The sequence below is a fragment of the Bacteroidota bacterium genome, from assembly GCA_005882315.1.
Classification (GTDB): Bacteria; Bacteroidota; Bacteroidia; order Chitinophagales; family Chitinophagaceae; genus VBAR01.
Genome location: VBAR01000001.1, coordinates 1,557,130 through 1,614,800, shown reverse-complemented (window position 1 = coordinate 1,614,800; position 57,671 = coordinate 1,557,130). Strand labels below are relative to the sequence as shown.

The 57,671-nt window shown below is 39.1% G+C and carries 44 protein-coding genes, 2 tRNA genes and 3 pseudogenes (2 of these 49 only partly in view); 22 read left to right on the top strand and 27 right to left on the bottom strand.

Going from position 1 to position 57,671, the window contains the following annotated elements; all coding sequences use genetic code 11:
* Both E6H07_06705 and E6H07_06700 read left to right on the top strand, forming a co-directional pair.
* Positions 1–690 carry the end of a S9 family peptidase gene (locus E6H07_06705; protein TMI65595.1) on the top strand. It extends 2,085 nt beyond the left edge of the window, so the window shows 690 of its 2,775 coding nt (coding positions 2,086–2,775); its start codon lies off the left edge, out of view; the stop codon is at positions 688–690.
* 88 nt (positions 691–778) lie between these two features.
* A complete protein-coding gene (locus tag E6H07_06700; GenBank protein ID TMI65594.1) occupies positions 779–1,180 on the top strand; it encodes a hypothetical protein in 402 nt (133 codons plus the stop codon).
* A gap of 113 nt (positions 1,181–1,293) precedes the next feature.
* On the opposite strand, the gene E6H07_06695 is transcribed toward E6H07_06700, so the two are convergent.
* From E6H07_06695 to rlmD, 7 genes are all read right to left on the bottom strand, one after another.
* Positions 1,294–1,767, bottom strand: coding sequence for an outer membrane insertion C- signal (locus E6H07_06695; GenBank protein ID TMI65593.1), 474 nt, complete (start codon positions 1,765–1,767; stop codon positions 1,294–1,296).
* 199 nt (positions 1,768–1,966) lie between these two features.
* The gene (locus E6H07_06690) at positions 1,967–2,584 is read right to left on the bottom strand and encodes a DNA-3-methyladenine glycosylase 2 family protein (GenBank protein ID TMI65592.1); all 618 of its coding nucleotides are present in this window, start codon (positions 2,582–2,584) and stop codon (positions 1,967–1,969) included.
* Between the two features lie 37 nt (positions 2,585–2,621).
* On the bottom strand, positions 2,622–4,115 hold the full coding sequence (locus E6H07_06685) for a cysteine--tRNA ligase (protein ID TMI66485.1): 1,494 nt from the start codon (positions 4,113–4,115) through the stop codon (positions 2,622–2,624).
* Positions 4,116–4,367: 252 nt separating this feature from the next.
* Complete coding sequence (locus tag E6H07_06680; protein ID TMI65591.1) at positions 4,368–5,501, bottom strand: endonuclease/exonuclease/phosphatase; 1,134 nt, start codon at positions 5,499–5,501, stop codon at positions 4,368–4,370.
* 99 nt (positions 5,502–5,600) lie between these two features.
* Positions 5,601–6,548, bottom strand: coding sequence for a rhomboid family intramembrane serine protease (locus E6H07_06675; GenBank protein TMI65590.1), 948 nt, complete (start codon positions 6,546–6,548; stop codon positions 5,601–5,603).
* Between the two features lie 72 nt (positions 6,549–6,620).
* Positions 6,621–7,349, bottom strand: coding sequence for a rhomboid family intramembrane serine protease (locus tag E6H07_06670; GenBank protein ID TMI65589.1), 729 nt, complete (start codon positions 7,347–7,349; stop codon positions 6,621–6,623).
* Positions 7,350–7,430: 81 nt separating this feature from the next.
* Positions 7,431–8,843 (bottom strand): 23S rRNA (uracil(1939)-C(5))-methyltransferase RlmD, encoded by a 1,413-nt coding sequence (gene rlmD, locus E6H07_06665; GenBank protein TMI65588.1) that lies wholly within the window; start codon positions 8,841–8,843, stop codon positions 7,431–7,433.
* A gap of 178 nt (positions 8,844–9,021) precedes the next feature.
* On the opposite strand from rlmD, the gene E6H07_06660 reads away from it, so the two are divergent.
* Both E6H07_06660 and E6H07_06655 read left to right on the top strand, forming a co-directional pair.
* Positions 9,022–10,461, top strand: a complete 1,440-nt coding sequence (locus tag E6H07_06660) for a redoxin domain-containing protein (protein ID TMI65587.1) — start codon at positions 9,022–9,024, stop codon at positions 10,459–10,461.
* A gap of 22 nt (positions 10,462–10,483) precedes the next feature.
* Complete coding sequence (locus E6H07_06655) at positions 10,484–12,406, top strand: hypothetical protein (GenBank protein TMI65586.1); 1,923 nt, start codon at positions 10,484–10,486, stop codon at positions 12,404–12,406.
* A gap of 48 nt (positions 12,407–12,454) precedes the next feature.
* Here the strand turns inward: E6H07_06655 and E6H07_06650 are convergent, their stop codons facing one another.
* On the bottom strand, positions 12,455–13,504 hold the full coding sequence (locus E6H07_06650; GenBank protein TMI65585.1) for an Omp28-related outer membrane protein: 1,050 nt from the start codon (positions 13,502–13,504) through the stop codon (positions 12,455–12,457).
* A 104-nt stretch (positions 13,505–13,608) separates the two neighbouring features.
* Here E6H07_06650 and E6H07_06645 point away from each other — a divergent pair, with 104 nt between their 5' ends.
* Positions 13,609–14,094, top strand: coding sequence for a TlpA family protein disulfide reductase (locus E6H07_06645; GenBank protein ID TMI65584.1), 486 nt, complete (start codon positions 13,609–13,611; stop codon positions 14,092–14,094).
* Positions 14,095–14,112: 18 nt separating this feature from the next.
* Positions 14,113–15,684 (top strand): hypothetical protein, encoded by a 1,572-nt coding sequence (locus E6H07_06640; protein TMI65583.1) that lies wholly within the window; start codon positions 14,113–14,115, stop codon positions 15,682–15,684.
* On the opposite strand, the gene metF is transcribed toward E6H07_06640, so the two are convergent.
* The 4 genes from metF to E6H07_06620 all read right to left on the bottom strand — a co-directional run bounded on the left by metF (position 15,681) and on the right by E6H07_06620 (position 22,755).
* A complete protein-coding gene (gene metF, locus E6H07_06635) occupies positions 15,681–16,631 on the bottom strand; it encodes a methylenetetrahydrofolate reductase [NAD(P)H] (protein ID TMI65582.1) in 951 nt (316 codons plus the stop codon). The two genes, E6H07_06640 and metF, sit on opposite strands and share 4 nt — an antisense overlap.
* A gap of 111 nt (positions 16,632–16,742) precedes the next feature.
* Positions 16,743–18,863 carry a WG repeat-containing protein gene (locus E6H07_06630; GenBank protein ID TMI65581.1) on the bottom strand — a complete coding sequence of 707 codons (2,121 nt, stop codon included), beginning with the start codon at positions 18,861–18,863 and terminating at the stop codon, positions 16,743–16,745.
* Positions 18,864–19,009: 146 nt separating this feature from the next.
* Positions 19,010–19,642: a response regulator transcription factor gene (locus E6H07_06625; GenBank protein ID TMI65580.1), complete on the bottom strand. Its 633-nt coding sequence runs from the start codon at positions 19,640–19,642 to the stop codon at positions 19,010–19,012.
* A gap of 38 nt (positions 19,643–19,680) precedes the next feature.
* The gene (locus E6H07_06620) at positions 19,681–22,755 is read right to left on the bottom strand and encodes a hypothetical protein (GenBank protein ID TMI65579.1); all 3,075 of its coding nucleotides are present in this window, start codon (positions 22,753–22,755) and stop codon (positions 19,681–19,683) included.
* A gap of 95 nt (positions 22,756–22,850) precedes the next feature.
* On the opposite strand from E6H07_06620, the pseudogene lptB reads away from it, so the two are divergent.
* The 7 genes and pseudogenes from lptB to E6H07_06585 all read left to right on the top strand — a co-directional run bounded on the left by lptB (position 22,851) and on the right by E6H07_06585 (position 29,291).
* Positions 22,851–23,582: pseudogene (lptB, locus tag E6H07_06615) on the top strand (LPS export ABC transporter ATP-binding protein).
* Positions 23,583–23,932: 350 nt separating this feature from the next.
* Positions 23,933–24,621: pseudogene (locus E6H07_06610) on the top strand (HAD family hydrolase).
* 48 nt (positions 24,622–24,669) lie between these two features.
* Positions 24,670–25,662: an adenosine deaminase gene (gene add, locus E6H07_06605; protein TMI65578.1), complete on the top strand. Its 993-nt coding sequence runs from the start codon at positions 24,670–24,672 to the stop codon at positions 25,660–25,662.
* 30 nt (positions 25,663–25,692) lie between these two features.
* On the top strand, positions 25,693–27,222 hold the full coding sequence (locus tag E6H07_06600) for a GH3 auxin-responsive promoter family protein (GenBank protein ID TMI65577.1): 1,530 nt from the start codon (positions 25,693–25,695) through the stop codon (positions 27,220–27,222).
* Positions 27,223–27,225: 3 nt separating this feature from the next.
* Positions 27,226–28,074, top strand: coding sequence for a DUF3667 domain-containing protein (locus E6H07_06595; GenBank protein TMI65576.1), 849 nt, complete (start codon positions 27,226–27,228; stop codon positions 28,072–28,074).
* A gap of 10 nt (positions 28,075–28,084) precedes the next feature.
* Positions 28,085–28,840, top strand: a complete 756-nt coding sequence (gene fabG, locus E6H07_06590; protein TMI65575.1) for a 3-oxoacyl-[acyl-carrier-protein] reductase — start codon at positions 28,085–28,087, stop codon at positions 28,838–28,840.
* A 56-nt stretch (positions 28,841–28,896) separates the two neighbouring features.
* A pseudogene (locus tag E6H07_06585) lies at positions 28,897–29,291 on the top strand (GxxExxY protein).
* Between the two features lie 52 nt (positions 29,292–29,343).
* Here the strand turns inward: E6H07_06585 and E6H07_06580 are convergent.
* The 6 genes from E6H07_06580 to E6H07_06555 form a co-directional block, all read right to left on the bottom strand.
* Positions 29,344–29,982: a DNA-3-methyladenine glycosylase 2 family protein gene (locus E6H07_06580; GenBank protein ID TMI65574.1), complete on the bottom strand. Its 639-nt coding sequence runs from the start codon at positions 29,980–29,982 to the stop codon at positions 29,344–29,346.
* A gap of 11 nt (positions 29,983–29,993) precedes the next feature.
* Entirely contained in the window at positions 29,994–30,755 is a 762-nt protein-coding gene (locus E6H07_06575) for an enoyl-CoA hydratase/isomerase family protein (GenBank protein TMI65573.1), read from the bottom strand.
* Positions 30,756–30,782: 27 nt separating this feature from the next.
* Entirely contained in the window at positions 30,783–31,187 is a 405-nt protein-coding gene (locus E6H07_06570) for a GxxExxY protein (GenBank protein TMI65572.1), read from the bottom strand.
* 50 nt (positions 31,188–31,237) lie between these two features.
* Positions 31,238–33,310 carry a phenylacetic acid degradation bifunctional protein PaaZ gene (gene paaZ / locus E6H07_06565; protein ID TMI65571.1) on the bottom strand — a complete coding sequence of 691 codons (2,073 nt, stop codon included), beginning with the start codon at positions 33,308–33,310 and terminating at the stop codon, positions 31,238–31,240.
* Between the two features lie 83 nt (positions 33,311–33,393).
* Positions 33,394–33,861, bottom strand: coding sequence for a DUF1569 domain-containing protein (locus tag E6H07_06560; protein ID TMI65570.1), 468 nt, complete (start codon positions 33,859–33,861; stop codon positions 33,394–33,396).
* Positions 33,862–33,964: 103 nt separating this feature from the next.
* Entirely contained in the window at positions 33,965–34,543 is a 579-nt protein-coding gene (locus tag E6H07_06555) for an adenylate kinase (protein TMI65569.1), read from the bottom strand.
* 192 nt (positions 34,544–34,735) lie between these two features.
* On the opposite strand from E6H07_06555, the gene msrB reads away from it, so the two are divergent.
* Both msrB and E6H07_06545 read left to right on the top strand, forming a co-directional pair.
* Complete coding sequence (gene msrB, locus E6H07_06550) at positions 34,736–35,314, top strand: peptide-methionine (R)-S-oxide reductase MsrB (GenBank protein TMI65568.1); 579 nt, start codon at positions 34,736–34,738, stop codon at positions 35,312–35,314.
* Between the two features lie 139 nt (positions 35,315–35,453).
* Positions 35,454–38,735, top strand: a complete 3,282-nt coding sequence (locus E6H07_06545; GenBank protein TMI65567.1) for a hypothetical protein — start codon at positions 35,454–35,456, stop codon at positions 38,733–38,735.
* A 44-nt stretch (positions 38,736–38,779) separates the two neighbouring features.
* Here the strand turns inward: E6H07_06545 and E6H07_06540 are convergent, their stop codons facing one another.
* Positions 38,780–41,158, bottom strand: a complete 2,379-nt coding sequence (locus E6H07_06540) for a hypothetical protein (GenBank protein ID TMI65566.1) — start codon at positions 41,156–41,158, stop codon at positions 38,780–38,782.
* 133 nt (positions 41,159–41,291) lie between these two features.
* Positions 41,292–43,718, bottom strand: coding sequence for a hypothetical protein (locus E6H07_06535; protein ID TMI65565.1), 2,427 nt, complete (start codon positions 43,716–43,718; stop codon positions 41,292–41,294).
* A gap of 175 nt (positions 43,719–43,893) precedes the next feature.
* On the opposite strand from E6H07_06535, the gene E6H07_06530 reads away from it, so the two are divergent.
* Positions 43,894–45,150, top strand: a complete 1,257-nt coding sequence (locus E6H07_06530; protein TMI66484.1) for an aminotransferase class I/II-fold pyridoxal phosphate-dependent enzyme — start codon at positions 43,894–43,896, stop codon at positions 45,148–45,150.
* Here the strand turns inward: E6H07_06530 and E6H07_06525 are convergent.
* Positions 45,147–45,389 carry a hypothetical protein gene (locus tag E6H07_06525; protein TMI65564.1) on the bottom strand — a complete coding sequence of 81 codons (243 nt, stop codon included), beginning with the start codon at positions 45,387–45,389 and terminating at the stop codon, positions 45,147–45,149. The genes E6H07_06530 and E6H07_06525 overlap by 4 nt on opposite strands.
* A 223-nt stretch (positions 45,390–45,612) precedes the next feature.
* Between E6H07_06525 and E6H07_06520 the strand changes: the two genes are divergently transcribed.
* Positions 45,613–46,719 (top strand): glycosyl transferase family 28, encoded by a 1,107-nt coding sequence (locus tag E6H07_06520; GenBank protein TMI65563.1) that lies wholly within the window; start codon positions 45,613–45,615, stop codon positions 46,717–46,719.
* Positions 46,720–46,736: 17 nt separating this feature from the next.
* Here E6H07_06520 and E6H07_06515 read toward each other — a convergent pair whose 3' ends face one another.
* From E6H07_06515 to E6H07_06490, 6 genes are all read right to left on the bottom strand, one after another.
* The gene (locus E6H07_06515; GenBank protein TMI65562.1) at positions 46,737–47,231 is read right to left on the bottom strand and encodes a histidine phosphatase family protein; all 495 of its coding nucleotides are present in this window, start codon (positions 47,229–47,231) and stop codon (positions 46,737–46,739) included.
* A gap of 57 nt (positions 47,232–47,288) precedes the next feature.
* Positions 47,289–49,136, bottom strand: a complete 1,848-nt coding sequence (locus tag E6H07_06510) for an amidophosphoribosyltransferase (protein TMI65561.1) — start codon at positions 49,134–49,136, stop codon at positions 47,289–47,291.
* Between the two features lie 120 nt (positions 49,137–49,256).
* Positions 49,257–50,636 (bottom strand): peptidylprolyl isomerase, encoded by a 1,380-nt coding sequence (locus tag E6H07_06505; GenBank protein TMI65560.1) that lies wholly within the window; start codon positions 50,634–50,636, stop codon positions 49,257–49,259.
* Between the two features lie 131 nt (positions 50,637–50,767).
* Positions 50,768–53,608, bottom strand: coding sequence for a translation initiation factor IF-2 (gene infB / locus E6H07_06500; GenBank protein TMI65559.1), 2,841 nt, complete (start codon positions 53,606–53,608; stop codon positions 50,768–50,770).
* Positions 53,609–53,722: 114 nt separating this feature from the next.
* A complete protein-coding gene (nusA, locus tag E6H07_06495; GenBank protein ID TMI65558.1) occupies positions 53,723–54,970 on the bottom strand; it encodes a transcription termination/antitermination protein NusA in 1,248 nt (415 codons plus the stop codon).
* Positions 54,971–54,983: 13 nt separating this feature from the next.
* Entirely contained in the window at positions 54,984–55,454 is a 471-nt protein-coding gene (locus E6H07_06490; protein ID TMI66483.1) for a ribosome maturation factor, read from the bottom strand.
* A 174-nt stretch (positions 55,455–55,628) separates the two neighbouring features.
* On the opposite strand from E6H07_06490, the gene E6H07_06485 reads away from it, so the two are divergent.
* The 5 genes from E6H07_06485 to hflX form a co-directional block, all read left to right on the top strand.
* Positions 55,629–55,868 carry a hypothetical protein gene (locus E6H07_06485; GenBank protein TMI65557.1) on the top strand — a complete coding sequence of 80 codons (240 nt, stop codon included), beginning with the start codon at positions 55,629–55,631 and terminating at the stop codon, positions 55,866–55,868.
* Positions 55,869–55,919: 51 nt separating this feature from the next.
* Positions 55,920–55,993, top strand: a tRNA-Met gene (locus tag E6H07_06480).
* Positions 55,994–56,020: 27 nt separating this feature from the next.
* Positions 56,021–56,094 (top strand) — tRNA-OTHER (locus E6H07_06475).
* Between the two features lie 112 nt (positions 56,095–56,206).
* Complete coding sequence (locus tag E6H07_06470) at positions 56,207–56,947, top strand: PorT family protein (protein TMI65556.1); 741 nt, start codon at positions 56,207–56,209, stop codon at positions 56,945–56,947.
* Positions 56,948–57,030: 83 nt separating this feature from the next.
* Positions 57,031–57,671: the 5' portion of a GTPase HflX gene (hflX, locus tag E6H07_06465; protein TMI65555.1), read on the top strand. The gene runs 550 nt beyond the window's last position; only the first 641 of its 1,191 coding nucleotides appear in the window; its start codon is at positions 57,031–57,033; the stop codon falls past the right edge of the window.

The window sequence follows — 57,671 nt, the reverse complement described above, 5'->3', positions numbered from 1 at the left end:
GCCAATTTTACAAGCAGCGGTTATTTTGTTTTCCGGCCGGATATTGTATATGATATAAATGATCCGGGTGTAAGTGCAGTCAATTGCGTTGTGCCCGCTGTGGAAGAAGTATTAAAGACTGGCATGATCGATAAAACCAAGGTTGGATTGATGGGTCATAGCTGGGGTGCTTATCAAACATCTTTTATTATTACTCAAACAGATCTTTTCAGTGCTGCATGCGCCGGTGCACCACTTACCAATTTGATCAGTATGTCCAATTCTATTTACTGGAATAGTGGTACACCTGACAGTAAGATTTTTGAAACCAGCCAGGGACGTTTTGATGGCCCTTGGTATGAAAAGATGGAAGATCATATGCGCAACTCGCCTATGTACCAGGCGGCTAATATAAAAACGCCGTTGCTTGTTGCGTTCGGTGATAAAGACGGTGCTGTTGACTGGCACCAGGGAATAGAAATGTATAGTACTATGCGTCGTATGCAGAAGCCACATATCATGCTGGTATATGCAGATGAAAATCATGGATTGGCAAAAAAGGAAAACCAAATTGATTACCAGAAACGTCAGCGGGAATTTTTTGATCATTACTTGCTTGGCAAGTCGGCTGAAAAATGGATCACTGATGGTGTTTCGCAACAAGAGAAGCTAAAGCAAAAAGCAAAAGAAACTCCTGCAAAACCATTCTGATAAATTTTTACTCAGTTGTTGGTGTTCAAGTTTAAAACTTGTTTCAAGATTAGTAAACTACACCAACAACTGACCCTTTATTAACCACATGAATAAACCAGAAATTTCCGGCATCGCTCCATTCTTCATCGTAAAGAATGTTCCCGCGGCACTGTCATTTTATCGTGACCGTCTCGGGTTCGACATCACATTTCAAGGACCCACTGATGATGACATCTTTTTCGGCATTGTACAACGAGGGGCAGCAATGATCATGATGAAGGAAATTGGTGTCGATCCCGTACCGAACTATACACGAGATATTAAACAAGGTATTGCCCGATGGGATGCTTACATGTATGTTCCAGATCCCGATGCACTGTCCGCAGAATTCTTGTCACGTAATGTCGAGTTTGTTACACCTCTCCAAAACAACGATGATGGCTTGCGGGGATTTGAAGTCAAGGATGCTGACGGATATATGTTATACTTTGGACGTCCAAATCCATAATTCCAACAGATTTATGACTAATATTTTTTAACCCGTTGTTGGTATGCATTATAGATATAAATAAAAACGACCATTTAATAATGGTCGTTTTTTTAAGTAGTATGTTTTAAATTTTATTTTTTCTTATGCCCAAAAACAAACCTGGCCATAAATCCGAACCCACCGCCACTGAAGTCTGTGTTATCGATTATCCAGAATGTTGGTCGCCAGTCTGCACCAAGTACTATCGGTACAGTTTTAAAACGGTATTCAAGTCCGGCTTCACCACTGATACCTAACCAGAAGGGATCAGAGAATAACAGAGAGGGTCCTGCACCTAAATACCAATAAAAGGCTTCCCCTCCTAAAGGCTTGTGTAAAAAATCCCATAAGAGCTCAACACCAACACCACCGTTAGCCTCGTTACCGTTTCCGTTATCGTCTCCAAAAGAGACATCCAGGTGAAGACGGTTAGCTTTTCCCGATCTTAACATCGCATCTATTGCGATATTATTTCCCAATACCGAACCACCACGAACACCAAGTTCCTGGGAAAAGACACTGCAACTAAAAAGAGCAAAAGCTGTGAGTACAAGTAGTTTTTTCATAAAAATTCTTTTAGGTTTAATAATTAATGGTAACTAAAGTTAAACTAATCGATTCTAAAATAAAAAAAGAAAATCAAACTGATTACCAGAAAAATGGATCACCGATGGTGTATCTCAATAAGATAAGCTAAAACAAAAAGCAAAAGAAACGCCGGCAAAGCCTTTCTGATAGATTATTAATTTATAAATAAAAACTATTTTATTTTTTGCTATTTATAGCAGGTGGATTATCCTTCCATCGCCAAAGATAGAGGCATGCATAAGTGCGGTAAGGCGCCCATTGATCTGCAATTTTTAATATTGCAGCGTTCTTTGTTTTCTTTTTCCTGTGCTTTAATTCATACAGCCCAATTACTGCCTGTTGTAAACCCAAATCATCAATAGCAAACAGATCTTCGCGGCAGAGGGCAAACATCAGCAACATTTCCGTTGTCCAGCGGCCCACTCCTTTTATCTGTGTTAAATAAGCAATCACTTCTTCATTGCTCATTTTTTTCAGTTTATCAAAACCCATTCCATGTTCCAATTCAAACCGGGCTACATTTTGTACATAATTTACTTTGGCATTGCTCATACCAATGCCCCTTAGTTTTTCAAAAGGTGTATCCACGATCTGCTGTGCTGTTGGCTCAACTTCATATAAAGCCAGGAAACGTTTTTTAATAACACTGGCCACTTTAGTACTCAACTGCTGGCTCATGATAGAATAGCAGAGATAGAGGTAAAGGCTTTTTTGTTTCTTTAGTTTGAACGTGCCATGCTGCTCTATCAGTTTCTTTAGCTTTTGGTCTTTTGATAAGTGAGCTATATAATGCATGTACTGAATTATGAGTTCGTGAATTAAAGAAAAAAATTTAATCAATGCCCCAGCTCATCTCGCCACCTTTTTCATCTTTTAAATTGATCCCCAGCCTGGTCAACTGATTTCTTATTTTATCAGAAGTGGCAAAATCTTTTTTACCCTTTGCTTCTTTGCGAATATCAATAAGCAACTCCATTACCCCTTTTAGCTTTTCATTATCAGCTTCGGTCACACTCTTCAATCCCAAAATATCTTCCACATACACTTTCATCTGCTTTTGCAACAGCTCAAATGTTTCTTTACTCAATGCCGATACCGGAATCAATTTATCCTTTATTGAATTGATCACCGGTACGATCTCAAACATGCTTGCCATTACTTTTGCCGTACCGAAATCGTCATTCATAAACTCATCAAACTCTCCAATCAGTTTTTTCACTTTAGCATCCAATTCAGCATCAACCTCACCTCCTGACTCCCAACTCATAACTCCTAACTTCTCATAAGCATCCCACAGTCTTTTCAATCCCTTCTCAGCTGCTTGTAAAGCTTCATTACTAAAATCAAGAGTGCTGGTATAATGTGTCTGCAAAATAAAAAACCGCACTACCATCGGGTGATAAGCTTTTTCTAACCCCGGGTTATCGCCGCTGAATAATTCGGTAAGTTTAATAACATTATTGTAGCTCTTACCCATTTTCTTGCCGTTAATGGTGATCATATTATTGTGGATCCAGTAACGAACCGGGCTTACATGATTGCAGATGGTGCTTTGCGCAATCTCACTTTCATGATGCGGAAATAAAAGATCCATACCGCCACCATGAATATCGAATTGGGCACCGAGATATTTTGTTGCCATTGCCGAGCATTCAATATGCCAGCCGGGAAAACCAACACCCCAGGGACTTTTCCAACGCATGATGTGTTCTGGTGCTGCATTTTTCCATAAGGCAAAATCGGCTACATCTCTTTTTTCCTCCTGCCCATCTAAATCTCTTGTTGTTTCCAACAGATCGTCGATCACTCTTCCGCTCAGCTTTCCATAATCATGCGATGCTGCATATTTTTTTACATCAAAATAAACAGAGCCTTTCGACTCATATGCATATCCTGCTTTAATGATCTCTTCGATCATTCCGATCTGTTCAACAATATGACCTGTAGCCGTTGGTTCAATAGAAGGTTTCAGTGTATTGAATTGTTCCATCGCCCAATGATAGAGATTGGTGTATTTCTGCACCAACTCCATCGGTTCCAGTTTTTCCAGTACAGCTTTCTTCGAAATTTTATCTTCCGCTTCACGACCTTCTTCTTCAAAATGCCCGGCATCAGTGATATTGCGTACATAGCGGACCTTGTAACCCAGGTAGGTTAAATAACGATATACCACATCGAATGTGATATATGGTCTTGCATGCCCAAGATGTGATTCACCGCTTACGGTAGGTCCGCACACATACATACCCACGTGGCCGGGTGTGATGGATTTAAATACTTCTTTCTGTCTTGAATACGAGTTGTATATTTTTAGTTCGCTCATGATATTTTTTGTTACCAGCTCTTGTGCTGCTATCATCATCTGTTGCGTCGCACTCTTGTACTTTGGTAATTCTATTCAGCAATAGTGAAACGTCAAATGTGAAAAGTGAAACGATAATTATGCGGTTTGACGTTTTACGTCTCCCGTTTCATTTAAATAAAAAACTGTGGCAAAAATAGGGCACTGCCCTGAGAAAGGGAATTTAACAACATCGCAGATTATAATAGCGTGGCTTCATAAGGTAAATGTAGTTATTTATTCGTTTCTTTTCCGCCCTGCAGAAAGTTTAACATCCGCCACCAGCATATAATGGTCACTTAGATTTTTTACAAGGCGGTTAAACTGTATTATTTTAAAATCTTTATCTGCAAAAATATAATCGATACGTAGTGTAGGAGCCAGCCCAGTGAAAGTACGGCCCATGCCAAACCCTTTTTTAAGAAAAGCATCCTGCATATTGCCCTTCACAGTGAAATAAGTGTAGCTATTGGGCACATCATTCAGATCGCCGGCAAATAGGACCGGGTAGGGACTGTCCTTAACCAGCATTTTTATCACTTCAGCTTGTGTACTACGCAACGCAGAACCTCTACTCAATTTTGAAAAAATTGATCTTGAATTATCAATAACTCTATCACCCTTTGTGAGCTCATTAATATTTTCATAATCAGTTTTTTTCAGTTGTAATGATTGCAGATGGGTTGAATAAACCCTGATCGTATCATCATTCAACTTTATATCAGCATGTATCAGCGCTTCGGGTATAGAAGGGCGGGGATAGTGGACTATCCCACTGTCAATAATTGGATACATGGAAAAAATAACAGTGCTGTAAAAATGATTACCCCCATCTTCATCATACGAGAAATAATAAAACGGGTAACCGAGTTCCTGTTTTATATAGGAAATATTATCATAATACTCCGGGTTAAAAGAAGTTTGAAACTCCTGTAAGCATAAAATATCAGCCTGCTGCTGTTTGATCAGCTCCATCATCTTCAGGCGGGTCTGGCTGCCCTTGTTATTATTCTTTTTTATCTCAATAAACCGGGCCACATTCCAACTTGCAATTCTTAAGGTATCTGCTCCCTTTTTATTAGTAAATGTGCCAGGGTTATTAAATGCAAAAAACACAGTGATGTTTTTAAAAGCGATCAGCAATGCAATAACACTTATCCATGCAAGGCGAGGTTTAAAAACAAGCCATAAGATCATAAAGAAGATCACCAGCAGCAGCAATATTGGAAAACCTAAACCCAAAAATGTGATCCACCACCATTTTTGAGGGTTCAGCAGCGGTACAAGGCAGGACAATAAAAAGAAAAATACCACTGCAATATGGGCATAGATAAAAAATCTTTTTGTAAAAAGTCGGAAGCGGGTGGGCATTGGTGCAAGTTACAAAAGTCAGTGGTGAATGGTGAGTGGTAAGTGGCGAGTAGTTAGTGGGTTTACCCCACTCGCCATTCACTACTCGCTACTAGCTAATTACAACTCTTCTCCTGCTTTCTTCAGCAATTCCTTTTCTTCCTCAGTCAGGGAACTGTAGCCTTTATGGGTGATCTTGTCAAGAATCGCATCGATACGTTGCTGTGTGAGGTTCGGTTTTTTTGAATAAGGCTCGCCTTTTGATTTATAAAACAATTCGCTCTTAATTACTTTCCCTCGTTTGGGTTTTGAAGGATTGAAAAGATTATTGACCCATGCAAAGAAATTATTGATCCATGCGCCGATATCTTTATTTTTTCTATACCAGTACATATAAATAAACCCTATCAATGCACCGGCAAGATGTGCAATGCGTCCACCAGGATTGTCTTTCGGTATTGTAGCAATATCAATGAGCAGGTATAAGGTGGTAAGTATCCAAAGCGGAATACCGCCTGCCAGCATTGGAAATATTCTATAGCCCGGCGACATAGTTGTTGCTGCCATTACCAATGCCATGATACCGGCAGAGGCTCCTAACAGTACAGAACTATCCGTATGTTCTTTAAAAACCGGAAGAAAATTGTATGAAAGAAAAAAGAATAAGGCCCCTGCAAATGCACCGTAGATATAAATCGGGATAATGATCTTATCGCCACACAGATCTTTTAAGATAGTACCAAAACCCCAGAGCCAAAGCATATTTCCCAAAATATGCATCAGACCGAAATGCGTGAACATATAAGTAATGATTGTCCACGGTTTGTGTAAAAGGCTATTTGCATTTGCAGGAAGCATCAACTGATCTAATACCTGTTTCTCAAACATAGCTCCACCGGTTTCTTTTCCATGCACAAAAAAATAAACCAGACTGATCATCTGTAAGAAAACAAAAACAAGCATATTGATGGCGATCAGCATAAATACTGAATTGCCGGAGATATCAAATGTCCTGCGCCTTACATAACTATCGTACTCTGAATTATAATCTCGGTCGTAAATGCCCATAGGAATGTAAAATTAGTGAATAGTCAATAGTCATAAGTGAGGACAAATAATTTAAACAATTCTTTATTGACTTTAGTATAACGTTTTCCGGTTCCCTTTGTTCCAGATCATTACAATTATAAATCCGGTCAATGCCCCACCAAGATGGGCAAAGTGAGCAATGTTATCGCCGCTGAAACGGCCAAAACCACCAAAAAGATCCAAAGCAACAAATGCCATTATGGCCCATTTCGCTTTGATAGGGATAGGAATAAACATCATGTACAGTTCAGTATTCGGAAAGAGTAATGCAAATGCCACCATCACTCCCATAACAGCACCGGAGGCACCAACGGCAGGACCAATCCCATTTTGATTTACAATTTCCTGTGCTCTTTCCATATTCCCATTTTGAAATGCAGTATTTATCTGCGCCATTACATCTTCATACCTGAAATACTGAACTGCCTCGTGACAAATAGCTGCGCCGATACCACAGGCGAGGTAAAAAAATAAAAAACGTTTAGCTCCCCATACATTTTCCAATATCCGGCCAAACATCCAAAGCGTAAACATATTGAAGAAAATATGTAAGAAAACGATCCTTCCAAATGGATCATAAGATGCATGCGCAAACATATGTGTGGCAAACTGGTAAGGCTTGAATTGATCGACTTGTATTGTCCATAAGCCCAATTTACTTGTCAGGTCAAATTGTTTGTCATACATCAGTTGTGCCAGCCATACCAGCACATTAATGATGATGAGGTTTTTTATTATCGGGGGAAATGCTTCGGGCTTTGTAAAACGGAAATTGCTCATAAATGGTAAAGTTAAGCTAAGAGGGCAAAGGAGAAAAAGAGTTAAAGAGTTTTACAATTTCTCTTTTTCTCCTTTACTCTTTTAATCTCTTAGTTTCAATTGCACCACATTTTCTATATGATGTGTATGCGGAAACATATCTACGGGTTGAATTTTTGTAACTATATATTTTTCGCCCAGCCTATTCAGGTCTCTTGCCTGCGTGGAGGGGTTGCAACTTACATACACCACTGTTGGCGCAGCTATATCCAGAATTTTTTGAACTAATTTATCATGCATGCCTGCCCGCGGCGGATCGGTAATGATAACATCCGGTTTGCCATGCGTTGCAAAAAAATCATCGTCGCAAACTTTGATGACATCGCCTGCAACAAAAGAGGTATTAGTTAAACTATTCAAAGCAGCATTTTGCTTTGCATCTTCAATTGCTTCAGCTATCAATTCTACTCCTATTATTTTCTTTGCCTGTTTACTTACAAATATGCCAATGCTGCCGGTACCGCAATACAAATCATAAACAGTTTCTTTACCTGTTAGCTCTGCAAAATTTCTTGCGACCCGGTACAGGTTCTCCGCTTGTTTGGTATTGGTTTGAAAAAAAGATTTAGGGCTTATCTTGAATTTAAAATCTTCCAGCGTTTCCATTACATAGCCATTGCCTTTTACTACAACAGGATCCAGATCATAAAGGCTGTCATTGAATTTTGTATTAATGGTATAAAGCAATGTGGTAATTCCCGGCACCTCTTTCATTAAATGCTCCAGCAGCGGTTTTCTTTTTGCTTCATCATCCTCACCCATTACCAGGTTTACCATTACTTCGCCGGTGGTGGTAATGCGCAATAAGAGGGTTCTTAAAAAACCAGTGTGCAGTTTATAATCATAAAAACTATAATTATTTTTTCTTGCAAAACCGGTTATAGCTTTTCGTATGGCATTGGAAGGTTCGGCCTGCAGGTGGCAATGCTCTATCTCCACTACTTTATCAAACATTCCTTTTGCATGAAAACCCGAGGCTCCTTCTTCATTTATTTTTTCTCCTTTTACAAACTCTTTTTCAGGTACAAACCGTTTAGAGCTGAATGTAAATTCCAACTTGTTCCGATACAATGTTGTTTCCGCTGCGCCGAGTATCGGCATCATTTCCGGCAATGGTATTTTTCCGATCCTTGTAAGATTGTCGGACACCTGTTTCTGTTTATAAGAAAGCTGCTTATCATATGGCAACATCTGCCACTGGCAGCCGCCGCATACCCCAAAATGAGAGCAGAAGGGCTGTACCCTGTCTTTGGAATAATCATGAAACTGAAGCGGATAGCCTTCCGCCCAATCCTTTTTGCTTTTTAAAAGCCGGACATCTACTATATCGCCTGGCACAACCCGTTCAATAAATACCACTTTGCCATCCACTCTCGCCAGGCTTTTGCCTTCGGCTGCATAGTCCTCTACTAACACTTTCTCCAATACGATATTTCTGTTCTTTTTTCTTGCCACGGCGCAAAGCTAACCGTTTAAGGTTTAAGGTTCAATGTAAAAAGTTACCTGTAATACAACCTTTACTATGCAATCCGCCTCTTGCATACATCATCAACTTTAAACGTTAAACTCCTTAAACATTAAACTTGTAATTCCTGATTTTATATCTTTACCTGCTATCCAGCTATTCATACTTATGAAACAATTTTTATCAGTCCTTTTTCTTTTTGTTTTTTTATCCGCTTCTGCCCAAACCGATGGGTATGAAATAAAGGTCACGTTCAAACCCTTTAAACAGCAGTATATCTATCTCGGCCATTATTTTGGTGCTAAACAATACCCGATCGTTGATTCTGTTTTGCTGGATGACAAAAGCGAGGGAGTTTTCAGGGGAAACAATAAATTAGGTCGTGGCATTTACCTGCTGGGCTTTCCTAACAAAAGTGGTTTTTATGAATTCCTCATGGATTTTAATCAGCGGTTTTCTATAAATATAGATACCTCTAATAAAATTACCGGTTTGTCGTTTGAAAATTCAGACTACAACACAGAGTTTAATCTTTACCAGCGGTACATGGGCGAAAAGGGTTCAATTATTAACGGTACTAAAAACCGACTGGCTGTTGCTATTAATAAAGCAGATTCAACCTTACTGAACAATGAGATCTTAAAATTAGATATAGAGGTTGCTAAATACCGGGACAGTCTTATCAAAAAAAATCCAACAGGAATATTGGCCCGCCTGCTGAAAGGAATGGAAGAACCTATTATACCACCGGCTAACCTCCACCCCAAAGGAAAATATGATACTGCATATGCTTACCGTTATTACAAATCACATTTCTGGGATGGAGTAGATTTCTGGGATGACATGTTTGCCCGTACCACCTTCTTTGAAGGTAAATTGGACAAGTATTTTGAAACCGTCGTGGTTCCTTCGGCCGATTCGGTAATAAAAGAGATTGACTATATGATGGGCTTTGCTACCATCAGCCCCGACATGACGAGATTTATGCTGGCAAAATTTATTAACCGCTATTATAACCAGAAATACATGTGGGAAGATGCTGTATTTGTACACCTGTATGAAAAATACCTTGCCAATAAAGAATATCCGTGGATGAATGCAAATGGTAAGAAAATGGTTACAGACAGGGCTTACAACTTAATGTCAAATATTCTTGGTACGCCTGCAGCGGATATTGAATTACCGGATAGTACAGGTAAAAAAGTATCCCTCTACTCTGTTAAAGCTCCCTACACCCTGTTATGTTTCTGGGATGCTACTTGCGGGCATTGTAAAGAAATGATCCCAAGGATCGACAGCATCTATAATGCAAAATGGAAGGCGACTGGTGTAAAGATCTTTTCTGTTTCCAAGGAAACTACAGGCAATATAAAAGACTGGAAAGAGTTTATCCGTGAGCATAAACTGAACTGGGTAAATGTGTTTTATTCAAGAGTAGCGGAACGGGAGCGGATTACTGCAAACATTCCGGGTTATTCACAGTTATATGATGTGCAGAGCTTTCCTACATTATATTTGCTTGACAAAGACAAGCGCATCATTGCCAAAAAGCTCACATGGGAGCAAATGGATGATATACTTGATCTGAAACTGAAGAAGGGCAACTAACCCACACCTAAATTCATATTGTATGAAAAAAATTTTGTTTTCAGCAGTCCTGTTTTTTTTCTTCACAGCTGCTCACTCCCAATCATTATTTACTTACGGAAAGTATTCGGTCACTTCAAAAGAGTTCTTAAAAGCATTTGATAAAAATAATTCCCTTATCCCGGGAGCCACACGTAAGGCTGCTATGAAAGAATATCTTGAAGTATACATCCGCTCCAAACTGAAAATACGTGAAGCCTATGCAAGACGTTATGATACGCTGCCATCCATTGTAAGCGAAACACAAAACCTCAGGCTACAGATCGTAGACAACTATATGACCGATCCGCAGGCATTGGATAAACTAGCCAAAGAAGCTTTTAAACGCAGTCAGAAAGATATTCATGCTGCACATATTTTTATTGCTTTTGCAAATGATATGGCTGCCGCAGATAAAAAGAAAGATGAAGCAATAAAACGACTCAGTGCCGGCGAAGATTTTATGAAAGTAGCTGCTGATCTATCTGATGATCCTTCAGCTAAAAGCAATAAAGGTGACCTGGGTTATATAACAGTATTCACCCTCCCTTATTTTTTAGAAAATATAATATACACAACCCCGGCAGGAAAACATTCAATTGCTTTCAGAAGCAAAAGTGGTTATCATATTTTTAAAAACTTAGGAGAAAGACCGGCGATAGGTAAATTAAAAATTCAGCAGATCTTATTCGCATATCCTCCCGGTTCAGGTGAAAATGAAAGGGCTGCCGTAAAAAGAAGGGCTGATTCTGTTTATCAACTTGCAGTTGCGGGTGCTGAATTTTCAACTCTTGCCATGAGTTATAGCAATGATTATGTATCGGCGATGGCAGGTGGAAATGTACAGGCTTTCGGCATTGGACAATTTGAACCTGAGTTTGAAAAAATTGCTTTTAGCCTTAAAAAAGATAATGATATGAGCATGCCGTTTTCCACTTCACACGGATACCATATCATTAAAAGAACCGGAACTGAACCTGTTGTAAAGGACAGTAACAATAAAGAAAATATGACCCGGCTAAAAGCATTGGTGAATCAACTTGATAGAACTTCTGCTTCTCAAAAAAACCTGGTAGAAAAAGTAAAAAAACAGGCAGGCTTTAAAAGTTTCCCTTATAAAGCTGATGTACTGAAAGCATATACGGATAGCATAGTTACCAATTCCCGTTTGGGCATCGGTTCGCAACAGGATAAAAATGCGCCACTGTTTAAGATCGGCGACAGTACATTCCGGATACCTGACTGGATCGGTTATGTACAAGTATTTCGCATCAACAGCCAGGGTCATGTAAAATCACAGGATGAGTTGATGGAAGAATTTGTACAGGCAAATGTGATGCAGTACTACCGTGAAAATCTTGAAAAGTATAATGCAGATTTTCGTAACCAGATGACTGAGTTTAAAGATGGCAACCTGTTTTTTGAGATCATGCAACGGGATATCTGGAATAAAGCACAAACTGATGAAGCTGGGTTGAAAAAATATTATGAAAGTAACCAGTTAAAGTATAATTGGAAACCCAGCGCAGATGCAGTTATTTTTTATTGCAACAATGAAACAACTGCAACTGACCTATTCAATAAAATAAAAGAAAAGCCCGAAGGCTGGCAAACTACAATTACCCTGTTTGAAGAACAAGTATCTGCCGATTCATCAAGAACAGAGTTGGAAAATATTTCCAATAAAAACAAAATAGCATTTAAAGAAGGAATGGTGACTACGCCGCTGATCAATCCCAATGATAAATCAGCTTCATTCGCATGGGTTATAAAACTACATAATACTACCAGCCCCCGTTCATATGAAGAAGCAAAGGGCCTGGTTATAACCGACTATCAGAATATGCTGGATGAAAAATGGATAGCGCAATTAAAAAAGAAATACCCGGTAGTTATAAACCAGAAAGTATTCCAAACATTGAAGTAAATAAAAAGCCTCCTGTATCGGGAGGCTTTTATATAAGGCAAACAATCGTCAATCAAAATTTTTAGTTTGTCCTGCAGTTACAATCTGGGTATTTAATGAACCCCTGCGAAGACCATTTGTTCCATAAACAACAGTGGCAATTATTTTACAATTTGAAATATTATAACCAGCAGCATTTATTGTGAGATCCTTTTCCCATGTAGTGCCGCTTACCTGTTGCGCAACAGGAATATCATCTCCGAAAATATCGGTACCTGCTGAACGAAGTGTATTTTTATGAATGTAACCTGCTATCGGATCTGGACCATAGGTAGGCGCATAATAATTTACCTGTGACGCAACGAGGTTATCTTCCACCAGCATTACAACCAGTTTTAATGGCATTTCCGTAGTAATATCAAATTTCACTTTTGCTTTAATAGTAATGGTACTGCCGCTTACAGTTGTTTCCAAGCCTACTCCTACCGGGGCCCTTTTGGAAAGTTGTGTATTTAATTCTGTTGAAGTTTCAAGCCACTTTGCATCACGGTTTACGATCACGGTCGGGAAACTGCTTATGCCAAAAGCAGAGGCCAATTGCGATATATATAAATAATTATACGGATCGGAGCTTCCAGAAGGTCCGTGTATTCCCACAACAATGCAATTTGGGTTTGAGCTAGAATAAGTTTTTAAAGAAGTCCCTACTCTCGGGCAATAGCCACACCAGGTACCAGTGTAATCTTCTGTAAGTAATTTTTGAGTAAAAGGTGAAGGACCCGGATCAGTAGCTGTTACTGTTACATCCGGTGATGAGGCGCCACTTTTTGTTGCTTTAATTGTAATGTTTCCCGGTGTGCTGCTGTAAAATTTATTACTTGCGCTGGGAGTACCATTTATCTTGATAGTTGACCCGGAAGTTACATCCGTACCGTTTAGGTCTTTTACAGTTATTACCAGTTCATCAAAATTATCAGCCCGGATCGAACTCTTATTAACAGAAACAGTTAATCCACCCGCTGCAGGAGTGCCGCCGCCTGAACCGCCTTTTGAACAGGATTGGAGTGTGATTACGGTCAATGCTGTAGCAGCAATGATTAGTGAAAATAATTTTCTCATTTTTTAAAATTCTGGTTTAATATGAATTTGTTCTACAATCGAGGATGCCAAAAGTATTATTTTTCCGCCTCCAAAATGTAGCATTAATTCTACAACAATACGCAATGAAGAAAATAAGCATCTTTAGTTTTTTTGTAACGGTATTTTGCCTTAACTCTTTGGCACAGAACGACCTGCCTGAGGTAAGGATCAAAACACTAACAGGAAAAGAAGTAAATTTTAATAGCCTTGGAAATACCGGTGATACCGCAGTTATAATAAGTTTATGGGCCACCTGGTGCATTCCCTGCATCAACGAGCTGGAAAATATCAATGAACAGTACGAAGAAATCCAGAAAGAAACTCCCTTCAAGATCGCTGCCATTTCAATTGATGATTCACGAACATCATCCCGTGTAAAGTCATTTGTGGCCGGCCGCGGATGGACTTTTGATATTTACCTTGATGTAAACAGCGATTTAAAAAGAGCACTTAATATTAATGACGTACCGCATATACTGATCATTAAAAAAGGGAAAATAGTTTACCAGCATAATGGCTATGTACCCGGCAATGAAATTGAGTTATTCGAAAAACTGAAATCACTTTAATTATTATCTCAACCCAATATGAAGTCCTTTTTTTATACTCTTATCTGTATAGGAATTATTAATACCAGCTTTGCACAGCAAAATATTTTAAGCGGAAATTTAAGTGGAAGCTTTGAATCATACACTCAACTTTACCAGAAAGACGAAAAGATCAATGCTATTTTACCGCAGGACCGGGTCGGCTCGAACAACTACCTGAAACTCGACTATAACTACAAACAGTTTACAGTTGGTATACAGTTTGAATCTTATTTGCCTACTGTTGCTGGTTATCCATTTTCAATTAATGAAAGCAAGATTGCCAATAAATATTTTAAATACACTGCAAAAAAATTCTCTCTACAGGTTGGAGATTTTTATGAGCAATTCGGCAGTGGGCTGATCTATCGTAGCTGGGAAAACCGCCAGATTGGTATTAATAATGCATTGGAAGGAGTAAATGTACAACTGAAGCCAGTGGATTTTATAAAACTAAAAGTTGTATATGGACGTATGCGAAATGTTTTTAGTTACTCTAATTCGGTGATCAGGGGAGCTGATGTTGAATTTGATCTTTCACAAATAAAAAAATCAGAGATCCCGGCTAAAACAAAATTTGCATTAGGTTTCAGTTATGTGAGCCGCTATCAACAATATACAGGGCCTGATCCAAATTTTCCGCCGACAGCAAAAGCTGCTTCTGTACGAATGGATATACAGGGACAAGTTGCATCTCTTTCATTAGAATATGTACACAAGCAGAAAGATCCGCATGTGCAGAATAATTTTGATATGACAACTGGTAAAGCATTTTTGGTGAATGCTTCCTATGCAAAAAACAAACTGGGTATCAATTTAAATTTCCGCGGAATGGAGAACATGGATTTCCGTGGTGAACGGGAAGCTACCGGCTCAAGTATGCTGGTAAATTATATTCCTGCTTTAACGAGACAGCATGATTATCTCACCACTAATATCTATTTGTATAATCCGCAGGTATATGGCGAAATAGGCGGGCAGTTCGAATTGTTTTACAATTTTTCAAAGAAACCCAGTAAGAGTTCAAAACTTGCATTCAATTTTTCTCATTATCGTTCACTGGACGACCCGAATAACATCTTAAGTTTTGGTGACGAAAAATATTTCCAGGACCTGAACGTGGAGTGGAAAAAGAAATGGAACAGCAAATGGAATACGATATTAGCATTCCATAATGTATTTCATAACAAATCAGTAATTGAAGGAGGGGTGTATGATAATATTAAAGCAAATATTGTATTGCTGAACGCAACTTATAAATATGCAAGAACAAAATCATTCCGTTTTGAATTGCAGCATTTATCAACCGAGCAGGATAATGGGAACTGGGCAGCTGCTGTTGCAGAATTTTCATTTGCTCCGAAATGGATCGTTTATGCAAGCGATCTTTATAACTATGGTAAAACAGATCTGCACTATCCTGTTGTTGGCGGAAGTTATTCAAAAAGCGGAACCCGGTTTGGTCTTAGTTATGGAAGACAACGTGCTGGTTTGCTTTGTGTAGGTGGTGTTTGCCGGTTTGTTCCTGCTGCAAGTGGAATTACTGCAACATTGACCACAACTTTTAATTAAAGCTGCTTTACTACGTTTGCCACTACCTGCGGTTTTCCTAATGTATAATAATGCAACACGGGTACACCGGCAGCTTTCAACTCTTTTGATTGAGCCAGCAACCATTCTTCACCAACCTTTTCGCAATCCTCATCTGTTTTACATTGAATAATTGCATTTAACAGGTCAGTTGGAAGATCGACATAAAATGTACGGGGAATTATAGCAAGCTGTTTTTTTGAAGTAAGCGGTTTTAATCCCGGTATGATTGGAACAGTAATACCTGCGGCACGGCAATTATCTACAAATGAGAAGAATTTTTTATTGTCGAAAAACATTTGGGTAACAATATAATCCGCCCCTGTATCCACTTTTGCTTTCAGGTATTTAATATCTGCTTCCATATTGGCTGCTTCGAAATGTTTTTCCGGATAACCGGCTACACCAATGCAAAACTTTGTGCCGTTTGTTCCTTTTAATTCTTCCTCCAGGTAAATACCATGGTTCAGGTTTACAACTTGTTTTAAAAGATCACTTGCATACTTATGGCCACCAGGTTCTGGTTCAAAAGCAGTTTCATTTTTTGCCGCATCACCCCGAAGCACCAGCACATTATCAATGCCGAGATAGCTTAGCGTAAGCAATGCATCTTCCGTATCCTGTTTGGAGAAACCGCCGCAGATCAAATGCGGTACTGTATCTACATTATACCTATTCATAATTGAAGCACAGATGGCTTCGGTGCCGGGTCGCTTTCTTACAACTACTTTTTCGAAGCTGCCGTCAGTTCTTTTTTTAAAAACATGCTCACTGCGGTGATAAGTAACATTAATATAAGCAGGTTTAAATTCCATTAAAGGATCCAAATGCTTGTATAAGGCATCAATGCCTTTGCCTTTCAATGGTGGTAATACTTCAAACGATACTAAAGTTCCTTGTGCCTTGTTAATGTGGTCAATTATTTTCATTCTGCTAAATTGGCTGCAAAAATAGGGCAGTAGAGAGTACTGGCAAAAGGAATGAAAGGCTGTTAGCTTTAGCTGTTTTTGCTTAGTAATAGGTTATTATGAATATTTACCTTATTTGCCGCTTTTGTCGATAGTAATCGTTTTGCCGTCCTTCATCACTGTTGCTTTTCCGTTTTTGCTGAAGGCAATGGAATTGACAGTTGAATACTGGGTCTTGGGAATAGTAAACTGGTAAGGAATCACCAACTCTCCTTTTGTATTAATATATCCGTATACACCTTCTTTATTGGGCACAGCAGCCAACCCATTTGAAAAATCGCCATGATCAAAGAAGTCATCTGACTCAGACTTAAAAATTTCTTTTCCGGCTTTATTAATATACCGTATAGGATCTGAATACCCTTTATGATAAAAGGCAAACCCCTCTTTAAACTCACTTGCATTTAAGTAGCTAGCCTTTATTCCAGCAAGTTCTTTTCCCGTTTTATTGATATAGACTTCATATGTCTCTCCATCTTTATCTTTTTTCCCGACAACAGCCAAACCTTCATGAAAATTTTCTGCACTCTCATATATTGCCGGCAATTTTATTTTTCCGGCAGTATCCATAAATCCCCACTTCCCTTTTTGTCTTACAGGTAACAACCCCTCTGTAAACTGGCCGGAATAATATGGATTGCCATTATTTTTAAACCCATAATCGTTAACCATCATCTTTTTTGTACTGATGTTATACATTTTAAAATCCTTATCCTCATTAGTACTCACCAGGATAAATGGGATATCCCCTTTCATGGTGGTATCTCTTCTGAAAGTATGTGTCTGAATTTTATCCATAATAATTTTTCCATCAGTTGTCATCAATACACCATTGGCATTTTCCCAGGCTTCAATCAGCAAAAGCTGTTGCTTGTTGAAAATTTCAATCCCTTTAAAAGCATTTTCCTTCAAAAGGCCTTTTTGTATATTGTACACAGTCATAGCAATGGAGTTGCTGGTTTCTGTATACAGCACTAACAATGTATCAGCACCTGCTATTTCAAAATATTTATTTCTGTGATTTAAACTAAGCAGGTTTTTTCCCTGGGTGGTAAGTAAGAGGTAATAATTCAGAGATTCATATTTGCCGGTTTCTTTACATAAAAAGGTGGTATCATTCAGACGGTAAAAACTCGAATAGATCGGACGGGTTATTTCTTTACCATTACTATCAAGCAAACCAAAACCACTGCAGCCACTGATAGAAGCAGATGTACTGCCATAATAGTAGATGCCTGGAATGGCACTTTCCTCAAGACATGCATATTGGGCAGGAACAATTTCACGACCTCCTTTTTTTATCAGTCCGTATTTGAAATACTGCATGTCACCGGATTTACGGTTTTTGTTTTCATAAGTAATGATAGCCCGGCCATTCTGAAATGGTTTGGCTGATGCATAAGGTGCATCACAAACAAACTCTCCTTTTTCATTTACAAAATCATAATGTACATTATAACCAGCCGGACCATCCACATATACCATTGCCATACCATCGCTGAAGCCTCCCATTACCGTTTTCACTTTATCGTTGAATGTAAATACAACTTCTCCTTTCGTATTAATAGCCTTCCATACTTTTTCTCCATCAAAGCGAACAGCAGTCAACTTATCCTGGAATGGGAAAGCGGCCTCCAATGTTAGTGGCACCACAATATTCCCTTTTGTATCTATAAACCCTCTTTTGCCATCTTCTCCTGCACACATGGCTACTCCATAACTAAATGAAGAAACTGATTTAAAAGTTTTTTTAAAAATATCTACCCCTTTCTTATCAATGAAAAATGCTTTGCCATCAAGAAAGACGGGAGCAAGACCTTCTGAGAACTCCATAGCTCCATCATACTTTACAGGGATAATCAGTTTCCCTGTTTTGTCAACAAACCCATATTTACCGGCCTGTCTTACTCTGCCTAAGCCTTCGGTAAATGCAAACGTGGTATCATATTGGCATTTGATGACTGTAGTCGCATAATAGCAATCACAAAAACCCCATGTTTTCTTTTTAGTTTGGGGATCGACTTCATTACAAGGCACCAGCTTCTGCCCGGTGGTGGCAGAGCTGGTTAATAATAAAAAGAAAAGGTGGAGGAGGGGGCGGCTTAATTTCATTGCAGTTTTTTTCAAACTTCTTTCTTTATTTGAAAGCAGACAATGTGAAAAAAGTAGTAAAAGACATATCCAGAAGATCATGTATTAAAAAGCCGCTTCATGAAATCATGAGCGGCTTTTTTAATCAAACTAAAATTTTTACAAAAAAAATTAAAAGAATGATGGCTTGTAGAATTGAAAATAAAAATAGCCCCGGTAAAAAAAAGTAGTAAAAAAGTAGTAGTGCCTCAGAGTAGACCGGTTTTCCGCAATGCCTCTGCTCTTGAGTTTACCTGTAGCTTCTCGTAAATATTGCGAATATGTGTACGAACAGTTTCAAGACTTACATATAGTTTATCTGCGATCTCTTTGTAGCGGTATCCCTTACTAAGATGTTCCAGCATTTCCTGTTCTCTACGGCTCAGGTCCTGGAAGTACTCATTTGTTTTTTCACGTATGGCAAATGCCTCAATTACTTTTCTTGCGATCTGGCTGCTGATAGGGCTGCCCCCATGATACACTTCGCTTATTGCTTCAATTACTTTTTCAGGCGGCGTTCCTTTTAATAAATAGCTGGTAGCGCCTGCTTTTAATGCATTAAAAATATTATCCGGGTTATCATACACTGTCAATACCATCATCTGCATGCGGGGATGAAGCATTTTTAATCGTTGTATGCAATCGATACCATTCATGCCCGGAAGATTGATATCGAAAAGTGCAATCTCAACCGGATAGGCAGTCAGCTCTTTCAATGCTGTTTCAGCATCTGCAAACATGCGCAGCTCTTTTACATCAATATTCAGCTGTATCTGCTCAGCCAGGTAGTGGCGCACTTTTTCATCATCTTCAATAATTGCTATGGACTCAATTTTCACCATTCAAATTTGCAATTTGTTATTTTTTGAAAGAATGTGATTTAAGTAGTACGCCGTTTTAATGGAATACTATAAATAAAGGAGCTTCCCTTTCCGGACTCTGATTCAGCTTTAAGTTCACCATCCAGTTCTTTTATACGGTGATGGATATTTTTTAAGCCATTACCTGTTAATTTCCTGCTGGTATCAAATCCCACACCATCATCCTGTATTGAAAAACTGATTTTTCCATTTTCCAAACTCGCTTTTATATCAATACTAGTTGCCTTGCTGTATTTAATGGCATTATTGACTATTTCTTTTGTCACCAGTAAGATATTTCTGCGTTGTTCATTTGACAATGTAATGTTTTCATTTTGCTCGGGCAACTGAATGCTGTATTCCATTCCTGAATATTCAAGCTGTTTATTTAATTGTTCCCGCAAGTAGGAGAATAACTGATCAAGCGTCTTATTTTCCGGGTTAAGGCTCCAGATAATTTCACTCATATTACTTACCAACTTGCGGCTGGTACCGCCGATATCATCCAATTCCTTATTTCCTGTAGCCCCCAGTTTGTTTTTTGCTGATTCACTCATTAATGTTATTTGCGTAAGTCCTGCTCCAATATCATCATGCATTTCCCTTGAAATACGCTGCCTTTCTTTATCAAGTTCCTTCTGCTTTTCTAACTCAGCTATTTTGGTTTTTAATTTTTCCTGCACAAAAAAACGGGTGATTAAAACAATTGTAAGCAACACTGCAAGAGCAGCTAGTGTATAGAACCACCATGTTTTCCAGAAAGGTGGATGAATAAATATTGTAACAGTTCTTGCAGCATCACTCCACACGCCCAGGCTACCTTCTGCTTTTATTTTAAAAGTATAGTTTCCATTGGGCAAATTATTATACCTCACTTCATTTAATGTATTACTGTAAACCCAATCTTTATCCCAACCTTCAAGTTGATATTTATAGCGGACTTTATTGGCATTGTTAAAATCGATTCCGCGGAATTGAAAGAATAAATTGTTTTTGTAATAAGGAAGATTTACTGTGCTGATGAACTCAGCAGCAACTGAACTATCGGCTTCTTCTTCGTTCACCATAAACCGGGTAAGTTGAAGGTTGGGTTGTGTAGCGTTTGATTGAATATCCTCCGGCCTGAACCATACTACCCCTTTTACGCTGCCAAAATATAAACTACCACTGCTTCCTTTATAAAAAGCACCGGTATTGAACTCGTTTACAGGTAAACCTTCAGATACTGTATAATTAATAAAATTAATTTCCGGAAAAACAGATCCTTCTTTAAATATCAATTTTCCTTTTGATAAACCATTATTAGTGCTGGCCCATAATTCATCTTTGGTATTTATCACTCCATATACAAAACTGCTGAGCAACCCATCCTGTTCAGTATAAAACCGGTACTGGTCAGTTGATGAATGGTAAGCAAGTAAACCATCTGTTGTTGATATCCAAACTAAGCGGCTCTGTCCGTCATACAGAATTGATTTTACATTTAGTCCTGTGAATATTCTTTTTTCAGGGGACACGTCATCTGGTCTATTAAATATCATAACCCCTCCGGATTCTGGCACAATCCAGATTTTTCCTTCCGGCGATTGCCAGATATTAATTACTCTCGATTGACCAAAATTTGTAATATAACTGATTGAATAGTTGTTTTCTTTTTTTGTAACACTGTATAATCCAATATTGGTCCCAATCAACCAACTATTATTATATTCTGACATACTGCTTAATTGCGGAGTTTGTAATGCACTTACCGGAACCGGCATTTTAAGCGAGATAAAATTTTTCTTCCCTTTTTCTTTTATATACAGGTAGCCTGAATAGCTCGTCCAGAGATTACCACTGCTGTCTTTAGCAATGAGAGGAACAGATTTTCCATAAGGAAGCTTAGGATCGAAATAAGGAAATAGCAATGACTCTCCTCTCCTCGTTTTCTTATTTACAATAAAAACTCCATTTTGAAAAGTACCAAGCCACATATTGTCTTCCTCATCTTCATAAATAGAGTAAACAAACAGATCCTGGTTAATATTATTCCCGGTTAATGCATCCGGGTATTTTTTAAACCGATTCGTGGATATATCTGCTTTTAATAAGCCCAGCACATCAGCACCGATCCAGAGATTACCTGTTGTATCAACATACATACAATACACAGGATAATTAGTACGGGCATTGCCGTTTATGTTACCCCGCCATATAAATTCATTCGCATCTTCCGGTTTATAATAAACATTACCTTCCTGGTCACCTGCCCATATATTTCTTTTTTCATCGGTAATGATACGTCTTATCATTCCTTGCTTTATAGTTTGCGGCGTATTGGTCTTAATACAATTTCCGGTTTCTAATGTCTTCGTATCAAACCAGTCTATTCTATTATCACTTCCGAGGTAAAGTATATCACGACATAATGAGATTGAGAAAAAACTTTGACTGGATATGAACCGACTCCATGACCGGCTTATTATGTCAAAACATAATACTCCTTTTCGTGAAGCAAACCAGAGTTTACTTTTTCCATCAAAAACTCCATTATACATTAACGGAATACTGTTTCCTTCTTCATCTTTTATAGTAACCGGGTAGTTAAAACATTTATCTGTTCCTGTATTCAAAGCAAACAATCCTTCGGCCGCAGAAGCAAACCAGGTATAACCATTTTGTACAATTAATGGATTGGCAAACAATTTAGTTTGAGGAACACCTTCCGCCCCTCCTTTTCGATTCCTGTTCCAGTATAGTTTATGCTGTGTAAAAACCTGTTGTCTCTTTTTGAAGCAATTGACCACTCTATCTGATCCAAACCATATCTGCTCCTGCTCATCTTCAAGTAAAGCGCTACGGATAATCCTTCCTTCCATCTGTCTTTTAGATGGTTCATAAGCAGGCTTATAAGCTCTCATTTCTAAACCATCAAACCGATTGAGGCCATTAGCAGTTGCGATCCACATAAAACCCTGCTTGTCCTTTAAGATAGCATACACGGTATTTTGTGAAAGACCCGGTATATTTTCAAACCGCAGCGGAAGATCTGGCTGAGCATTTATGTGCACAGGCAGAATTAACAATAGCAGTGGAAGAAGTTTCAGGTTCATATCAACTGCACTAAATATAAAAATAAATTCAGTCTTTGTTAAATCGTTTGCTATCGTTCCTGCATATTCTTATTGAACCCTTATTTTTGCCCACAATGCTGCATACCATCCATACAAAGAACCTGGTAAAAAAATACGGCCAACGTGTCGTAGTAGATCATGTTTCCATTGAAGTAAAACAAGGAGAGATCGTTGGTTTGCTCGGGCCGAATGGCGCTGGCAAAACAACAACATTTTACCAGGTCGTAGGTTTGATAAAACCCGATGAAGGAAAAGTTTTTTTGGATGAGGAAGATATAACCAGCCAGGCTATGTATAAAAGGGCTAAAATGGGATTGGGTTATCTGCCACAGGAAGCATCTGTATTCCGTAAACTGAGTGTAGAAGATAATATTGCAGCTATCCTGGAAATGACTAACCTCAGTAAACATGAACAGCGAGCTAAACTGGAAACATTGATCAGTGAATTTCGTTTGGGTCATGTACGCAAAAACAATGGAGATGTGCTGAGCGGTGGCGAAAGAAGAAGAACAGAAATAGCAAGAGCATTGGCTGTTGATCCGAAATTTATTTTACTGGACGAGCCTTTTGCGGGTATTGACCCGATCGCCGTAGAAGATATCCAGGCTATTGTTGCCAAATTGAAATACAAAAACATCGGCATTCTTATTACTGACCATAATGTAACGGAAACACTTTCTATCTGCGACCGGGCTTATTTGCTTATCGAAGGAAAAATTTATAAACATGGAACGGCTGAAGAACTTTCTGATGATGATGAAGTAAAAAGATTATATCTCGGAAGAAATTTCGTATTGAAACGTAAGGATTATTTGCATGAAGAAGCAAGGGGCGAACGAAAACCAACTTTAGACAACCTGATCCTTTCGGTTGAAAGTGCTTTGGACTGGGGTAAGAAAATTGATGCTGCTGATATTGACAGACGCTCCGGTTTCGGAGAAAAGCTTGCACCATTGAATTCGACCAGTGACCTGGGCCTTGACGATTATAATACGTTCCTGGCAGAGATAAGGAATTCCTTGATAAAATATGGACAGGAAAATAATAATAAGGAAGTATTGGACCGGGCAGAAACCCTTTTTCTTGAACCTGAAGCATTAGACAGTAACTTAAACATGATCCTGGTTTATTTAAAAAGTGATAAGAATTAATCGCAATGCCCCTCAAAGTAATTGCCTTCGATGCAGATGATACCCTTTGGGTAAATGAACCTTATTTCCAGGAAACAGAAAAAAATTCTGTGCATTGCTGGAAGACTATCTCCCACATCATACTATAATGCAGGAATTATTCAAAACAGAGATGCAGACCTTGTCTTTGTATGGATACGGCATTAAAGGTTTTGTATTGTCCATGATCGAAACAGCTTTGCGGGTTTCCAATAATAATGTGAGCCTTGATATTATTGAAAAAATAATTCAGTATGGAAAAGATCAGATGGAACACCCCATCGAAATGCTGGAAGGGATGGAAGAAGCCTTGCATTCATTAAAAAAGAAATACAAGTTGGTGGTTGCGACAAAAGGAGATCTCGTAGATCAGGAAAGAAAGCTGAAAAAGTCCGGGCTCGAACATTATTTTCACCATATAGAAATTATGAGTGAAAAGCAGGAGGCTGATTATACAAAACTGATCAAACATCTTGATATTAATCCTGATGAATTTCTCATGATCGGTAATTCGTTGAAATCGGATGTGATGCCGGTACTGGCACTGGGTGGCCATGCTGTTCATATTCCTTATCACACCACCTGGGCACACGAAGTGGTGGAGCAAACCATTGAACATCCAAATTTCCGGCAGGCAGCGACCATAAAAGATATTCTCCCGGATTTACTCCACTGATTTTTTCTGCTTATTTTGTAGCCTTCTTATTGAAACGAATTGTGCATTATGGATTACCAGGCCTTACCAAAAATTGAATTGCACCTGCATCTTGATTGCAGCCTTAGTTATAAAGTTGTAAAACAAATACAACCTTCCATTACTTACGAAGAATATCAGGACTCATTTGTTGCTCCTCCTAAATGCACCGACCTGGTTGATTATTTAAAAAGAGCTGTAAAAGGGTTTGAGCTGATGCAGACCAAAGAACAACTGCAGTTAGTAACGCTGGATGTATGCGACCAGTTAAAAGCTGATGGTTTGATCTATGCAGAGATCCGTTTTGCACCATTACTGCATATTGCAAAAGGATTAACTCCAACTGAAGTTGTGCAAACAATTAATGATACAATAAGTGAAGGAATAGCAAAAACAGGCGTTGAGCTAAGATTGATCCTTTGTACACTCCGTCATTATACAGAAGAACAAAGCATGGAAACAGTTGAGTTGGTAAAAGAATTCAAAGGAACGAATGTTGTTGCATTTGATATCGCTGGTGATGAAGCCGGGTGCCCGGTAAAGAATCATATCAAAGCGTTTGAATTTGCAAAAGCAAATAATATTCATATCACTTCACATGCTGGAGAAGCCAAAGGACCGGAAAGTGTTTGGGAAACACTGGAGCATTTTCATCCTTCACGTATCGGGCATGGCGTTAGAAGTGCTGAAGATGAAAAGTTGCTTAATCATTTAAAAAAAGAAAATATACATCTCGAAGTATGTCCTACCAGTAATGTGCAAACGAATGTAGTAGATATAATACAAGAACATCCTGCCAATAAAATTTATAAGCACGGAGTATCCATGAGTATTAATACAGATGCGAGAACTGTGAGCCCGGTTACACTCAGCAGCGAATACGCATTACTCGAAAAAACATTTAGCTGGAATAAAGAACACTTCCTGAAATGCAATCTCGAAGCTATTGCCCACTCTTTCTGTGAAGATTCCTTAAAGCAAAAACTAAAACAGAAAATCATTGCTGCTTATAATAGCCGGTAATCCCGAAATATTATTTATTTTGGCGTAACAATGAAAATTCTTTCTCCTGCCATATCATCTCTTGCCCGTATGCGTATGTGGCGTATCGAAGCCTGGATGAATAATCCTGTAGAAGCCCAGCGGGATGTATTGCAGGGATTGGTTACTGCCGCACAATATACTGAGTTTGGCAAAAAATATAATTTCTCCAAATTGTTTACCATCCGTTCATTCAAACAAACTGTTCCTGTTCATGAATATGAAGATCTGAAACCTTATATAACCCGTATTATGAATGGCGAGCAAAACCTGCTCTGGAATACCCCGGTATATTGGTTTGCGAAAAGCAGCGGTACCACAAGTGATAAAAGCAAGTTTATTCCCATCAGTGAAGAAAGCCTTGAAGATTGTCATTACAAAGCAGCTAAGGATGTGCTTACGATGTATTACAATTTTAATCCTGATTCCGAATTACTGACAGGTAAAGGATTAGTGATCGGTGGCAGTCATACTATTAACCCGGTAAATGATGAAGCTCAGTTTGGTGATTTAAGTGCTGTGCTGTTACAAAACACTCCCTTCTGGGGGCACTGGTTACGTACTCCTGATCTAAGTATTGCGCTGATGGATGAATGGGAAAGTAAAATTGAAAAGCTTGCAGAAAGTACCATTAAAGAAAATGTAACTTCTATTTCAGGTGTGCCTACATGGACCCTTGTATTATTTAAACGCATACTTGAAATAACCGGTAAAAAAACAATGGCTGAGGTTTGGCCTTCGCTTGAACTATACATGCATGGCGGAGTTTCATTCTCCCCTTACCGGGAGCAGTTTAAAAAACTGATAGGAAAAGATATTCATTACCTTGAAATGTATAATGCCAGTGAAGGTTTTTTTGCTGCGCAGGGCCAGCCCCGCCAGGGCGGGGAACATCCTGGTGATGATGGCTTGTTATTGTTTTTGGATCATGGAATATTTTATGAATTCATGCCAGCAGGTGAATATGGCAAGAAAGAGCCAAATACAATTGGGTTAGAAGATGTTGAGATTGGAAAAAATTATGCACTCATTATTTCTACTAACGGAGGGTTGTGGCGCTACCAATTAGGTGATACAATACAGTTTACTTCCTTAAAACCTTTTCGCATAAAAGTGTCGGGAAGGCTGAAACATTTTATAAATGCGTTTGGCGAAGAACTGATAGTTGATAATTCTGACCAATCAATTGCTATTGCTTCAGAAAAAACCGGGGCCATTGTAAACGATTATACTGCTGCGCCTATTTATTTTTCCGATTCTTCAAATGGTGCACATGAATGGTTGGTAGAATTTGAAAAAGAACCTGCCGATATAAATATGTTTGCTGATGAATTGGATGCAGCATTGAAAAGTATAAATAGTGATTACGAAGCAAAGCGGCATAAAGACATTGCTTTACGGAAACCAGTTGTACGTATGATGAAGAAAGGAGTATTTACGGAATGGCTGCGAAGCAAAGGAAAACTGGGCGGGCAGCATAAAGTGCCAAGGCTTAGTAATGAAAGAACACTACTTGAAGAAATCCTGGCAATAAAATTTTAACTATTGAGCGAAGTAATCATTTGTAAAAACTGCGGTATTTCGTTTACTGGTAATTATTGTAGTAATTGTGGCGAAAAAATTTATCAGGCTCATGATAAATCCCTTCATCACATACTGCATGAGGCAGTTCACTTTATCACCCATTTTGACGGAGCATTCTTTAAGACAATAAGATTAGTCTTTACCCGCCCGGGACTTTTATCATCAGAATACGTTGCAGGGATCAGGAAAAAATATTTTAAACCTGTTTCACTCTACCTCTTATGTGTTGTAGTCTATTTGCTTTTCCCGTTCTTCAGGGGGCTGAATATGGAGTTTTATTCATATACAAACAAGAACTCCGAATATCAGCGGATAACAATGCCGGTTGCCAGGCAAAAGGCAATAAACAAGAATTTAAGCTTTGAAATACTGGCAAAAAAGTATGATGAAAAATCTGCCAAAGTTTCAAAGATCTTACTGCTTCTTTATCTCCCGCTTACAGCACTTCTATTATCCCTCTTATATTTTAAACAACGAAAATATTTTTTTGATCATTTTATTCTTTCTGCTGAATTGAATTCTTTCCTGGTGGCTTTTGGTTTTTTAATTCTTCCATTATCATTGTATTTAATTGACCGTTTGGGTCATTTTATAAGCAATGATTTCCATCTTCCCATTAGTAATGCGGCAATCGAGTTCATTATCGAAGGTGGTTTTCTTTTGATCATAGTTTTCGCTTTGAAAAGATTTTATAAGCAAAATTGGCTGTGGACGATTGTAAAATCATTGCTATTTTTGATCATCTTTTTAATTGTTATTCTTCCGATCTACAGGATCATTTTATTTTTTACCACAATGATTTTTATATAAACTAACTAATATGAAACTACTCGAAGGAAAATCTGCAATAGTAACCGGCGCAGCCCGTGGTATTGGTGAAGCAATAGCTATTAAGTTTGCAGAACACGGAGCTAACGTCGCTTTTACCTATGTAAGTGCCAGCAGTGCAGAAAAAGCTGCAGCATTGGAAACAAAACTTCAGGGTATGGGTGTAAAAGCAAAAGCTTATAAAAGTAATGCTGGTGATTTTGCACAGTGTGAAGCATTTGTAAATGACGTATTGAAAGAATTTGGTACTGTTGATATATTAGTAAACAATGCGGGTATATCAAAAGATAATTTGTTGATGCGGATGACCCCTGAACAATGGAATGATGTGATACAGGTAAACCTCAATGGTGTATTTTATATGACCAAGCAGGTGATCCGCCCCATGATGAAAGCAAGAAATGGTGCTATCATTAACATGAGCTCTATAATCGGTGAAATGGGAAATGCGGGACAGGGAAGTTATGCAGCAAGTAAAGCCGGTGTAATTGGTTTTACAAAATCTGTTGCAAAAGAACTCGGCAGCCGTAATATCCGTTGCAATGCTATTGCTCCTGGTTTTGTTGAAACAGATATGACCAGTTATTTAAAAGAAGGTGAGGCAGCTGATAAATATAAAGCCGGTATTCCGTTGGGCCGTTTTGCATCAGGAGAAGAAATTGCCAATACAGCATTATTTCTTGCAAGTGATTGGGGAAATTATATTACGGGACAAACGATCAGTGTTTGTGGGGGATTGAATATATAACTAAGAGAAGAAAAAAGAGAAAAGGAGATTGAAAGAATTAACTTGAAAATCGATACATGAATATTAATGAACTCACTGGAATTGTAGTCGATTTGTGTATCAAAATTCATTCTCGAATCGGGCCAGCTGTTTTGAGAGGGTGTATGAGGAGATTTTATATTATGAACTGACAAAGCTGGGTATTAAAGTTGAAAGGCAGCTATTACTCCCAATTGAATATGACGAGCTGTTTATAAAGGATGCTTATAAAATCGATTTGCTGATTGAAGACAAGTTGGTGCTTGAGTTAAAATCCGTTCATCCGTTACCGACTGTCTATTTTAATCAGATTCGTACACATTTATCTCTTCTTAATCTGAAACATGGAATGCTTATAAATTTTAAAGTTGAATTAATGAAAGACGGAATTCACCGTGTATTTAACAACTTCAGCAGAGAAGTGATTGAATAAAAGTATTGAAGCTTGTATCGCCTCTTTTTTCTCCTTTTCTCTTTTTCTTCTCTTAGCCCTGTAGTTTTATTCCTCTTTTTTTAATATACGCATGCCACAAGATCATGGATGCAATAGTCCTATAGGGTCGCCAGGATTCAGCAATAACCAACATTTCTTCTTTGCTTATATGAGGATGCAATTGTTTTACTTCTTTCAAACTATTCACTAAAGCAATATCACCCAAAGGAAATAAATCTGTTCGTTGCAGGGAATGCATGAGATAAACATCTACTGTCCAGTCACCAATACCTTTTATTTTTTTCAACTCGTGTCGTATTTCGTCTTCGTGCTTATTGGCAAGTCGTTTTAATACCAGTTTTTTGCTTTGAACAATCGCAGCCAGCTCCCTTGCATATACGATCTTTTGCCGACTGAAATAACAAGCCCTCAACTCTGCATCCGACAACGATAAAATTTTTGATGGAGTAACAAAGCCAATTTTTTCTTTTAGTTTTTTAAACGCAGCATATGCCGATGCCAGTGAAACCTGCTGTTCAAGAATAAAAAGTATTAATGATTGGAATGAGGCGGGCCTTGTCCACATTGGCGGGTAGCCATGTTGCTTGATTATTTTCTTAAGATCTTTATCCTTTTTGCTAAGCTTATCACAGAATGCGGAAAAATTCTGTTCGTGAAATCTTTCAAACATTTCTTCCTTATTTATGCTTTTGCTTTGAATTTGCTGATAGCGTTTTTTGTAAATTCACTCAACACCAGTTTACCGCTGATAGCTGCCCTTTCCAACAATAATTTATCCCAATGCTCGGTTCCTTTCCAAAATATTTTTTTCATTTCGGTCATTGCCTGTGGAGATGAATGTGCCAGTGTATCCGCCAGCCGTTGTAGTGATTCGTCCATTCCCTCAATCGTAGTATGTACTTCAGAAAACAAGCCTTTTCTTCTTGCCCATTCGGCATTGCGCCACATAGTTGCATCAATAGCTAATGCGCTGAAAGCAGCCGTGCCCATTTTTCTTTCAACGGCAGGGCCTACCACAAATGGTCCGATGCCAACAGCGAGTTCACTTAATTTAATTTCAGCGGATTCGGTTGCAATTGCATAATCACAGGCCGCTGCAAGCCCTACGCCACCTCCTACACATTTTCCTTGAATGCGACCAATAATAAACTTATTACATTCCCGAATTGAATTTATCAAATGGGCGAATCCGCTAAAGAACTTTAGCCCCTCTTTCTCATTTGTAATTGCTAGCAGTTCATCAAACGATGCCCCGGCACAAAAATTTTTTTCACCTCCGGACCGGAGTATGATCACTTTTGTTTCCGGGTCAATAGCATAACGGTGAATCCGCTTTGCCAGATCCTCCAATATACTTCCGGGCAATGAATTGCTTTGCGGATGATAAAACTCTATTGAAGTTATTCCTTTATGTGTTTCCGATTTTACATACGGCTCAGTCATAGCTAAGAGATTAAATAAGAAAATGAGTCAAAAAGATTCCTGTCCAAAGTTATTAAACACACGATGAATTCCATCTTTCATTAAATCAACCTTAAAATTGATAAGCATACCATGCTTTAAATTTAAAAGAGACAACTGTGTTCTTAATTGTTTAAAATAAACAGGCGGCAATGGATGAATCGACTTTAGCTCAAGTACGAGTTTCTTTTCTAAAAATAAATCGAGCTTATAAGCATCCTTTACAATTATTTCATCATATTCTATTGGCAGAAGGATTTGTCTTTCAGTATAAATTCCAAGTTTGATGAGTTCATGATACAAAATCTCTTCATAAACTCTTTCAAAACAACCCGGACCAATTCTGGAATGAATCTTTACACACAAATCGACCACTATTCCAGTGAGTTTATTTATATCCACGTAAGCATAGATTTAGTCAATAAAAACAACCAGTGCTTTTTCTCCTTTTCTCTTTTATCCTCTTAGTCTTTTCTTTGTACCATCGTCAATATCGTCGCTACACCGGTCACTTCATTTGTTTCATCTAAGAATTCAACCAACCATTTTACAATTCCTTTATCAATATCATCGCCTCTTTTAAGATCTTCCGGTTTTTCTATCACCCGTTTATCATTGGGTAATTTTTCTTTGCAGGTGAAACGGATATGAATTTCAGCACCCGGATAAACTGGTTTTGTAAAACGTAACTCATCAATACCATAATTCAGCAGTACGGGGTTCTTTTCATAACTGTCAACAAATAACCCTGCTGCAATGCTCATGATAAAATAACCATGTGCTACCTGCTGCTCAAACATAGTTCCGGTAAAATCTGTTGTTTTTATATGGGCATAAAAATGGTCACCACTCAGATCAGCAAACCGGTCAATATCTTCTGATGTAATTATTCTTTTCTCAGTAATGATCTGATCGCCGACCTGTAGCTCTTCAAAATATTTTTTGAAAGGATGCTTACCCGGATCTCTCCCTTTAGCGTTTTGCTGGTAAACGTTAGTGATGGCAGTAATAGTCGTTGGCGAACCCTGCAATGCTGTTCTTTGCAAATAATGTTTTACCCCTCTCAAACCACCCATTTCTTCACCGCCCCCTGCACGACCCGGCCCGCCATGTACAAGCAATGGCAGCGGCGAACCATGACCTGTGTTCTCTTTGGCACATTCATTATTCAGCACCAGTATTCTTCCATGATGTGTGGCAGTTTCAATCACATATTTTTTTGCAATAGCATAATCTGCTGTTACAATCGTTGTAACTAAACTTCCTTTACCCATTTTACTCAAAGTAATTGCCTCATCTAAATTTTTATACGGCATCAATGTGCTCACGGGGCCGAAGGCTTCAATCTCATGTACTTCTTTTGCTGCAAAAGGGTTTTTATTCATCAATAACACCGGCGACATAAATGCCCCTTTGATAGAATCTGCATCTATTACTTCCACACTATCAAGGCTGCCATGTATAATTTGAGAAGATGCAAGTAGTTTCTGAACCTGCATCCTAACCTCTTCTCTCTGACTTTCTCCTGCCAAACTTCCCATCCTTACTTTTTCATTCAGCGGATTACCAATTACAGTTTGTGCTAACGAAGTGCTGATAGCTTTCCGCATTTCATCCAATTTATTTTCCGGCACAAATATGCGGCGTACTCCTGTACAGCGCTGACCAGCTTTGAGTGTCATCTCCTTTCTTATCTCTTTTATAAAAATATCCCACTCCGGTTTATCCGGTGTTACATCTTCACCGAGTACAATACAGTTTAACGAATCGGCTTCCATATTAAAAGGAACATTCTCTTTTAATATTACAGGGTTCGATTTTAGCATTAATCCTGTTGACGCACTGCCGGTAAATGTTATTACATCCTGTGATGTTACATGATTTAATAAATCACCTGCACTGCCACAGATCAATTGAAGCGAACCTTCTGGTAAAATTTTTGAAGCGATAATTTCTTTTACTACTGCTTCCGTCAAAAAAGAAGTGATGGTTGCTGGTTTTACGATCGCCGGCATTCCCGCTAATAAGTTCACTGCAATCTTTTCCAGCATTCCCCAAACAGGAAAATTAAATGCATTGATATGAATAGCCACGCCTTCTTTAGGAACAAGAATATGCGTTCCCATAAAAGTGTTGTTCTTACTGAGGTTATGACTATCGCCATCAATACAAAAAACTTCATCAGGGAATTTCCGACGCAGCGAAGCATTGGCAAATAAGTTTCCAATGCCGCCTTCTATATCCACCCAGCTATCTGCTTTGGTTGCCCCGGTCAGGTAACTGATCTTATAAAATTTATCCAGGTGATTTCTTAAATGCAATGCCAATGCTTTAAGCATATTGCCCCGCTGGTGAAATGTCATTTTGCGCAAAGCAGGATTGCCAACTGTCCTTGCATAATCAGTCATTGATTTAAAGTCAAGTCCCTTTGACGTAGCAGCACCCACCGGTTCACCAGTAACAGCATTGAATAATAGTTGGCCGTCTCCATCTCCCGTTATCCATTTCCCCGCAATATAGTTTTCAAGTTTGAGCATCAGCAAGCAAATTTTTATAAAGGTAACCGAAAATAAAAAGAGCTTTCAATAATGAAAGCTCCTGTATAAAATATACCGGCAAGTTATAATACTTCTATTCCAAACTGGCGCAGGTGGTGAAGGGCATGCTTGTGCATGATCTGGATATTCTCTTCAAAATTCAATTCACCAAATGCGGGATGTATTGTTTTTTTGGTTGGCTCATTTTCGAAAGCCTCAAAAAAATAGATCAGCTCTTCCTGTAATTTTCCAATGGCAGCTTCCTTAGTATGCTTTTTTAAAGGCAACGGCTCAGGTGGCAATACGGGGCTTTTGGTGTTTTCTTTGAACTGTTTTTCGCTGAGCATGAATTCACGAAATTTCGGGAGTTTATCGGCAGGTGTTGCTATAGGCAATTGTATTTTGCCACTTGCAACCATTGTTACATCTGTAAAATGCTCAATCATCTGTTGCAAATTCATTTTACCCCAACGGGCCGGTGTATTTGCTTCCAGTCTTTGAAGCAGGGAAATAAATTTAGTCCGAAGAAAATTCTCTTTTTCCAGGCTCATTAGTGTGTTTTGGATTTGCAAGATTACGACTTTCGCATTCTTTTAAACAAAAAGTCCCGTCCCGATAGCTATCGGGACGGGACGAACTTTATGAATGTAACTTTTATTTCATTTTTTTATCGATAGTTGCTGATAAGCGGTCAAATATATCATCCACCGAGCCTTCGCCTTCTAATATTTTAAATTTCCCTGCTTTTTTATAATGCTCTGCAACCGGGCTGGTTTCCTTCTTGTAAACATCAAATCGTTTACGGATCACAGTCTCATCTGTATCATCGCTACGACCCGAAGTTTTGCCGCGGTTTAATAAACGTTTTATTAGCTCCTCTTCGTTTACTTCCAGCAAAAGCACGGAAGATATTTCTGTTTTTTTTAATGATAACAATTTATCCAATGCTTCTGCCTGTGCTTTTGTACGGGGAAATCCATCAAACAAAAAACCAATGGCTTCTGCATGTTTATCAAAAAAAGAATCCACCATACCGATCACCACTTCGTCTGGAACCAGTTGGCCTTTATCAATAAAATGTTTTGCTTCCATCCCCAGCGGTGTCTTTTCAGTTATTTCGCTGCGCAATAAGTTACCGGTTGAAAGATGCACCAGTTTATATTTCTCCACCAGCCGCTCAGACTGTGTTCCCTTCCCGCTGCCAGGCGGGCCGAATAAAATAAGATTGAACATTTAACTTACTAACCTTGGGTGAATGACAAATATAATAACCGGCTTTTAAAATTCTCAGAATAGAGCCCTGATTGCCAAAATAAAGCCCCAAAAGGGGGTTTGTAAAGGATTGTTAAGGCTTTAGCCCTGTCAGCAGCCCCGCAAACCAGCCAACCAATGATTACGTAAATTTGTTTAATCAAATAAATGAACATGAAAAAGTGGAACCTGGTAATAATTCTCATGGCTGGCCTGTTTCAGCAGTGCAGCTACTCGCAGAATTCATCAAAAGAAAATAAAAAAACAACGACTATGGAAAATAATGAAAAGAAAAACCCTGCCTATTCAAGAACTGATACATCAAAAGTGAATATGAGTGAAGATGAATGGAAAAAAGTGCTGCCAAAAGATGTTTATTCTATTGCCCGGTTAAAAGGTACAGAAAGAGCCTGGACAAGTAAGTTTGAAAACTTTAGTGATACAGGCACTTACTATTGTGCTGCCTGCGGTAATCCTTTATTTAAAAGCGATACCAAATTTGACAGCGGTTGCGGCTGGCCAAGTTTTTATGAACCTATTTCCAAAGGAAGTATTATTTATACGCCGGATAACACATATGGCATGACGAGAACAGAAACACAATGCGGCCGCTGCAAAGCACATTTAGGCCATGTGTTTGATGATGGCCCTCCGCCAACGGGTTTGCGTTATTGTATCAATGGCGTAGTACTGGATTTTGAAAAAGCAAAAGAGGCGGAGAAAAAGTATAATGAAAAGGAAAATCCTCAATAAGATCTGATGATTATCTCTGATAAAAAACTCCTTCCCAATAGAAGGAGTTTTTTTATTTCCCGCATTTACAGCCATCTGTAAAAAGTTTTTTCCGCTCGCCATCTTATCCTTAAGTTTAGCCTCCCAAACAAATTTAATTATGAGAAGATTCCTGTTGATGATCGCAACTATATTCGTTTGCATCAGTGTTACCGCACAAAAAGTTTCTTTAGAACAATTTAAAAATCTTAAACCCCGTAATATTGGCCCGGCCGGTATGAGCGGACGCATCACATCTGTTGACGTAGTTGAGGATAATCCTAATATTATTTACCTGGGCTCAGCTTCCGGTGGCGTATGGAAAACCGAGAACAGTGGTAATTCATGGGCGGCTGTGTTTGATGAACAACCTACTCAGAATATAGGCTCTGTAGCGGTTCAGCAATCTAATCCGAATATTGTTTGGGTAGGAACGGGTGAAGGAAACCCTCGCAACTCTCTTAATCTTGGTGAGGGTATCTACAAAAGTCTGGATGCCGGCAAAACATGGAAATGCATGGGCCTTGAGAAAACAAAAAATATTCATCGCATTATTATCGATCCTGCTAATTCAAATACAGTATATGTAGCAGCAATCGGTAATCCTTTTGCAGCACATCCTGAACGTGGTGTTTTTAAAACAACTGATGGTGGTGATACATGGACAAAGGTTTTATATACAACGGATAGTTCTGGTTGTGCCGATATGGTAATGGACCCTTCAAACCCTAACCGGATCATTGCTTCTATGTGGCAACACCGCAGAACACCTTGGGATTTTAAAAGTGGTGGACCCGGCAGCGGTTTATATATCACAATTGATGGAGGCAAAAAATGGAAAAAGCTGGGCAAGGACGATGGATTACCAGATGGTAATTTCGGAAGAATTGGATTGGCATTTGCCACCAATGATCCACGCCGTGTGTATGCAATGGTGGAAGCGACAAAAAATGGTTTTTATAAAAGCGATGACGGCGGCATGAAATGGGAGTTGGTAACGAATGATGCGAGATGGGTAACTAATCGTCCTTTTTATTTCCAGGATATAAGAGTTGATACTAAAAACGAAAATCGTATTTACAATATTCATGACCGTGTTGAAATGAGTGAAGACGGAGGAAAAACATTCAACGATTTCTTACCTTATGCCGGCATTCACCCCGATCATCACGCATGGTGGATCAGTCCGAAGGATCCTAATTTTATGATCGAAGGAAATGATGGTGGAATTGGTATTACACATGACCGTGGTAAAAACTGGACCTTTGATGATAAAATTCCTGCGGGCCAATTTTATCATATAAATGTTGACAATGAAATTCCTTACAATGTAATGGGTGGTATGCAGGATAATGGAACCTGGCATGGCCCTGCTTATACATGGATCAATGGCGGCATAAAAAATTATTATTGGAATAATGTTGGCGGAGGTGATGGATTCGATGCTATGCCCGATGCAGAAGATGCAAGCTGGGTATATAGTCAGAGCCAGGGTGGTAGTGTTGGAAGAAGAAACTGGAAAACAGGTGAAAGCTGGTTTGTTCGTCCTCCATCATTAGATCCTAATTTGATATTGCGTTTTAACTGGAACTCTGCCTTAGCACAAGACCCGTTTGATAAAAAAACAATTTACTTCGGTAGCCAGTTTGTACATAAGAGCCCTGATAAAGGCGTGAATTGGGAGATCATTTCACCTGATCTTACTACAAATGATTCAATAAAAATTGCTGCTTTTAAAAATACGGGTGGATTAACAATGGACGTAACCGGTGCAGAAACACATTGTACTATTCTTACATTGGAGCCATCCAGGAAAGAACAAGGATTATTATGGGCAGGTACAGATGATGGTAATGTGCAACTGACAAGAGATGGTGGAAAAACATGGACAAGTTTCCGCGGAAAAATCCCGGGCTTACCTGCAGATTGCTGGATACCCCAGATAAAAGCATCGGTACATAATGCAGGCGAAGCATTTGTTGTTGCCAATGATTATCGTCGCGGAGATATGAAACCTTATATTTTTCGCACAACAGATTATGGAAAAACATGGACAAGATTAGTAGATGAAAATAAAGTGAAAGGATATGCACTCTGTGTACAGCAAGATGTTGTTGAGCCGAATTTAATTTTTGTTGGTACAGAAAATGGATTATGGATAAGTTTTGATAATGGAACTTCTTTTCAACAATTTAAAAATGGTTATCCATCTGTATCCACTTATGATTTTGCAATACAAGAACGTGAAGCTGATTTGGTGATTGCAACATTCGGCCGTGCATTATGGGTGCTGGATGATATTCGTCCATTAAGAAAAGCCGCAGCAAATAGTGGCAAAGCATTCACATCTCCCATTACTGTTTTTGCAGCGCCGGAAGCATACCAGGCACAATACAAAGCGGCGAACGGCTATGAGTGGAGTGTACTAGGTTTATATGATGCAGAAAACAGGAGACGAGGTGCCGAAGTTTCATTCTTTATCAACAAACCAAAAGGTGCAGATACTGCAAACAGGCAACAACCGGCAGCAGCACCAGTACAACCTGCTGCAGCTCCACAAGGTGGAGGCGGAGGAGGTGGTAGTGGAGGCCGCGGCGGCGGTGGTTTTGGTGGGGGCGGATTCGGACAAGGTGGTGGAGGGGGCAGAAGAGGTGATAGTGCAATGGTGAGAATTTATAACTCCAGTAATGAACTGATAAGAACATTACGTTGGGGTGTTGATACTGGTTTCAACAGAAACTACTGGGGAATGGAAGAAAAGGGATTTCGTCAGCCCGGTTCACCAAAACCTGCACCGGGGGCACAAGAACCGGGAGGCTTTACTGTATTGCCCGGCACATATAAATTAGTAATGACCTATTCAAGAGTATCCGATTCAACATTTATAGTTATAAAAGATGATCCGAGATTGGGCAATCGTAATGATATAAAAATTGCTCAGCGTAAAATGTATGATCGCTTAAGAAAGAGTGCTGATAAGTTAACTGCTGGAATGGATCAGTTAACTGAGAGCGAAGAGTTACTTACTAAAATGCAGGCTCAGCTACGGGGTGTAGAAGGAAAAGACGCTGATTCATTAAGAAAGTCAACCACAAAGATGCAGGACGAAATAAAAGCTATTCGTGAGTTAATTAGCGGTAAGACTTCTGATAAACAAGGTCTGTCAAGAAACCCGTTTGAAATAACTGTAATGACACAGATGCAAACTGCAACGCAATCGATAGGAAGTAAAATGGTGGCTCCGGGTGCGCAACCTGAAAAATTAGTGGAGAATGCTGAAAAATCGATAAAGGAAGCAGTAGATAAGATCAATGCTTTCTACAGTGGCAAATGGAAAGATTATCGCCAGCAGGTAGAAGGAACGAAAGTGAATTTGTTTAAGGATTATAAGCCGATTGAATAAACGGTTGCTTAATAAAAAAACGGGACTTACAAAGTCCCGTTTTTTTATTCAATGATCTTTTCAAAATCAATAAACCGCCCATCGTAGGTAAAGCCCTGGATAACTACTCTTAATTTTTTTGCATTATCAGAGTTAAAGAACCGGATCTTTACTTCTCTTTCTTCGGATGTGATATTTATATTAGGGTTCCAGTAAACTGTTTTACGTTTATCTTCCTTTGTAAAAACTCCATTAGAATAATCCGGTTGTGTGAATTGCTGCGATGCTGTATAACCCGGGGCGAGAAAGAAATTATCATGTCCGAGTTCAGCAACGCTGTAATCATCTGGTTGTTTTGTCCATATAGCGAGTCTTCCTGCAACTCCAAAACCAAACATCGCATTGGTACCTGCCGGAAAATATTTTACCAGTGCAATATCTTTTATAGAAACAGAAAGTAAAGCCTGAACATCTACTTCTACTTCATTCAGGTAAACCTGCACTGGTATCGGACCTCCTGTCAGTGACATGGCCCTTGATGTAGTAAGAGAGTAATTTGAACCGCCACGCCAGTCGATTCTCAGGCCGGGGACTCTTCCCTGCAGGTATTGAAATATATTCTGTGCCCCGCCTTGCGGTGGTTCGTTTACAAAATCAAAAAGCCTAACATTACCCATAGAATTAAACAGCCCGCTTGCATATTTTCTATTCACCATTTCGGCCGGTTTTTTTCTTACCGCACGTACCGTTACATTCTCCAGCAGCTTGTATTCTTCTTTTGTTTTTTCGATATAAGTTTTTACAGCCGCAATTTCCTTTTTGATCTCAGGTTTTGTAAACGACAGTCTCTCTGTTAACGATGATGCAAGTGACGGTGCCGTAAACGCCGGAACTTTTAATTCTACTACTTTATCCAGTGTCACTTCTACTTTACCAGTCTTCTTATCATCCGGTTGAAAATGAAACCGTGCCGTATCATCATACACCAATCCATCCATAACAAACCGACCATCGTTGCTTACCGGTAGTTTAATAAATGAACTTGAGGAATCCTTTGTACGCATCATCACTACGAGATTTCCCTTTGTTACCAGTTTTTTGCTGCCATATTTAAATACTCTTCCAGAGTGAGTGATATAATTATCCTGCAAAGGAGCCTCTGTAGCTTTCTTAACTATGGGTTGAATCCAGTTTCCTGTAATAGCAACAAGATCATTCGCTGATTTTTCTTCGGGGTTTGCTTGTATGCCTCGTAAATCCAATTCGGGGGATGAAGATTCAGCATTTATCAAAACTGAATTAATAATGCTGTTATTCCCGTTTACAGCATCTATATTATCTACAACTGTTACAGCTACTGAAAAATTGCCTTCTGTTGAATCAGGCAAGCCGACAGTAATTACATTTTTAGCTTTAGATGAAAGATTGATCGTATCCTTTTTAAAAATAAGTTCTGCCTGCATATCGGGTTTATATATTACTACATGGCGCATGGCATATGCTTTTTCGTCTGCATCAGTTACTGAAAGATGTAAAATGCCAGGTGGTAGTTTTGTCAGCGGAATGATCCCGTTTGATTCATTGTTATCAAATTTTAATGGCTGCCGAAAAACAATTTTATCAAACATCACACCTGTTAACATAGCTTCATTGTTTTTAAACAGATCAGATGTCTTCTGAACGAGATAGATCTTTCCTTTTGAATTATCCGCTACGCTTAATAATACGCCACTGCTTTGAATAGCCGGCAAATTGAATTCTTTCTTTTCATTTCCCTGTAAAACTAATTCTGCTTTATACTTTTCATTTATTGATGGCACAAAACTAAAACTTCCTGTTCCATTTATGTTATTGGCGGCAAACACTACCGTATCATTTTTTGAATTAGACACCAACAATGCAGCATTGCTAAGTTGCGCAGTCGGAGTTATTAATGTAAACGCAACAGTATTAGTTAAACCTGAAACAAGCTGACCGCTTTCAGGATAAAACTGAACATTATAAGATGTAATGGGGTTAGTCGTATATTTTTCGGGAATAAAAGAAGGGTTTAATACTGCGATCAGTTTTGATGGTAAAATTTGCTTTCCTGATTGCAATAATTGAGGTGTGTAGGCCCGCAGAAAATAATAGCCATGCTGTAATGAATCACCTACTTCAAAATTACCGTAAGCCATTCCTTCAAATACCGGAAGCTTATGTGTGAAGAGGACAATCCCTTTTTCATCTATTAGTTCCACAAAAAGATTGGTGCTGAATGAACCGGGCACATGGCCATCGAACAAATAAGCTTTATACCAGATGGTATCACCAGCTATACAAGTTGATTTATCTGTATGAATAAAAATCCTTTCTGATACAGCTTTGTCATCTTCCTGTGCAGATTGGGTGTATGAATAAAAACCAATAAGGAGAAAGCAGAAAAGCAAAACAGGCTTTTTCATAAGTAATACTTATTAGTAATGATATGGGTAAATTTGCTTGCTGCTTCAGTACCTGAACCCGTAATGAGACGTAACTAAATTAGATTACTTTCCCTGTAAAGGAAAATTTAAGATGTCAAATAAATTGTAAAGATTATTCGATGACCTTATCAAAGCTTACAAGCCGCCCGTCGGTAGTAACACCTTCGAATACCACATGAAAGCGTTTACCTGTATCATTGCTATAAAATTTTATACGTATCTCACCGGTCTCTGAGTTTGCTTTTACATCCGGGTTCCAGTAAATCGTACTGCGGGTATCCTTTCTTTTTTTATCATCAATGCTATAGTCTGGGGCTGTAAATATTTTACCCGAAACATAACCCGGGAATATTAAGCTGTTAGTATATTTCTTTTTTGAGTTATTTAAGTCTTCAGGCTTGCGGGTATAAACACACAGTACACAAGACAAGCCAATACCCGGCAACGTAATAGAGCCCGGTGCAAAATATTTTACCAATGCGATCTGGTCAAGCGTTATACGGGAAATCATATCCATGCTGGTCTCTTGTTCATCCAGGTAAACTTTACCGGGTACAAGACCCCTGCTGTTTCCGCTCAATGCTTCACGGGTGGATGTGCTGCGGCTGCTGTAAATAGCATAATTGCCAGCAGCTTTTTCAATTGTAAAGCCACTCATTTTACCAACGATATAATCAAAAATGTTTCCCTGGATATTTGACGGCGGTTCGGTAACAAGGTCGAGTACACGGGCACTGGACATGCCGCTGAAAGCACCTGTTGCATATCTATTATTTACGTCTTTTGTTCCACCTACCGGATTTTTCTTTTGTGGTTCTTCTTTTTCTTTTTGTGTAATGCGACTTGCCAACCCTTCGGTTGTTTTTAAATCAGCGATCAATTGAGCAGCTATTGATGCAGATGGTGTATTGAGCAAATTCTTTTTGGAAGCAACCCATTGCTGTACGGAAAAATTTTTCAACAACGCTGAATAATCACTGTTATCCCTGTCAAATTCAATTTCAGAATTTGTAGGGCGTTCTTCTTTACTGCCTGCCCAGCGGTAATAAATACGAGCTGTATCTTGAAAAGCCAGTTCATAGAGTTTAAAACTTCCATCATCCATTACAGGCACGGTATAAGTATGATCGGTTGAGTCTTTTGTTCTTACTAAAATATCCAACTGTCCACCGGTAAGCAGCTTGTTGTTTCCTTCTTGAAATATTTTTCCTTTGAATGGCAGGTGCAGTTCATCAACTAACCTGGGGGCTTTTGTTTTTGCAAAAAAGGCCCAATCATCATTTACCCAGCTGCTGGTGAGCATTATCAAGTCTCTTACTTCTTCATCTTTCACCTGCATATTTCCGAATTGTTTTTTTCCCGGCTGTGTCAATAAGGATGTAAAAATGTTTTCTTCATTTACAGAAAGGATCTCTTTGTCAGCATCGGTAACAGCAATTGAAAAGTTTCCTTTCGTATTTGCTGGTAAAACAAAACTCCACTCATTTAGTGTTTTTGGTCCGCTGCTTTTTTGGAGGGCTTTAAACTCAACCGGCACATGACTGCTTTCTAGCGTCACATAACAGGCTCTTTGAGCCAACAGATTATTTGATTTATCAAATGCATACAATCTTAAAATGCCCTCACTAAGATTTGCTGTACTTACTAAACCCTGTGCTTCATTTTCTTTTAATTCTACATTCGCTTTTAATACAATTAAGTTATTCATTACGGCCAGTAGCAACACTTCTTTAGGAGCAGCAGGATCACTGGGCGAACTAAGCAGAGTAAACACTTTTCCTTCTTCATGATCTGCTACATTCAGTGCTATGCCATTATCTATTCCGGCAGGTAATTCAATTTTTTGTTTTGTGCGGTCAGGAAATAATAATTCAGCAAAATATTTTTCTCCTTTTACCGGTGGAAAACTGAAATAACCTAAACCATATTTATTAGTAGAAAACGATCCGAGATCTTCGCCTTTGGAACTTAGCAGGTTACCGCTTACTAAAGCTGGTTGCATTTTTTTATCTGTACAGCGGTAAGCAAGTACATTACTTACACCATTTAAAAGCCTGCCACCTTCAGGAAACCATTCAAAAATATAACCTGCACCCGCATCTGCCGAAGCAGCAGTAGTAGAGGGATTAAAAACAGGCACTGCTTTTTTAAATAAATAAGTAGGGTCAAAAAAACGAGTATAGTTTGTCCAGGCCCTAACCATATAAATTCCTTGCGGAGCTGTAGTCGGTATATCAAATTGCCCGTTGATGCTGCCATCGACTATAACAGGTAATTTTTTCGACTGCAGTACTTCGCCTTTCTCATTCAGGAGTTCTGCAAAAAAATTAGTACTTACAAGACCATCGGTTCCTGCCGTCCGCACATAAGCTTTGAACCAGGCCGTTTCTCCTGCCACATATGCCTGCTTATCAAAGTGCATATACAATTGTTCGGTGGGTATACTATCGCGGTGTCGGTTAAGCACTTTTATCGGGTCCTGTGCAAATATTGAAATAGTTAAAAAAATAGTAGCGAGGAATAAAGCAGACTGTTTCATGTTAGTTGTTTTCGAATAAATCAAAGCATTCCCAATCGGGGCGGAAAAATAGGTCAAATTAGCTAAAGAAAACCTACCGCCGGTCAATATGAATTATAGACCTCAAACCGGACTGTTTTGCTGCAATCCGCTTACATTTGCCGCTGATATTTTTAAACAACGATTATTGCAGCAAATGAAGCTCTCACAACTTTCCGAAACACTGATCGGCTCTGAAATAGTAAAACTTGGCGGCGAAATAAGAGAAAAAATCAGGCAGGGTGAACGAATTTTCAATTTTACTGTAGGTGATTTTGATCCCTCCATCTTTCCCATACCTAAAGAACTGGAAGATGCAATTGTAGATGCTTATCGAAAACATTTTACCAATTACCCGGCGGCAGAAGGAAACCTTGATCTAAGAGAAGGTATTATCTCTTTTATAAAAGACACAGAAGGGCTTGATTACGGCCTCAACGAAATATTGGTAGCATCCGGGGGCCGTCCATTGATCTATGCCACCTTTAGAGCCGTTTGTGATAAAGGTGATAAGATCATTTATGCGACACCTTCCTGGAACAATAATCATTACACTCATTTTGTAGAAGGCCAGCATGTAGTGATCGATGCAAAAGCAGAAAATAATTTTATGCCTACAGCAGATGAAATAAGACCTTTTATAAAAGACGCAACTCTTATTTCGTTATGCTCACCTCAAAACCCAACTGGTACAACTTTCCGCAAAGAGGAGCTGGAAGCAATTTGCGATTTAGTGCTTGAAGAAAATACAAGACGGGGTGATAGTGAAAAAAAACTCTATGTAATGTATGACCAGATGTACTGGCATCTTACTTATGGTGATATCAAACATTACAATCCTGTTTCACTCAGACCTGCGATGCGTGACTACACAATTTTCATTGATGCCATCAGTAAAGTGTTTGCTGCTACAGGTGTACGGGTGGGATGGAGTATGGGACCACAAAAGGTAATTGCAAAAATGAAAGCCATACTTACCCATGTAGGTGCATGGGCGCCAATGGCTGAACAAAAAGCAGTAGCGGGTTATCTTTCAAAACGAGATGATATCCAACAATACCTTGTACATTTTAAAAAAGAAATTGAAGAAAGACTACGTAAAATATTTGAAGGCTTTAGTAAGTTGAAAAATGAAGGATTACCCGTTGATGCCATTGCCCCTGAAGCAGCAATTTATCTCACTATAAAAATTGACCTGGCCGGAAGAAAAACAGCAGATGGTAAAATATTAGAAACACAGTCTGATGTAACAGCTTATGTTCTTAACGAAGCAAAACTTGCAATCGTTCCTTTTTATGCATTTGGAACCAGCCGGAATAATCCGTGGTATCGATTAAGTGTTGGCACTTGTAAAAAAGAAGAGATTGGTGAAATGATTGGTAAACTAAGAGAAGCTCTAAAGAAAATAAATTAATTCTTCCCGATCAGGAACCTGAACGGTTTCAACTCCAGGTATTTTATTGCTTTGAGAATCTTGCGACTATTTTGTGTAATACTGTTCCTGTTTACCAGTTCATATGCTGTGCAGAAACTTCGGGGTGATTCGATCATCGTAAGCAAATTATCAAGCCATCCCATTTCTTTTTCAATAGCCGATTCATTGGTGTAATGGCTTTTTGCAAGTATCAGTATTTCGTGGTTGGTCCGTTTCATAACCAATAGGCTCTACCTGGGGTTTGACGGGCATCCGCAACTATTTCCTTTGCGGCCGCCGGCATAATAATTTTTACTACATGATGATGCTATTATCATTGTAAGTAATAATACTGCAAACAATGCTTTATATGGAGTTGTTTTCATAATTTCTGAGTTCTAAATTAAAACTATTTTCGGCTTATTTTAGTATTCCGGTCGTCAAAAAAGCCACAAATTTCCTATGCATGCTGAAAATCTGCACAAACAGATGCGTAAACCACGCATTTTAATATCGCCGCTCGACTGGGGGCTTGGCCACGCCACCCGGTGTATTCCTATAATCCGTGAACTGCTTAGACTCGATTTTGATGTATGGCTGGCATGCGATGGCAATACTAATCGATTGCTTGCAGATGAATTTCCCCAATTAACGATACTTGAAATACCGGGCTACAATATTAAATACTCAAGATCAGGAACGGGTCTTTTTTGGGGTATGTTAAAACAACTACCAAAACTACTGAACATGATCCGCTATGAAAACCATTGGTTGAAAACGAAGATCCCTGTCTATGATTTTGATGCGATTATCTCTGATAATCGTTTTGGGTTTTACAGTAAAAAAACATTTTCAATCTTTATCACACATCAACTTGAGATCAAATCAGGACTTGGGAAACTGGCAGATATTATTTTACGTTCATTCCATTACAGGTATATAAACAAGTTTGATCAATGCTGGGTTCCGGATATTGAAAACAAAAATAGCCTGGCCGGTGAACTATCGCATCCGGAAAAAATGCCGAAAACACAGGTGCAATATATTGGCATGCTATCAAGATTTAAGTCTCAATCAATCCCTGAAATAAAAAAGCATATTCTTATTGTTCTTTCTGGTCCGGAACCACAACGTACCATTTTGGAAAAAATAATATTAAAAGATATTCTCAGCTATCCTTATACTGCCACAGTAGTAAGAGGTCTTCCGGGAGAAGTAAACTCTATTCCATCAAAAGAAAATATTAAATTCTTTAATTACTTAAATGCAGAAGGTCTTAACCGCGAGATGGGAAAAGCTGAATTTGTCATTAGCAGAAGTGGTTACAGTACTATTATGGATCTTGCACGGTTGCAGAAAAAATCAATTCTTATTCCCACACCGGGCCAAACAGAGCAATTGTATCTTGCAAAAAATCTTTCTACGAAGAACCTTGCACTTTGTATTGATCAAAATGATTTTTCATTGATAGATGCAATTGCAAAAGCAGAAACCTTTTCATACCAGCCACTGCAACAGTATGATGATGCCCTGCTAAAGCAGGCCGTAAAAAGTTTAGTAAAAAACTAGAGACAAAGATCAATCTACTAAGCCGAATTTTTAGGATAATCAAAAAACCAGAATTCCTTTGCAGCCTTTCTGAAATCTTTCCAGCTATTTGCATTTATTCTGATTGCAAATACACCACAAGTAGGAATATTATCCACTCTTGCATTGGTAAGCATATTGGCAAAATGAGTAATGCCCTCGTTATGTGAAAAAACCGCTATCGTTTCAAATGAATCATCAGCATTTTCTATCACCGTATAAAAAACTTCTGGTCCGGCGAGATAGAGTTCAGGTTTAAAAATGATTCCCTCTTTTTTAACCTTCATTTCTTCAGCAAAGATCTTGGCTGTTTTTGCTGCACGTTTTGCCGGGCTTGCGATAAACGCATCGGGTTTTACTTTTTTATCAAGAAGACGATGGGCCATTGCAGGAGCATCACGTTTGCCTCTATCGTTCAGCGGTCTTTCGAAATCATCAAGCTCCAAGTTTTCCCAGTCGCTTTTTGCATGACGAACAAGTAAAAGAGATTTCATTGAAGAATTTTGAAATTGAAAGTTCGTTCAATTTCCTAATTAACCAATTCCAAATTTCTAATATCCCCTCACTTTTTTTCCTTCCATGTAATTCATAAAGGCACGGTTCACTACTTTATTACCGCCGGGTGTAGGATAGTCGCCGGTAAAATACCAGTCGCCAAGATTATTGGGGCAAGCTTTGTGCAGGCCTTCAATGTTTTGAAAAATAACTTCAACCGGGATATTCAGATCCGAAGGAGTGATCAATTCAGCGATCTTCTTAGATATTTCATCCGCAGTAAATAATTTATAAAAATGTTGCACCACGTTTTCTGTATGCAGTTGATTTGTGCGCAGCAGCTCTTTACATTTTTCATGCAGCTCTTTCATGCATTCCATCTTTCCTTTTTCTTTCGCCAGTTCTACCGCTGCATTAAAAGCAATGAATTCTCCCATCTTGCTCATATCAATTCCGTAACAATCCGGGTAACGTATCTGTGGTGATGAAGAAACTACAATGATCTTTTTCGGTTGAAGTCGCGACAGCATACGTATGATACTTTCTCTCAATGTTGTTCCTCTTACAATCGAATCATCAATCACGACTAATGTATCAATACCTGGTCGCACAGTACCATACGTTATATCATAAACGTGTTGCACCATTTCATTGCGACTTGCATCTTCGGTAATAAAGGTCCGCATCTTCACATCCTTAATAGCGATCTTCTCAATGCGGATTCGCCGATTGATCATCTCACTCAATTTCTCTGCATCATAATCTTTGCCCCAGCTTAGTATTCGTTCGATCTTTACTTTATTCAAGTACGCTTCCATTCCTTTTACCATTCCGTAAAAAGCAGTTTCGGCAGTATTAGGTATAAAAGAAAAAATAGTGTTTTTTAAATCATGCTCAATTGCATTCAACACCGGCTCACTCAGGTTATATCCTAATGCTTTTCTTTCCTTGTAAATTTTTTCATCGCTACCCCGGCTGAAATAAATGCGTTCAAAACTGCAGGCCTTTCTTTCTTTGGGTTCCAGTATTTGTTCTATTACTATTTCTCCATTTTCATCTACTATCAATGCCTGCCCCGGCATCAGTTCCTTTACTTCATTTTCGCCTACATTAAAAGATGTACGGATAGCAGCTCTCTCACTTGCAGCAACAACTACTTCATCATTAATATAATAATAAGAAGGACGAATACCATGTGCATCACGAAAAACAAAACCGATACCACTACCCGTCATACCAGCTACATGAAAGCCACCATCGAATTTTGGTACTGTTTTTTTCAATACTTTTTTTATATCCACTTTACCCGGTGATGCTTCATCTTCTTTGCACAGGTACACATGCATCATCTCGATCATAGCAGCCAGATCACTGAATCGCATTGTTTCGCCCGGCTCTTTGCCAACAAGTGTAAACAACTCGTCAGTATTTACAAGATTGAAATTACCTGCCAGTGCAAGATTGCGTGCAGGAATTGTATCACGATTGATGAACGGATGACAATATTCTACTTTATTTTTTCCCTGTGTACCATAACGCAGGTGACCAAGTAAAAGCTCTCCTAAAAAATTTACATGGCCTTTCATCAAACCGGGATGGCTTTTAATATCGGGATGATATTCCTGCAGTTCTTCTACCTCTTTACCCACCCGCTGAAAAATATCTGCAATTGCCTGGTTGGCATTGCTGCGCATGCGGTTCATAAAAGGATATCCCGGTTCAACATTTAGTTTTACTGAAGCTATTCCGGCGCCGTCTTGTCCGCGGTTGTGTTGTTTTTCCATCAGCAGGTACAGCTTGTTTAGCCCCCACATCACGGTACCATATTTCTTTTGGTAATACGGGAAGTTTTTTCTCAGACGGATGAATGCAAGACCGCATTCGTGTTTTATCGGGTCACTCATGGAAGGCGCAAAGGTAGGGTAGCATCATGAAATATAATTGTCGTTATCGGTAATAATTAGTCCCAATAAAAAACCCGACAGGATCGTCGGGTTCACATTAAAGTTTTTAAATATTTCTTATTAAAATCCTTTCATATCCTTACTCAATATTCTTTCAAGATTGGGGCAGGCCGAACGGTTGTCTTCATCCACAACAATATTATAAGCCGGCAAATTCTTTTTAAACCATTTCTGCAAAACTTCCTGCTTTTTTTGTTCGAGTGCTGATTGAGAAATGCGGCTATAATCATCCTTCATGTTCAAACGGTGGGGCTCGGTGCGGCTTTTGAAATAAATAACACGTACACCTTTCTTATTACTTCCTTCCTCTGTAAACTCCATCGACTTTGAAAGGTCGCCGGGCTTCATGGTACGTAGCAGCGCTATGATCTCTTTATCCAGCTGGTCGATGGTAACATAAGTAGAGCCATCACCACTTTTGAAATACGCACCATTGAACTTTATATCTTCCGCATCGCTGTATCTCAAAGCCGCTTCACTAAATTCTACGTTTTTGCTTATGATCTTGCTGCGAACGGTATCCAGTTTTGCTTTTGCTTGTGCAATTTCTTCGTTAGTTATAGGTACAAACCGAAGTATATGCCTTACTACTGCATCATCACCATTGCGCTCTACCAGTTGAATTATATGGAAACCAAATTTGGATTTTACCGGTGGTGATATAGAGTCCACTTTCAAACGAAAAGTGGTAGATAAAAATACCGGGTCAACATTTTTGTCTTTCAGGTTCAATTGAAAGATGCCGCCCCTGTCTTTTGTTCCCGGGTCTTCTGAAAAACGCTTCGCCATCTGGTCAAAGCTTGCCGACTTATTCAATATCTGCCGGCGATAGTTATTCAATTCATCAATGATATATCTTTCGAGGTCACGGGATGGCTTTGGCCATGCAATGATCTGCCCAACCTCTAACTCTGATTCAAAAAATGGTAAACTGTCTTTGGGGATCTTATCAAAAAAGGCCCGTACTTCACTTGGAGTGATCTTTACATTCTCAACAATTTTCTTCTGCATGGCGTCAGCCAGTTTTCTTTCTTTTACACTTTCTCTTGCATCGTCTTTTATCTGGTAAACCGTTTTACCAGCCATTTCTTCCAATGCTTCAATAGTTCCTACCTGCCCAACGAAATAACGGATACGCTGTTCCAGTTCTGCTTCTACTTCTTCGTCAGTTACCGGCAATGAATCTTTTTCCGCCTGCAACATCAACACTTTTGAGATCAGTGCCTGTTCCAGCAACATACACTCTGCATCTTCCGGCACTTCCTGTCCCTGACGTTTTGCATCCAGGATGGAATTCATAATATCTGAATATAAAATAGGCCTATCGCCTACAACAGCTACTACTTTATCTGCCACCACTTTTTGCGGTTGCGCATTTGCTATAGTTGCAATAAATAAAAAGCAAATAATAGCAGCCAGGATATTTTTCAGCATTCGCATAAATTCAAAAATAAATTCACTATTTCAGCAATCGAGTAGGCGACAGTGTATTTAACAAAAGTTTGATTTGAGTTGGGAGTTAATAGTCGGTAGTTCGGAGTTAATAGTACTCCGAACTCCTAAATTCCGAACTAAAGTGTTCTCTTTACTTCCTCTTCCTCATACGCTTCCACCACATCACCCACTTTTATATCATTATAATTTTTAACTGTCAATCCGCATTCCATACCAGCCTGTACATCTTTGGCATCATCCTTAAATCGTTTTAAAGAGCCCAGCTCGGCACTAACGCCTTCAGCAGTCGGGTAAATAACGATACCATCACGTATCAAACGGATCTTAGAATCACGTTTTATTTTTCCATCCCTCACATAACAACCTGCAACAGTAGCCTTATCAAACTTGAACACATCCCGTATTTCTACATTGGCAACAATCTTTTCCTGTACAGTTGGCTCCAGCATTCCTTCCATCGCACTCTTGATCTCTTCAATAGCATTATAAATGATAGAGTACATCTTGATCTCGATTGCTTCATTCTCCGCCATTCTTGCAGCCTGCAATGATGGACGCACATTAAAGCCGATAATGATCGCATCTGATGCATTGGCGAGTGTAACATCACTCTCTGTAATTTGACCAACCCCTTTATGAATCACTTTTACCACGATCTCTTGTGTACTTAATTTCTGTAAGCTATCACTCAATGCTTCAACCGAACCATCCACATCACCTTTGATGATCACATTCAATTCTTTGAAATTTCCAAGAGCCAAACGTCTTCCTATTTCATCAAGTGTAATATGTTTTTTGGTACGTATACCTTGCTCACGTAAGATCTGTGCACGGCGGTTGGCTACTTCTTTTGCTTCTGACTCATCATCATACACACGGAATTTTTCTCCAGCCTGCGGGGCACCATTCAAACCGAGTAATAATATCGGTGATGCAGGACCGGCTTCGTCTTGTTTTTTATTCCTTTCATTAAACATCGCTTTTACACGACCATAGTATTGACCGCTGACAACAAGATCACCATTGCTTAATGTTCCGTTTTCAACCAGTATGGTTGCTACATATCCACGTCCTTTATCCAACGAAGCTTCAATGATAGTACCCGATGCTTCGCGGTCCGGATTTGCTTTCAAGTCAAGCAATTCAGCTTCAAGTAATATTTTTTCAAGCAGCAGATCAACATTCAATCCTTTCTTCGCAGAAATTTCCTGGCTTTGAAATTTACCACCCCATTCTTCCACCAATAAATTCATTTGTGAAAGCTGCTCGTATATTTTTTGAGAGTTGGCCCCGTCTTTATCAATTTTATTTATTGCAAAGATCATTGGCACACCTGCTGCCTGCGCATGGCTGATCGCTTCACGGGTTTGTGGCATCACTGCATCATCTGCAGCTACAACAATCACTGCGATATCGGTAACCTTTGCACCTCTTGCACGCATGGCAGTAAAAGCTTCGTGACCAGGGGTATCAAGGAATGTTATTTCTTTTCCATTAGGCAATGAAACTTTATAGGCACCGATGTGCTGGGTGATACCACCTGCTTCACCTGCTACTACATTTTCACGACGGATATAGTCAAGCAAAGATGTTTTACCATGGTCAACGTGACCCATGATGGTAACAATTGGTGAACGGAATACAAGATCTTCATCATCGTCTTCATCAGCTTCCTCTTCCATCTCCATTTGTTTTTCCATATCGATGAACTCTACCGTATATCCGAATTCACTTGCTACCAGTTCAATTACCTCTGCATCAAGACGCTGATTGATGGATACCATGATACCAAGGCCCATACACTTACTGATAACATCAGCAAAACTTACATCCATCAAACTTGCCAACTCACTTACGCTGATAAATTCTGTTAGCTGCAGTTTCTTATCGTCTACCATTTCACCTGCAGCATCAGCCATTTCATTTCTCTTTTCACGGCGCATTTTTGCCTTCATGCTTTTGCCGCGGCCACCACCGCCGGTTAGTTTGGCTTGCGTCTCTCTTATCTTTTCCTGTATTTCTTTTTCGTCAATTATTTTGTCCTCCCGACGATGCCCATGACCGCCAGCCGGTCTATGCTGATGTTGATCACGACGACCACCACCCTGTTGACCGTGTCCTTGTCCCGGTCTTCTATCCATTCCACCACCTTGCTGCGGAGGACGGGGTCTATCACGATTCTCCTGCTGTGGTACATCTTTCTTTTCGATGGGAATACGTTTGCGTTTACGTTTCTCATCTTTCTTTGGTCTTGTATCGTTATCTACAGGTAAATTTATTTTTCCTAAGATCTTTGGTCCTTCTAATTTATCCGCCTTGATATTTTCGATCATTGGCGGCGCTTCCTCCTCAATTTTCTCCTTTATTTCTTCTATCACGGGTTCTACAACAACTTCGGTCTTCTTTGGTTTTTTCTTTTCAGGCTTTTTTTCTTCTACCGGTTTTTCTTCTTTCGCTTCAACTTCCTCTGTTTTTTTCTTCACACCTTTTTTAGGGCGGGTGGATGAATCAATAGTTGATAGATCAATTTTATCTAAAACCTTTGGAGTTTCAATTTCAGGAGCTTCTACTTTTGTTATTTCTTCCTGCTTAGGTTCTTCTTTAATTTCTTTGGCGGGTTTTACTTCTTCTACAACGGGTGCAGGTGCTAGTGCAGGCTCTTCGACTTTTGTTTTCTTTGTTTCTTTTTTGAAAACAATTTCTTCTTCCTCTTTTTTCTTCTTTGCTTCAGCCACACCGCCTTTAGGTAAATCCACCAAATCACTCTTGATTTTTGCAGCTTTGTCGCTTGAGAATTCATTTTGCAGGGAACGGTACATATCCTCAGTCAGTTTGGATGTTGGTTTAAGGTCATCTTTTCCAAATCCTTTACCAATGAGAAAATCGATCAACGTATCCTGCCCGATGTTGAATTCCTTTGCGGCGGCTAATAATCTTGGTAATTTAAGTTCTGCCATTCAGTTTATTTAATTGTCATTAAGTCTTATCAGTAAAAATCAAATGAGTCATATCTATCATATTAGTATGTCACTCATTTGACTTGTTTGACTAATATGACTTTTCCAACCTCATTATTCCTTTTCAAATTCTTCTTTCAATACTCTTCTTACTTCATCAATTGTCTCTTTCTCCAGATCGGTACGACGCTCCAGTTCTTCAGGTGTTAAATTCAACACACTTCTTCCGGTATCACAACCGATGCGCTTCAGTTCATCTATCACCCATGTTTCTATCTCATCGCTAAATTCATCAAGGTCGATATCAAATTCGTTTACTTCACCTTCATTATCACGGAATACATCAATTTCATAACCGGTAAGTTCACAGGCCAGTTTGATGTTTACACCACGGCGACCAATAGCCAATGATACTTGATCAGGTTTCAGGAAGACACTTGCATGTTTGCCTTCAGTATCAAGATCCATACTGGTGATCTTCGCCGGTGTTAATGAACGCTGGATCAGCAGCTGTGTATTAGCTGTCCAGTTGATCACATCAATATTTTCATTTTTCAATTCACGAACAATGCCATGAATACGGCTTCCTTTCATACCTACGCAGGCACCCACCGGATCGATACGGTCATCAAAAGATTCAACCGCAACCTTAGCTCTTTCACCTGGATCACGGACGATCTTTTTAATCACTATCAATCCGTCGAAGATTTCAGGCACTTCAATTTCAAGGAGTTTAGCAAGAAACTCAGGTGAAGTACGGGAAAGAATAATAACTGGTGTGTTATTTTTCATATCCACTTTCCTTACAACGGCACGAATCGATTCACCTTTTTTGAAATAATCCTGTGGTATCTGTTCGCTTTTAGGAAGTATCAGTTCATTACCTTCTTCATCCAGAAGCAATATTTCTTTTTTCCAAACCTGGTATACTTCTGCGCTAGTGATCTCTCCTACACGTTCGCCATATTTTTTGGCCAGTAAATTTTTCTTCAGATCGCTGATACGACTAGCCAGTGTTTGCTTGGCAGCAAGGATGGCACGACGACCAAAATCATAAAGGTCAATTTCCTGGTAAAGTTCTTCACCTACTTCAAAATCAGGTTCAATTTTTATTGCATCGCTGTAAGCTATCTGCGCTAAAGGATCTTCTACCTGCCCATCTTCCACGATCATGCGGCGGCGAATGATCTCGAGGTCACCCTTTTCAGCATTCACGATCACGTCAAAATTTTCATCACTTCCATACTTTTTACGAAGCAATGTTTTAAACACATCTTCCACGACTTTCATCATTGTGGGGCGGTCAATGTTTTCTGCATCCTTAAACTCCTGGAACGCTTCAATTAAGTTGATACTTGCCATAGTTGTAGCTTTCTTAAAACTTTATTTGAATTTTTGTTGATTTAACTTCTGTAAATGGAATGGTGTGTAACACCAACTCTTTCTTTTTTCCCTTGCCTTTTTCTTCCTGTATCACCATTTCATTTTCCTGTACATCAATAAGCTGACCCTCAGTTTTCAGTCCATCCTTTTTTATCACTTCCACAAACCGGTTAATATTCTTTACATATTGCCGGTGCATTTTCAAAGGTTCGTCAAGCCCCGGAGAAGAAACCTCTAATGCGAAATCTCCATTCGGAAACAGGCCGCTTTCTTCGATTTTTTTGTACAAGCCCCTGTTATATTGAACCAGCCTGGCAATGGCTATAGCCTGGTCACCGTCCACAAATACTTTAATGTTATTGCCGGGCAGGAATTTGAGCTCAACAAGAAAATCACCTGCTGCTGAATCAATTACAGCTTCTACCAACTGCTCAATAGCCTTAAACTGGGTGCCTTCGTTCATAACCGGAAAATGAAGAAGGGAACGATTCCGTTCCCTTCTGTGTTCTAATTCCGCTGCAAATGTAAGGATGAGGCTCATACCTGCCAAAATTTAGTAAAAAAGAATCATGATATTTTAATTACCATTTATGAAAAGAAGCTGGGCTTATTTACCTGCTGCGAATAACTTTGCCCCATGTCAGTTTTCAAAATTCTGTTGTATGCCTTCCTGATTTACCTGGGATACAAAATCATATTTCAATTCATCATTCCTGTTTACCGCACTACCCGGCAGGTAAAAAAACAATTCAGGGAAATGAATGAGCGGATGAACGAGTACGCAAAGCAGCAAGGGGAACAATCTGCACCTGAAAAAGAACCTCAAATAACAAAAGACAAGCCCGGAGATTATATAGAATTCGAAGAGATAAAATAGTTCTGGCTTCGCATTAATTCTATATTTTTGCCGCCCGGAGATAAAATCCGAGGACCCTTAGCTCAGACGGTTAGAGCACCTGACTCATAATCAGGGGGTCGTTGGTTCGATCCCAACAGGGTCCACAGTTATTTTAGTTCTTTGTGTTTTCTGAATCCTTAGCTCAGCGGCAAGAGCATCCCGATGCATATCGGGAGGGTCGTTGGTTCGATCCCAACAGGGTCCACTTATCAAACTGCGGAACATGTTTCCGCTTTTTTATTCATCCTATTTTCAATCAGGTTCTTTAACCTTTTGTTAACCGCATTGAAAATACATTTGTTTTTTACTCATTGTTTATGAAGAAATCAGTTCTCTCTTTGTTTTGCTGTATAATGCTAATAACATTAAATGCCCAGGACAGTACAAAAATTGTATACCCTGTTAACCCTAAGAAAAAACCTGTTATCGACCTTTCGGGTCGTGCTAATGACCACCTGATGTTTCAGTTTGGTTGGGCTGGGTGGGCCGGCAAACCAGATAGCATTAACACCAAGGGGTTTCCTAAATCGGTTAATTTGTACTTTATGTTTGATTTCCCGGTAAAGACAAACCAGAAAATAAGCATTGGCATTGGTGCGGGTTTCGGTAGTGATCATATCTATTTTGATAAAATGTACCTCGGCATCAAAGACCTCACTACTACATTAACGATCGATGACAGAAGTGACACCGCTTATTTTGATAAATATAAATTAGCCGTGTCATATCTTGAGGCCCCACTTGAATTGCGGTATACAAAAAACCCGATGCAAAGCAACAGATCATTCAAAGCAGCAATTGGTATGAAGGTGGGAACAGTTACCAATGCACATACCCGTGGCAAAGATTATGTTGGTGCCGCCGGAGGGACAAACGAGTACATTCAAAAAGAACTGAGCAAAAGATTTATCAATAAGACCCGGTTCGTTGCTACTGCCCGTGTTGGATATGGAATTTTCAGTTTGTTTGGAAGTTACCAGATCAGTCAGTTGTTCAAAGACGGGTTAGCACCAAAGGTAAATCCGTGGGCAGTCGGTTTACAGATTAGCGGTTTATAAAATTATTTGTGATATAAAATAAAGAAGCAATCCCATATTAGCGGGATTGCTTCTTTATTTTTGCGGCTGATTAAAGTAACTACATGATTGAAAAGAAAAAAATATTCGAAAACGAAGAGCGGGCAGTACTAGTTGGATTGATTCATAAAGATCAAACTGATCAGCAGGTACAGGAGTATCTTGATGAACTTGCATTTCTTGCAGAAACAGCAGGTGCAGTAGCAGTAAAAAGATTTACACAAAAATTGCAGCATCCTGATAGCCGCACATTTGTTGGCAAAGGAAAACTGGAAGAAATAAAAGATTATATCTCGGGAAAAAATATCCGTGTTGTAATATTTGATGATGAACTTTCCGGCGCACAGATCAATAATATTGAAAAAGCAATTGATGCAAAAACAATTGATAGAAGCGATCTGATACTTGACATTTTTGCGAGACGTGCAAAAACGGCGCAGGCCAAAGCACAGGTGGAGCTGGCACAATACCAATATTTATTGCCAAGATTGCGAGGGATGTGGAAACACCTTGAACGATTGGGTGGTGGTATTGGTACAAGAGGCCCCGGTGAAACTGAGATTGAAACTGACCGTCGTATTGTACGGGAGAAAATTTCTTTGCTAAAGAGAAAACTTGCAGAGATCGATAAACAATCTTATACACAACGTAAGGACCGAGGTGAGTTTATCCGTGTTGCATTGGTAGGCTATACCAACGTCGGTAA

Coding starts and splice junctions, on each gene's coding strand:
- E6H07_06640 (TMI65583.1), top strand. CDS start 14,113: ATGAAGTCCTTTTTTTATACTCTTATCTGTATAGGAATTATTAATACC.
- E6H07_06525 (TMI65564.1), bottom strand. CDS start 45,389: ATGAAACGGACCAACCACGAAATACTGATACTTGCAAAAAGCCATTAC.
- E6H07_06505 (TMI65560.1), bottom strand. CDS start 50,636: ATGCGAATGCTGAAAAATATCCTGGCTGCTATTATTTGCTTTTTATTT.
- E6H07_06530 (TMI66484.1), top strand. CDS start 43,894: ATGAAGCTCTCACAACTTTCCGAAACACTGATCGGCTCTGAAATAGTA.
- paaZ (TMI65571.1), bottom strand. CDS start 33,310: ATGCTCAAACTTGAAAACTATATTGCGGGGAAATGGATAACGGGAGAT.
- E6H07_06660 (TMI65587.1), top strand. CDS start 9,022: ATGAAACAATTTTTATCAGTCCTTTTTCTTTTTGTTTTTTTATCCGCT.
- E6H07_06690 (TMI65592.1), bottom strand. CDS start 2,584: ATGCATTATATAGCTCACTTATCAAAAGACCAAAAGCTAAAGAAACTG.
- fabG (TMI65575.1), top strand. CDS start 28,085: ATGAAACTACTCGAAGGAAAATCTGCAATAGTAACCGGCGCAGCCCGT.
- E6H07_06700 (TMI65594.1), top strand. CDS start 779: ATGAATAAACCAGAAATTTCCGGCATCGCTCCATTCTTCATCGTAAAG.
- E6H07_06560 (TMI65570.1), bottom strand. CDS start 33,861: ATGAGCCTGGAAAAAGAGAATTTTCTTCGGACTAAATTTATTTCCCTG.
- metF (TMI65582.1), bottom strand. CDS start 16,631: ATGAAAATAATTGACCACATTAACAAGGCACAAGGAACTTTAGTATCG.
- E6H07_06600 (TMI65577.1), top strand. CDS start 25,693: ATGAAAATTCTTTCTCCTGCCATATCATCTCTTGCCCGTATGCGTATG.
- E6H07_06555 (TMI65569.1), bottom strand. CDS start 34,543: ATGTTCAATCTTATTTTATTCGGCCCGCCTGGCAGCGGGAAGGGAACA.
- E6H07_06580 (TMI65574.1), bottom strand. CDS start 29,982: ATGTTTGAAAGATTTCACGAACAGAATTTTTCCGCATTCTGTGATAAG.
- E6H07_06645 (TMI65584.1), top strand. CDS start 13,609: ATGAAGAAAATAAGCATCTTTAGTTTTTTTGTAACGGTATTTTGCCTT.
- infB (TMI65559.1), bottom strand. CDS start 53,608: ATGGCAGAACTTAAATTACCAAGATTATTAGCCGCCGCAAAGGAATTC.
- E6H07_06545 (TMI65567.1), top strand. CDS start 35,454: ATGAGAAGATTCCTGTTGATGATCGCAACTATATTCGTTTGCATCAGT.
- E6H07_06540 (TMI65566.1), bottom strand. CDS start 41,158: ATGAAAAAGCCTGTTTTGCTTTTCTGCTTTCTCCTTATTGGTTTTTAT.
- E6H07_06490 (TMI66483.1), bottom strand. CDS start 55,454: ATGAACGAAGGCACCCAGTTTAAGGCTATTGAGCAGTTGGTAGAAGCT.
- E6H07_06575 (TMI65573.1), bottom strand. CDS start 30,755: ATGACTGAGCCGTATGTAAAATCGGAAACACATAAAGGAATAACTTCA.
- E6H07_06515 (TMI65562.1), bottom strand. CDS start 47,231: ATGAAATCTCTTTTACTTGTTCGTCATGCAAAAAGCGACTGGGAAAAC.
- E6H07_06630 (TMI65581.1), bottom strand. CDS start 18,863: ATGATCTTCTGGATATGTCTTTTACTACTTTTTTCACATTGTCTGCTT.
- E6H07_06535 (TMI65565.1), bottom strand. CDS start 43,718: ATGAAACAGTCTGCTTTATTCCTCGCTACTATTTTTTTAACTATTTCA.
- E6H07_06620 (TMI65579.1), bottom strand. CDS start 22,755: ATGAACCTGAAACTTCTTCCACTGCTATTGTTAATTCTGCCTGTGCAC.
- add (TMI65578.1), top strand. CDS start 24,670: ATGGATTACCAGGCCTTACCAAAAATTGAATTGCACCTGCATCTTGAT.
- E6H07_06520 (TMI65563.1), top strand. CDS start 45,613: ATGCATGCTGAAAATCTGCACAAACAGATGCGTAAACCACGCATTTTA.
- E6H07_06485 (TMI65557.1), top strand. CDS start 55,629: ATGTCAGTTTTCAAAATTCTGTTGTATGCCTTCCTGATTTACCTGGGA.
- msrB (TMI65568.1), top strand. CDS start 34,736: ATGAAAAAGTGGAACCTGGTAATAATTCTCATGGCTGGCCTGTTTCAG.
- nusA (TMI65558.1), bottom strand. CDS start 54,970: ATGGCAAGTATCAACTTAATTGAAGCGTTCCAGGAGTTTAAGGATGCA.
- E6H07_06675 (TMI65590.1), bottom strand. CDS start 6,548: ATGGGCATTTACGACCGAGATTATAATTCAGAGTACGATAGTTATGTA.
- E6H07_06470 (TMI65556.1), top strand. CDS start 56,207: ATGAAGAAATCAGTTCTCTCTTTGTTTTGCTGTATAATGCTAATAACA.
- E6H07_06625 (TMI65580.1), bottom strand. CDS start 19,642: ATGGTGAAAATTGAGTCCATAGCAATTATTGAAGATGATGAAAAAGTG.
- E6H07_06655 (TMI65586.1), top strand. CDS start 10,484: ATGAAAAAAATTTTGTTTTCAGCAGTCCTGTTTTTTTTCTTCACAGCT.
- E6H07_06680 (TMI65591.1), bottom strand. CDS start 5,501: ATGCCCACCCGCTTCCGACTTTTTACAAAAAGATTTTTTATCTATGCC.
- E6H07_06670 (TMI65589.1), bottom strand. CDS start 7,349: ATGAGCAATTTCCGTTTTACAAAGCCCGAAGCATTTCCCCCGATAATA.
- E6H07_06650 (TMI65585.1), bottom strand. CDS start 13,504: ATGAGAAAATTATTTTCACTAATCATTGCTGCTACAGCATTGACCGTA.
- E6H07_06695 (TMI65593.1), bottom strand. CDS start 1,767: ATGAAAAAACTACTTGTACTCACAGCTTTTGCTCTTTTTAGTTGCAGT.
- E6H07_06510 (TMI65561.1), bottom strand. CDS start 49,136: ATGAGTGACCCGATAAAACACGAATGCGGTCTTGCATTCATCCGTCTG.